This window comes from Tateyamaria sp. (genome assembly GCF_039945315.1).
Taxonomy (GTDB): domain Bacteria; phylum Pseudomonadota; class Alphaproteobacteria; order Rhodobacterales; family Rhodobacteraceae; genus Tateyamaria.
In genome coordinates this window covers 167,479-224,303 of sequence record NZ_JBDUXB010000052.1, presented here as the reverse complement: position 1 = coordinate 224,303, position 56,825 = coordinate 167,479, and the positions used below count along the sequence as shown (strand labels likewise).

Sequence of the window (56,825 nt, the reverse complement as noted above, 5' to 3'; positions counted from 1 at the left end):
TCACGAACATGCTGGGACTGACGCCCAGTTCAATCCAACTCATCAACGCACCACCGAACAGACCCGAGATGTTGGCGATGAAACCCAGTATCGGCAACATGATGATCAGCGCGATCACCCGGGGCAGCACCAGCACTTCGATGGGATCAAGGCCAAGGGTGCGCATGGCATCCAGTTCTTCGCGCACCTTCATCGACCCGATAGAGGCGGTAAAGGCCGAGCCCGACCGCCCTGCAACGATGATAGAGGTGAGCAGAATGCCAAGCTCGCGCAGGATCGAGATGGCGATCAGATCGACGACAAACACCTCTGCCCCGAACTGACGCAATTGCGACGCCCCCTGAAAGGACAGAACAACCCCAATCAGAAAACTCATCAAAACCACGATCGGAATGGCGTTGAACCCGACCTCCTGCATCTGGCTGACAAGGGCCGCGCTACGCCAACGCCATGGGCGCACCAGCCCATAGGCAAACCGGGACAACACCTCGCCAACAAAGCTCAGCAAAGACACAACCGCATCACCCGCACCCGCCATCGCCGCGCCAATACTGGCCAGCCACGGGACAAACCCGCGGGGCGGGTCTTCGCCACCCTCTTGGTCGGGCAATGCTGTGCGCACAGTGTCCACCAAAGCCTTACGGTTGGTCGATGCGTCGATGATCTCAACCGTGACGCCCTCGGCCTCAAGACGCATCATCAAGGTGGCAATCAACCACGCGCCACTGGTGTCCAGCGCTTCGACCGTGTCCAGATCGATTTGCAGATGCTTCGCGCTGGTCGTCAGGTCGTGAAACTTTGGTGCTATCGGCTCAAGATGTGCGATCACCAAACGCCCCGCCACGCGCAGGACGGGTGCGGCCTGTGACTGATCGAACTCGAGCGTCGGGGTGGTCATAAAGATGAAATCCAGCAGCAGGATCAGGGGCCGCCATGGGCAGACCCACCCTTGATAGCCCAAGCATTTCCCGATGGCTACGCCCCTCAACACAGAGGCCCGATCTTGGCATATGTGTCCCGGTCAACACGCTCACGCAGGCGCACTCAAACGTGCAATCGAATCCATTGACCGATTGGCAGAACACCCCCTATATGCCTCTCAGTCGCTAAGGCTGACATGGGAGAGCGCAGGCCAGATGCCTGCCGCCGAAGGAGCAACGCCCCGACAAACTCTCAGGCACAAGGAACCGTGCCAGCCGCGTCCCAACTTTGGGGCAATCGACGATCTGGAGAGTGGTTGGGTGCAGACGCCCCCAGCCCACCGACGGAGAAAGCGCCAGAAGACCGGCGTGAAACTCTCAGGTTACGCAACAGATGGGGACGTGATCCGGCATTCCGCCGGGGGCGTCCTTTGTCAACTGCGTCGCATCTGGGGGACCCCCACCATGACCCATATCGCCGTGATCGGCGCCGGCATCACCGGTATCACCACCGCCTACGCATTGGCCCGCCGCGGCTATGCAGTGTCCGTGTTCGACAAAAACCGCTACGCGGCGATGGAAACGTCCTTTGCCAATGGTGGGCAGCTTTCAGCCTCTAACGCTGAAGTCTGGACACGCTGGGGCACTGTGATGAAGGGGATGAAATGGATGTTCAATCCCGACGCACCGCTGCTGGTGAACCCAAAACCCAGCTGGCACAAACTGTCGTGGATGGCGGAATTCATGGGCAACATCCCTGATTACGAGGCCAACACAATCGCCACAGCCCAAATGGCCATTGCCGCACGCGAACACCTGCTCGATTTCGCGAGCGAAGTCGGCATGGACTTTGACATGGAACAGCGCGGCATCCTACACGTCTACAAAAAGCAATCCGAATTCGATCACGCCCGCCGGGTCAACGTCCTGCTGGAAAAGGCGGGGCTGGAAAGGCGCGAGGTGTCGGCAGAAGAGGTTCAAAAACTCGAACCCACGCTTCAGACCGAAACGCTGGGCGGGTTCTACACCGAAAGCGATTTCACAGGCGACATCCACAGCTTTTCCCGCAAACTCAGCGCGGCCTGTGAAAACATGGGCGTGACCTTCCACTACAAATCCGTCGTCAGCGAAATCCACCACACCGGCACCGACGTCCGGCTGGACTGGAAAGAAGGCAATGCCAAAAACAGCGAAGTCTTTGATGGCATCGTTGTGTGCGCAGGGGTCGCTAGCAAGACCATCGCTGAACAGCTTGGCGACCGGGTCAACATCTACCCGGTCAAAGGGTATTCCATCACCGTCAACCTTGATGATGCCGCCAGCCAGGAAGCAGCACCTTGGGTCAGCCTGCTGGATGATGAGGCCAAAGTGGTCACCTCGCGCCTTGGCAAGAACCGGTTGCGCATTGCGGGCACGGCGGAATTCAACGGCTACAACCTCGACATCCGCGATGACCGCATCAAACCTCTGCGCGACTGGTGCGAGATGTTCTTCCCAGCCGTCTCGACGGAGCACTGCGTGCCGTGGGCAGGTCTGCGGCCTATGTTGCCCTCTATGATGCCCAAAGTTGGACCGGGTAAAAAGCCGGGCGTGTTCTACAATACAGGGCACGGGCATCTGGGTTGGACACTGTCAGCCGCAACCGCGCAAGGGGTGGCAGACAGCATCGACGCAACGCGGATGAAAAACGCAGCCTAAAGCAGCCACAGGCGGATCAGTCTCCGCCTTGTTCAGGTTCCATACAGCAGCCCCCACCGGTCAATCAGCTTTTGCTGCATGACCTTGGCGCGCCCATTCCAACTGCGCGCGCCTTGGGGGGACTCGCGGTTGGCCTTGGAAATGCGCGAGCGGGTGGCCTCGTCTGCCGCAAAGATGGCAAAGGCCATAACCCGCCCATCCTTGGCAGTCATGTAGCCGGCAAGGCCGGATACATAGTTCAGCGTACCCGTTTTGGCATCCACCGTGATGGGGTGGTTCTTGAGGATACGACGCTTGTTGTCCCGCATCGGAATCGGTTTCAGGATCGGGCGCAACACAGCGTTGCCATGCGCCTTGACCAGCGCCTGCACCATGTCATCCGCCGTCATATTGCTTTTGCCACCAAGGCCCGAATGATCGACAAGCTTCATGGCAGAGGTGCCAAGGACGCTATTGGCCCAGCGGTTCATTTCCGAGGCGGACGCTCTAAGGCTGCCCGGAACCCGTCCCGTACGTTTGACCGTCGCAGACATGCCAACCATTTCCGCCGTGATGTTGGTGGAATAGCGCAGCATATCCTTCAGAATTTTGCGCAAATCATCGCTTTGGCGCGACACAAGCACAGTGCCACGCGGGGCCTTCTTCACAACCTTCGGGTTCTTCAGCACGATGCCTTGCGAACGGGCCAGTGTTTGAAACACATCGCCTGCATAAAGCGCAGGCTTGCGCACAGGCAGCCACCGCGCCCCACCGTTGCCCAGCGCGGCTTTGGCGACCGTCCAGTTGTCGCTGCGCCCTCCGTCTTTGTAGGTGTAGACAGGTACGCGACGGTCCACGATCTGCATCTTGGTCACATACACCGCCGGGCGCAGCCGGTCCGAACGCGCATCCATGGTTACTCCATACGCCCCGCCCGACCGCTTCCATTCGAAATGCACGCGGTTGTAGTTCAAGGCCACGCCGCTCACCGCCGGACTGTAGCCTAGGTGATCGGGTTGTTCTGTGTCGATGGTCTTGACGTAGGGCAATGCCCCTTCAGCGACTTTGAATGCACCGCGCACCTCGCGGATACCTTTGTCTTTCAGTGCCGCGACCAGAGCGGCCAACCCGTTGGTGTCGAGCGTCGGATCACCTCCACCCACAAGGATCAGATCGCCGGAAACCACGCCACCCGACACAGACCCGGTCGCGACGACTTGCGTTGTAAACCGATGCGACGGCCCAAGGACGTTCAGCGCATAAAGGGCCGTTACCGCTTTGGCGACGCTGGCAGGGGGCGTGCCCGTTTTGGCGTTGCCGACCTCCAACCGCGCACCGGTACTTGCATCCGCCACCGCGTAACTGACCCGTCCGCCCAGTTTAGCCGCATTGATGATGGCCTCTGGTCCGGGGGCTGATTTCTTGGAATGGCCAGCTGCGCGCGCCACTGGGCGTAAAGATGCTGCGGGCGGGGCCGCAAAGGCCGTCGTGGCTGCACTGCTGGCAAGAAAACTAAGAAAAACGCGTCTGGAAACCGATCTGAGCATGGGCGCATCTAACCTCAGCTTTCTCGGTCAAACAAGCACTCAAACCATCACGTTTTCTCAAGCTTACCCCAGCCGCCGGCCGCCCGGATTGCGCTGGAGGATTGCACTGACATAGGGACGTTCACAAAACACCACGCAGGGGCGTCAGCACGCCCAAGGATCTGGCTTGCACGCCCCGAAATACGGTACTGCGCATAAAGGCGCGCGGCCCGGCTCATCCGCGCAGAAATGCGGTCGCCGGGACGGGCCAGCACACCCACTGGCACGCTTTCCATGATCCATTCCCAGTCTTGCCAGTGGTGCAACTGCGCCAGATTGTCAGCCCCCATCAGCCAAACAAAACGCACGCCCGGATAACAGGCCATCAACGCCGACAGTGTCTGCGCGGTATAGCGCGTGCCAAGACGCGCCTCGATGTCTGTAACGGTGACGCGCGGGTCTTGCATAACGGCGCGGGCGCGGACCAGACGTTGGTTCAGCGGCGCAGGGCCACGCGTTTTCAAAGGGTTGCCGGGGCTCACCAGCCACCACACATGGGATAGGCCAAACCGCTTCATCGCCTCGCGGGTGATGTGCACATGGCCTTCATGGGCCGGATCAAACGACCCACCCAGCAGGCCGATGGTCTGTCCCGGTCGGGCAAGGGGAAAGGCGTGGCGCATCAGGGCGTGGTCCTCGGCTCACAAAGGCTGCGACGCAGGACCGGACAGCAGATGGGCACGTTTGTCAATCAAGAGGGCGCACAAGATCACCGCGCGTGATCATGCCCTCCTGCACGATCTCGGCACACCACCCCCCGTGTCCGCGCACCGCCGCATATCCGCCATGACCAAAGGTCTCTTCCATGCGCGAACAGGGCGCACAAATGGTGGTCAGCCGGACAACCGTCGAACCCAGCACCACCTCACGCCCCTTCAAGGCGGCCAGATTCAAACCCGCAACCACCACATTGCGGCGCATCTGTGCAGGCAACACCGGGTCACGGACCAGAAAGGCACCAATCGCGACCAAATGCTCTGCCTGCATCAAGGTCAACGCGCGCTTGCCGGGACGGCCATGATCCCCCTCAGGCCCTGCACCGGTCACACGCACGGCCTCCACCTCAACCATATCGGCGCGACGCATAGGGCGCAGGCCAATCCACGCAACCCGACCGGGCACCGCATAGCGCGCCATCATCGCATGTAACTCACTCACCGCACCGCTCCCAAACCACCATTGCACCCCGCCCAACGCACCTGTATCTGAACGCCCAAACGCGTCCCCTCTCTCCAAAGGAGCCTGCCATGGCCGCCTATCAATACGTCTACCACATGTCCGGCGTTTCCAAGACCTATCCGGGTGGCAAGAAATGCTTTGAGAACATCCACCTCAACTTCCTACCCGGCGTGAAAATCGGCGTGGTCGGCGTGAACGGCGCGGGTAAATCCACGCTGATGAAAATCATGGCCGGAATGGACAAGGATTTCACCGGCGAAGCATGGGTCGCCGAAGGGGCCAAGGTCGGCTACCTGCCACAGGAACCCAAACTCGACCCCGAACTGTCGGTGCGCGAAAACGTCATGCTTGGGGTCGCGCCGAAAAAGGCGATCCTCGACCGCTACAACGAACTGGCGATGAACTACTCCGACGAAACCGCTGACGAGATGGCCGAACTGCAAGACAAGATCGACGCCGAAAACCTCTGGGATCTGGACAGCCAGATCGACGTCAGCATGGAGGCACTGCGCTGCCCCCCTGATGATGCGGACGTCACGACGCTGTCAGGTGGTGAGGCACGCCGCGTCGCGCTCTGCCGCCTCCTGCTCGAAGCGCCCGAAATGCTGCTGCTGGACGAACCGACCAACCACCTTGATGCGGAAACCATCGCGTGGCTGCAACAGCACCTCATTGATTACAAAGGCACGATCCTGATCGTGACCCACGACCGCTACTTCCTTGACAGCATCACGGGCTGGATCCTTGAACTAGATCGCGGCAAGGGCGTGCCATGGGAAGGCAACTATTCCTCTTGGGTGGAACAAAAGGCCAAACGCCTCGAACAAGAAGCGCGCGAAGACAAATCTCGCCAGAAAACGCTGGAACGCGAACTCAAATGGATGCGTCAGGGGGCCAAGGCCCGTCAGGCGAAATCCAAGGCGCGGATCAACAACTACAACGATATGCTGGAAACGTCCGAGCGCGAGCGTTTGTCCTACGCCCAGATCGTCATCCCCAACGGCCAGCGATTGGGCGGCAAGGTGATCGACGTGGCGGGTCTGTCCAAACACATGGGCGATAAGCTGTTGATGGAAAACCTCGAATTCTCCATCCCCCCCGGTGCGATTGTCGGCGTGATCGGTCCAAACGGCGCGGGTAAATCCACGCTGTTCAAGATGATCACGGGTCAGGAAACGCCTGACGCGGGCAGCGTCGAAATCGGTGACACGGTGCAGATGTCCTATGTGGACCAGTCCCGCGATGATCTGAACGCAGATGACAACGTGTGGGAAGCAATCTCTGGCGGTGCCGAACTGATCGCCCTTGGCGATGCCGAGGTGAACTCGCGCGCGTACTGCTCTTCGTTCAACTTCAAAGGCGGCGATCAACAGAAAAAAGTCGGCCTGCTGTCAGGCGGTGAGCGCAACCGCGTGCACATGGCGCGGCTGTTGAAATCCGGTGGCAACGTCCTGCTGCTCGATGAACCGACGAACGACCTCGACGTCGAAACGCTGCGGGCTTTGGAAGACGCCCTTGTCGACTTCGGCGGCTGCGCGGTGGTGATTTCGCACGACCGCTTCTTCCTCGACCGGATCTGCACGCACATCCTGGCCTTTGAAGGCGATGCACATGTGGAGTGGTTCGAGGGGAACTTTGAGGACTACGAGGAAGACAAGAAGCGCCGGCTGGGGCCAGATGCGCTTGAGCCTAAGCGGTTGAAGCATAAGAAGTTTGCGAGGTGAATTGAGTGGCAGATTTTGAGCCCTTTAATTTTGAATGCCCATATTGTTTTCACAAGCAAGTCGTAACTGAACATCAATTTTACGAGTCTCAAAATCGAATTTACGTAAAAAACGTCGATATGGGATACGTTGGATCGCATGTGGTGGCCGTGGGGTGCTCTAATCCAGACTGTCAAAAGCTCACGCTTGCGTTTCATTTAAAGCAGTACGAGATCACCAACGTAGGCAACATTCGTCCAACGATAGACGACCCTTTGTATAGCAAAAGACTAATGCCAGAAAGCGCGGCCAAACATCAGCCTGATTACATTCCCCCGCCACTGAGAGAAGATTACGAAGAAGCGTGCAAAATTCGAGATCTTAGTCCCAAAGCCTCGGCAACACTCGCACGTAGGTGTCTACAAGGAATGATCCGAGACTTTTGCGGAATATCCAAGGGCCGATTGATTGATGAAATACGGGAACTCAAAAAGCGGGTTGAAGAAGAAAAAGCGCCAAAAGGTGTCTCGGAAGATAGTGTCGAAGCGATTGATGCCGTTCGGAATATCGGCAATATCGGTGCCCACATGGAAAAGGATATCAACCTCATTATTGAGGTGGATTCAAACGAGGCGCAAACTCTCATTGAACTGATCGAGACCCTTTTTGAGGAGTGGTACGTTGCTCGTAAAAAAAGGCATGACAGGTTTGGCAAGATAATGGCCATCGCAGAGGATAAAAAAGAACAAAAACAAGTCGCCCATGACAAGCCGAAGCAAATCGAAGACCCTGATGAAGGTTAAATCACCTCGCTCATGAGGGCGGTCTGGATCCGGGAAATTGCGTGGCATTTCCGCTCCACACCGACAAACCCCACCGGATTGTGACACCTACAATTCAACAGACTCTTGACGCAGCGCGCCATACGGGCATCCTCGTGACACATTACATTCGGAGAGATTATGGACCGCCGCAATTTCCTCAGCCTCAGCGCCGCAGCCGCGCTTGCCCCGACCCTCATTCAAGCGCAGTCAAACATTGCCTTTGACCCCACCCCCCAAGAGGTGCGGATCAAGAAAGACTTTTTGCCAGGCCAGATCCTTGTCCTGCCCCGCAGCTACTACCTCTATTGGGTGACCGAAGAACGCAAAGCGATCCGCTACGGCGTTGGCGTCGGTCGTGCCGGGCTGGAATTCACAGGCAGCGCCACCATCGACGTCAAGAAAGAGTGGCCAACCTGGCGCCCCACCCAGGAAATGATCGAGCGCGATCCGCATCTGTATACCAAGTTCATCGACAACAACTACATTATGCCCGGCGGTGAAGGGAATCCTCTGGGTGCGCGCGCGCTCTACCTGTTCCAGAACGGTGTCGACACATATTTTCGCATCCATGGCACGACCCAGCCCAACACAATCGGAACGTCCGTATCCAACGGCTGCATCCGCATGCTAAACGAACATGTTGCCGATCTTTACAACCGCGTGCCCATCGGCACGGTAGTGACTGTACTCTGAGTAAAGTTTTCTACCGCACCGATTTCGGCGTTTTTGTTAACGGCTTAAAGCCGAACGACGCGTCTGTTTTTGTGTGATTTGGAACGAAATACCCGACTGTCCGCATCACCTTTCGTCGTGCTATACTGCTCAGTATTGAACGATGCTGCGTTTTGGAGAATCCATATGGCCAACGAAAAAATCAAGAAAGCCGTCGAAAAGCTTAAAGGCAAGAAAGCCAAAGTCAAACCGATCAAGACCGAACCCGAAGGCACCAAAGGCGTCAAGCCGCCCGCAGATGTGATTGAAACGATGGAGCAAGTGTTCGGCGCAGACTTCAAAAAGGTGCGTGTACATTCGGGCGGCAACGCGGCTGACATCTGCAAGGACCTTGGCACCAAAGCATTTGCAAAAGGCTCGGATATTTACTTTGCCAAACCGTCAGACGCGAAAAACAAAGATTTTATCGCCCATGAACTGACGCATGTCATCCAGCAGGCGGGCGGCAAAAAGCTCCCCAAAGAGCAAAAGGGTAAGGCACTGGTGTCCAAGTAACGCTGCATAATGTCGTTTGGCCGTTGTGCGGGGGCGTTCCTAAAGCAGGACCCACCACACCAGAAACGGTGGCACAGCGCAGCCAAACGCAATCATGAACAGCTTGGCAGCGTGGCTCGTCTTGGCAAACATACCGTCGCCCAGAGCACCCTCGCCGTATCCCATGACACTGGCCATTACGGCATATCCATTACGCTCGGTCCTGCGGGCGGATGCGTTGATCGACGACATCGCCGCCTGATAGACCGCATCCTGGCGGGCTTGTTCCTCAAGGTCTGGCTGCAGATTTTCCATACGTGTCATGTGGCGCACTCCTTTATCCGGTCAATACATGGAGCGGCCATTTCGAAAATCCAGCGCTTTGTTACGAAAAAGGCCAACCCGAGGGCTGGCCTTTTCTGTTCTTAGGATCGCGGTTACCTTAGTTCAGCGCCGCATCCGTGATCGCGTGTGTCCAAGCCCCTTCGGGCGCCTTGGAAATCACTGGATCAGACCCGCCCGACAGCAGCGATGCCACCGTACGTTCGTAATCCGCCGGATCCAACGCACCGTTGCTGCCTGCTGTCAGCTTGGCAATCTCGCCCATCATCCGTTTTTGGTGCTCTTCGGTCTGTGCACCCGAGGCATCGTTGTCCAGAACGATTTCAGCAGCCTCATCCGGGTTCTCTTCGGCGTATTTCCAGCCCTTCATCGAGGCGCGCACAAAGCGGACCATCTTGTCCTGAAAGGCAGGGTCGGCAAGGTTCTCTTCAAGCGCATAAAGGCCGTCTTCGAGCGTCGCGACACCCTGATCCTCATACTTGAACACCTGCAATTCCTCAGGCGTCAGACCCGCGTCAATGATCTGCCAGTATTCGTTGTAGGTCATGGTGGACACACAGGCCGCCTGCCCTTGCAGGATCGGATCCACGTTGAATCCCTGTTTCAGCACGGTGACTCCGCCGTCTGATCCGTCAGTCGCGATACCCAGCTGGCTCATCCACGACAAGAACGGGAATTCGTTGCCAAAGAACCAGACACCCAGCGTCTTGCCCGGGAAATCGTCCGTGCTGCTGACACCTGCGTCCTTGCGGCACGTCAGCATCATGCCTGACGATTTGAAAGGTTGCGCGATATTGACCATCGCCAGTCCCTTTTCGCGCGCAGCCAGAGCCGCAGGCATCCATTCCACGGTGACGTCTGCGCCACCACCAGCAAGCACTTGGGTCGGCGCAATGTCAGGGCCACCCGGTTTGATGGTCACGTTCAGATCTTCTTCTCCGTAGAAGCCTTTATCGAGGGCGACGTAGTAACCCGCGAATTGGGCCTGCGTGACCCACTTCAGCTGCAAGGTAACGTCATCTGCGGCTTGGGCCGCAAAGGCGCTCAGGCTGATTGCCGCGCTGGCGGCAAAGGTTGTGATCGTTCTCATGTGGTACTCCTTCGTTGGTTTTGGTTTGTGGTTCGGACCTTCATGACCGGGCCCGTTGAGATGGATGCCAGAATGTCACAGCACGCTCGATGAGCGCAACGCCCCCATAGGCGGCCGATCCTACAATGGCGGCGACGACAATTTCGGCCCAGACAAGGTCAAGCGCAAGCTGCCCGACAGATGTCGAGATACGAAAGCCCATGCCTCGGATGGGTGAGCCGAAAAATTCAGCAACAATGGCACCGATCAACGCCAGCGTGGTGGCGATTTTCAGACCGTTGAAAATGAAGGGCATGGCCAGCGGCAGGCGCAGTTTGATCAAGGTGGTCAGAGGGGGCGCAGCATATGTCTTCATCAAATCCCGCTGCATCTGGTTGCTGGCTTGCAACCCCTCGACCGTGTTTACGAGCATCGGAAAGAACACCATGACGACGACCACGGCGGCTTTCGACTGCCAGTCAAACCCAAACCACATCACCAGGATCGGGGCCATGCCGACAATTGGCAAGGCCGCCACGAAATTGCCCACTGGCAACAAACCCCGACGCAAAAACGAAAACCGATCAATAAAGATCGCGGTCAGCACCGCGGCACCACACCCGATGATGTACCCGCTCAGTGCGCCTTTGATCACCGTTTGCACAAAGTCTTCCCACAGGATGTCTGTCGAAGCGGCAAAGCGCACAGCAATCGCAGATGGCGCGGGCAACAAAACGGCCGAGATGTCAAAGCCGCGTACGACCCCTTCCCAAATCGCAATCAGGGTCAGGCCAAAGACAACGGGCATCGCAAGCCGGATAACCGGCGTGGCAGGCTGGCGCGACATCCAGACGTTCGCCATCCATCCCAGAACCCACGCAAGAAATGCGAAAACGATCCACCCCATCAGGCCATCCCCATCCGGTTCAGTGTCACGCGCTGGATCACCCCGATAATTGCCACAAGCACAGCAGCGAGGGCCGCCGCCATGATAAGGGCCGACCAAATCTGGATCGTTTGCCCGTAATAACTGCCTGCCAGCAGGCGCGCGCCCAGCCCCGCAACGGCCCCCGTCGGCAACTCACCCACGATCGCGCCCACAAGGCTCGCCGCGACACCAACTTTCAACGAGGCAAAGAGATAGGGCATCGAGGCTGGCAGACGCAACCGCCAGAACGTCTGGGACGCGCTCGCATTCCAAGTACGCATCTGGTCCAGCTGCATGACCTCCGGGCTACGCAATCCCTTTACCATCCCCACGACCACCGGGAAAAAGGACAAATACATCGAAATCATCGCCTTGGGCAGCAGGCCCGATATGCCCACCGCGTTCAGCACAACGATGATCATCGGTGCGAGGGCCAGAATGGGGATCGTCTGGCTTGTGATGACCCAGGGCATCACAGATCGATCCATGACAGTGTTGTAAACGATGCCCACAGCCAACAGGATGCCGAGCCCAGTCCCAAGGGCAAAGCCGAGCAAGGTCGCGCTCAGCGTCACCCATGAATGCCAGATCAAGGACCGTTTCGAGGTGATCTTTTTCTCAACCGTGGTTTCCCAGATTTCGACCGCCACCTGATGCGGGGCCGGCAGCTTGGGCTTGTCCTGCGCCCATGTGTCCGCAACCAGCTCGGACGCGCTTAATTCCACACCCGCACGCTCTGCCTTGTCATAGGCCCATGGCGCATTGAGCCAGATGGCCGCCAGATACCAAAAAGCAAAGATCGCCGCGACGATAGTCAATACAGGCAGAACACTGCGCATCAGGGGCACACCCCCCGCTTCTTTGATTTAAGAAAATCCCACCCCATTGCCCGACAGGTGTCTTTGCCGCCTAAAGGGGAGAGCCGATCAAACATCGCCGTGCCCCGCTCTCAACCCTTCCCGGACCCGGTGCGCCACCTCCAGGAACTCAGGACTTTCCCGAATATCCAGCGGACGTTCACGCGGCAAAGGACTGTCAATCACATCCGTAATGCGCCCCGGGCGCGGCGACATGACAACAATCTTCGTCGACAGATACACCGCCTCCGGGATCGAGTGCGTTACAAAGGCGATCGTCTTTCCGGTCCGGTCCCACAGCTGCAAAAGCTGTTCATTGAGGTGGTCACGCACAATCTCGTCCAGTGCTCCAAAGGGTTCATCCATCAACAGGATATCCGCATCAAAGGCGAGTGCCCGCGCGATCGAAGCGCGCTGCTGCATTCCGCCAGAGAGTTGCCAGGGAAACTTCTTCTCAAACCCGGCAAGCTCGACCAGTTCCAAAACGCGGGTCACACGCTCGGCCTGATCCGCTTTGGAATAGCCCATGATCTCAAGCGGCAACGATATGTTCTTGCCAATGGTGCGCCACGGATAAAGCCCGGCGGCCTGAAACACATAGCCATAGGCACGCGCCTCACGTGCTGCCTCGGGGCTGACCCCGTTGACTGTGATCGTCCCGCCCGTAGGTTGCTCCAGATCGGCCATGACACGCAAAAAAGTCGTCTTTCCACAGCCAGACGGCCCGATGAAACTCACGAAATCGCCCTTCTCAATGTCCAGAGACACGTCCTTGAGGGCGTGGACAGGGCCATCATTAGTTTCGAATGTTAGGTCGAGGTTTTGTGCAGAGATGACAGTTGAGCTCACGAAGCGTCTCCATCTCGACAAAAGAATAGTGCGATGACACCCGAAACCATGGCGGCCCACGCTCCAAGAGTCGTCGAAAACTGCAAATTGATGGGTTCATTGACCAATGCGACGTACGGCTGCTGCCAGCTAAAATCGAGGTGGCAAGCAAGAACGACTCCCACAAATGCCGCGACGCTGGACCCGATAACAAATGCAATAGCGGCAGGCAGTCGCGTTTCGCAAACCCGATAGACTACGGCCATCTTTACGGCCGAGACGATCACGGCTGGCAGCAAGATGCTAAACAGCAATGGCAGGCCAAATACGAACACCAGACCCAACGCACCCGAGGCTTCCAGCCCGCCAATCAACACAGGAAACGTTACGAACGTGACTACGAGAGACAGAATGAAGACGACTCCAAAACGGTCGCTCAGGTTTTGTCGCCGCAACTGTTCAGCGGTTGGACGTCGAAACATCAAATCCCCGCTGGGATGTTCAACGGATCGCGCTCGATCATCTTGGGCGCGGTCAGAGCCTTCCACGTGCTCAACGCCTTGGATGCCGAAGAGAACGCCGGGCGTGGCACGAACTTGCCGCGTCCGGGTGCGGGTTGCGAATTCTGGCCCCACGCCCAGATCACTTCACCCCGTGACAGGGTGTAGCGGGACTGCGCGGTCACCTCAAAACCCTCGAAGACATTGTAATCCAGCACCGAATGGTGGTTCGTAGGCGAGATCGTCTTGGTGATCTTCGGATCCCACACCACGATGTCCGCATCCGCACCCTCAACAATAGCACCCTTTTTTGGATAGATGTTCAGGATCTTGGCCACGTTGCTGGACGTCGCCGCGACGAACTCATTCGGGGTCAACCGCCCGGTCTCCACCCCTTCGGTCCACAAAACGGCAAGACGTTCTTCCAGACCGTTCGATCCGTTCGGAATGATGCGGAAATCGTCACGACCTGCACGCTTTTGATCGGTGTTGAAGGCCGCGTGATCCGTGGCCACCACCTGTAACGATCCCGCCTGCAGACCCGCCCAAAGCGAATCCTGATGGTCTTTGGAACGGAACGGCGGCGACATCACACGGCGCGCGGCATGATCCCAGTCCTTGTTGAAATACTCTGACTCATCCAGCGTCAAGAACTGGATCAAAGGTTCGCCATACACCCGCATCCCCTTCTGGCGTGCCCGGCGGATCGCCTCATGGGCCTGCTCACAAGACACGTGCACAATATAAAGCGGCACACCAGCTGCATCTGCGATGGTGATGGCACGGTTCGCCGCCTCGCCTTCGACCTCGGGGGGCCGGGAATAGGCATGGCCCTCAGGCCCAGTGATCCCTTCGTTGAAGTATTTTTCCTGCAAAGCAGCAACCAGATCGCCGTTCTCCGCATGCACCATCGGCAAGGCACCCAACTCGGCGCACCGCTGGAACGAGGCGAACATCTCGTCATCCTCGACCATCAGCGCACCCTTGTAGGCCATGAAATGCTTGAAGGAATTGACGCCCATATCGACGGCGTCCTTCATCTCGTTGAACACGTTCTCGTTCCAGCCAGTGATAGCCATGTGGTAACCCACGTCAGAACAAATCTGCGGTGCGGACTTGCGGTGCCACTCGTTGATCGCGTTCTTGATCGATCCGTCCGCGCCCGGCAGACAGAAATCCACAACCATGGTGGTGCCACCAACAGCCGCCGCCCAGGTACCGGACTCAAAGGTTTCGGCCGCGGTGGTACCCATAAAAGGCATCTCAAGATGGGTATGCGGATCGATCCCGCCGGGGATGACGTAGGCCCCTTCGGCGTCGATATACTCGTCGCCCACGAGGTCCTCACCAATCTGCTTGATCACTTCACCTTCGATCAGCACATCAGCCTTCCATGTGCGGTCCGCCGTACAGACCATACCACCTTTGATTACCTTGCTCATGTCATCTCTCCTCTGTCAGCCAGTTTCTACTGACGAAAAATACCAAGGGGTCTGGGGCAAAGCCCCAACTATACAGATGCAAAACACCCCAACGCCGATCCATGCACGCCAATATCGAGCGGGCCAAAATCACTTTCCACACAGAGCGAAAAATAACCTGCAAGCGGCAGATACACCACGCGATAGGACCCGTCTGTGCGCGTCACGCTCCAACAGCGTTGTGTCATGCCACCTGAAAACTGCACCGTCGTCTCGAACGGTTCAACCAGTGCCGACTGAAAGGCAACCAGCGTATTGCACTCGGTTTGCGTGCCAATCGGCGCCTCGACAATCTCCTCGGCGATCATCGCCTCAATGCGTTCCGCCACACTCAGGTCCGGGTTCAGCATACCCTCACCCGACAATCTCTGCCGTCTCGACAACCGCATGCATCAGAACATCGGTCCCAGCCATGGCCCATTCTTTCGAAATCTCCTCAGCCTCGTTGTGGCTCAGCCCATCCACACACGGGCACATGACCATCGCCGTCGGTGCGACGCGATTTATCCAGCACGCATCATGGCCCGCGCCCGAAATCAGGTTCATGTGAGTATAGCCAAGGCGCTCTGCCGCCGTGCGAACCGCCCCGACACAAGCCTCGTCAAAGGCAACCGGGTCAAACCCGCCGACTTTCTCAAACATGATCTCAAGACCCATCTCATCGGCTATCTTCTGGCCTTCAACCTTCAGACGCGCTTCCATATCCTCGATCACACTCAATTCGGGCGAGCGGAAATCAACGGTAAAGACTACTTTGCCCGGGATCACGTTGCGCGAGTTCGGATAGACATCAATGTGGCCAGCTGCGCCAACGGCATGCGGCGCATGAGACCACGCAATCTCGTCCACCTTCTCGAGAACCCGCGCCATGCCCAGCCCTGCATTCTTGCGCATCGGCATCGGGGTCGACCCGGTATGGCTGTCCTTGCCCGTGATCGTCACCTGAGTCCATGACAGCCCCTGCCCATGGGTGACAACGCCAATGTCCTTAGCTTCCGCCTCCAGAATGGGACCCTGTTCAATGTGCAGTTCAAAAAACGCGTGCATCTTCCGCGCGCCGACTTCTTCGTCGCCGCGCCAGCCGATCCGGTTCAATTCGTCGCCAAAGCTTTTTCCGTCCGCATCCACCCGGTCATAGGCCCAATCCTGTGTGTGAATACCCGCAAACACGCCCGAAGACAGCATCGCAGGCGCATAGCGCGTGCCCTCTTCATTGGTAAAGTTGGTCACAACGATGGGATGCTTGGTCTTCACATCCAGATCGTTGAGGGTCCGAATGATTTCCAAACCACCCAACACACCCAGAACCCCGTCATATTTGCCCCCGGTCGGCTGCGTGTCGAGGTGGGAGCCCACATAGACAGGCAACGCCTCGGGGTCCGAACCAGCGCGATGGGCGAACATGTTGCCCATCTGATCGAGACCCATGGTGCAACCCGCCGCCTCACACCACGACTGAAACAGGGCGCGCCCCTCGGCATCTTCATCTGTCAGGGTCTGGCGATTGTTACCACCCGCCACACCCGGGCCAATCTCGGCCATTTCCATCAGACTGTCCCACAGCCGATCTCCGTTGATGCGCAGATTCTCACCCGGTGCTGCCATGCTGTCCCCCGATCACTTCGGTCACTTTTTGACCAATTGGTAAAGACACGATTGCCAAGGCGCGCATTTGTGTCAAGAACTGCTTTGGACTGATTTGCTTAAACGCGGCGCATCTGCCTAGACTTGCGGCACCAGACATCAAAGGAACGCCCATGCCCGATGGCGCCGCCAAAAAGCCAAGCCGCATTCAACAGCGCAATCGGCACCTGATCCTTGATGCCGCTCTCGACGTCTTCTCGGCCCACGGCTATCGCGGAGCAACGCTGGATCAGATCGCCGAGGCGGCGGGCCTGTCAAAACCCAACATCCTTTACTACTTTTCGGGCAAGGAAGAGATCCACGTTACCCTCCTCAACCAGCTGATGGAAACATGGCTCGACCCGCTTGTCGAAATGGACGCGAATGGCGAGCCGCTGGAAGAACTGCTCGACTACGTGCACCGCAAACTCGACATGGCGCGCGACCTGCCGCGCGAAAGCCGCCTTTTTGCAGGTGAAATTCTACAAGGGGCGCCGCGCATGCACCCGCATCTTGAGGCCGATCTGAAACCGCTCTTTGACGAAAAATGCGCTGTGATCGAGGGCTGGATCGATGCAGGTAAACTGGCAAAGGTCGACCCCCGCCATCTGATCTTCTCGATCTGGTCCACCACCCAGCACTACGCCGACTTCGACGTACAGGTGCAGGTGCTGTCAGACCGGGACCCGATCGAAGGCGCACGAACTTATCTGGATGCGTTGTTTCGCAGGGTGTTGAGTGTGTGAGGGAGCCCTGTGTTTGGATGCCCGCTTTGCGCCGAACCGTTTGGCCAAGCTAGCTTTGATCCCTTTTAGAAGGCGTCAGGCTTCACTGATCAAGGCCGCAATCCTTCATGCACCGCGAATTGCGGATCTCAGATTGCTCGGAAAATGAGGCCGATGGCCATCGCAACGAGCATGAGGATTAGGGCAAGACGAAATGCGTCTTGCGAGAGCTTCCGGCGCACCCTTTCGCCCATTGAGAGGCCAACAAAAGCGCACACAGTACCCAAAACGGATACAAATACTGCGTCTACCGTAAACAAGCCCAATTTACCCAAACCCAAGGCCATAATCATACTCGAGAGAGTGAAAGAGCAATTGATCGCCTGTAGAAACAGATTTCGGTCAAGATGAAGGGCCATGAGATAGGGCATTGATGGCATGACTTGCGACCCGGTCACGCCGTTTGTGACACCCGTCAGGAAACCGCTCACCGGCCCCAAACGGCGCTCCCATGTCACAGAGAGCCTGAAATCTGGTTTGGCGTAAGCAAATGCGCACCAAAGCAGCAAAACAGACCCCAGTATTCCACCAGCAATGCGGCCGTCTATTATCGTCAGGAACCACAATCCCATCACCAAGCCGGGGAGTGTTGTCAAAAGCATTGGCCAAAAGCGAGTGAGCGTTTCTCCAAGCCGCCCGGCTTGGCGCATAACGACCAAATTGGACGAGATCGACGGGATAATCACAAGTGGAAGGGCTTCCTTCAAACCGACCGTCAGGGCAAGAAATGGCAGACACACTGTTGAGAATCCAAGACCGGTGACGCCCTTGGCGGTGGCCGCAAACAAATAGGTCGCCAAAATGGCCGCAAGTTGCCATCCGGTGTAGTCTAGATTGAAATCCAGTTTCGACTCCTCACTTCAGCGATCCAGACGAAGGTGCATTCGCTAGGGTGATTGATATCGGCCCGGCTCGCACAATCAACCTACACCAATCGGTTCTCATGTTTCTTTATGCGAATTGTCCGGGCGCCGTAACAGCGGCTCGAAAAAGTGCGGCGCACGTTGTCGCTTTGCCAGAGGGCCCTCATCTGCACAGGTTGATAGCTTAGCCCACTTTTATTGCGCCCAGATGCAGTCATCTGGCTGCTCCAAATGGAAGTCGGATTTGTTCGCAGAGCCGCCATTAACCCACCCTTAACAAACAGTACCGTACGCCCTGTTAACCGGGCCCTTCAGCCCAAAAGTGCACACTGCGGTGCACGTTCAGTGCACAGGGTGTGCACGGGTTGTGCCCCGCCCACTCACCTTCTTTTCATGGCGTTAACGCCCCGATTAGCGAAAACCACCGGTGGGCGTTGCGCGTACGCTCACTCCGCAGCTGTCGCACTCGGGTTGTTCGGATGTGTCGTCCAGTTGGCGTATTCCGGTTCAACCACCTTTTCGGTCCGCGGATCGACCGTGCCAGGGGCCATCGCCTCCATGGTGATGCAGTCCTCAACCGGGCAGACGTTCACACACAGATTGCAGGCAACGCATTCTTCATCGATGACTTCAAACACCCGCTCGGGGCTCATCGAAATGGCCTGATGTGATGTGTCTTCGCAGGCTGCAAAACAACGCCCACAAGAGATACAAAGATCCTGATTGATCTGCGCCTTGGCCACATAATTCAGATTCAGATATTGCCAGTCCGTCACATTGGGCACCGCCGCGCCACGGAAGTCTTCAATGCTGGTGTGGCCTTTTTCGTCCATCCACTCCGACAGGCCGCTGATCATTTCCTGAACAATCTTGAACCCATAGGTCATCGCCGCAGTACAGACCTGTACGTTGCCGCAGCCCAGCGTGATGTATTCCGCCGCATCACGCCACGTGGTGATCCCGCCAATGCCTGAAATCGGGAGACCAGCCGTGTCAGCACCGCGTGCAATCTCTGACACCATCGACATCGCAATCGGCTTGACCGCGGGGCCGCAATAGCCCCCATGCGATCCCTTGCCGTCAATGGACGGCTCGGGCGACATGGTGTCGAGGTTCACGGAAGTAATCGAGTTGATGGTGTTGATCAGGCTCACCGCATCTGCTCCGCCAGCACGGGCAGCCGCAGCCGGTTTGCGGATATCGGTGATGTTTGGAGTCAGCTTCACGATGACAGGCTTGGAGTAGTACTGCTTGCACCAACGCGTGACCATCTCAATGTATTCAGGGACTTGGCCAACAGCCGCCCCCATTCCGCGTTCGCTCATCCCATGGGGGCAGCCAAAGTTCAGCTCGATCCCATCCGCGCCCGTATCCTCGACCAGAGGCAGAATCGCCTTCCACGCCTCTTCCTCGCAGGGGACCATGATCGACACGATCATCGCACGGTCAGGGTAGTCCGCTTTGACGCGCTTGATTTCTTCAAGGTTAGTGTAAAGGTCGCGGTCCGTGATCAACTCGATGTTGTTCAGACCCAACAAGCGACGATCTGCGCCATAGATCGCCCCGTATCGCGGTCCGTTCACATTGACGACTGGCGGACCTTCGGACCCAAGGGTTTTCCAGACGACACCGCCCCACCCAGCCTCAAAAGCCCGGCGGACGTTGTATTCCTTGTCCGTCGGCGGAGCCGAGGCCAGCCAGAAGGGGTTGGGGGATTTGATCCCTACGAAGTCACTTGTCAGATCAGCCATATGCAAGCCTCCCTATAGGCGGGGTTTATCCCGCTGCGCCCATTAAAACGTCATGTATATCCATCGCCGCGTCGCGCCCTTCGGCCACAGCCGTTACGGTCAGGTCGTCGCCTCCACTGGCGCAATCGCCCCCGGCCCAGACCCCTGAAACGCTGGTGCGACCAGCACCACTTACGGCAATTTTCCCGCTCTCCAGATCAGGCAGTCCATCGCTCTCAAGCGTCTGCCCGATAGCGCGCAGGACCTGATCCGCGGCGATGCAGACGGTCTGGCCCGTTCCAGTCATATCCTGGTTCACGTATTCAAATTCGATCTCACGCACCGCACCATTTCCGTGAATGGCCTTTGGCACCACATGTGTCATGATCCGGACCCCTTTCGAAGCCGCAAGGTCCTGTTCAAACACACTGGCGTTCATGCGATCACGCCCCCGCCGATACGCCAGCGTGACGTTGAGCGCACCCAGCAACTTGGCCTGCACGGCGGCATCGACAGCAGTCATGCCACCACCAATTACAACCACGTCACGGCCCACGGGCAGGTCGGCCAAATCGCCCGCTTGCCGCAGATCAGAGATGAAATCGACGGCGTCCAAAACACCTGCCTTGTCGCCACCTTCAACAGACAACCCGTTCACGCCACCAAGGCCCATGCCCAAGAACACCGCATCATAATCAGCTCGCAAACTGTCCAGCGTAACGTCAGTGCCCAGCGCCTTGCCATGCTCCAGTGTGATGCCACCGATGCCCAGCAACCAGTCCACTTCCGCCTGCGCAAATCCCTCGGGCGTCTTGTACGCGGCAATCCCGTACTCATTCAAACCACCGGGCTTGGCACGCGCATCCATGACAACGACATCGTGCCCCAACATGGCCAACCGATGCGCACAGGCCAAACCAGCAGGGCCGGCCCCGACGGCGGCAATCGACTTGCCGGTGGACGGCGCGCGCGCAAACGGATGCTCACCTTTTTCCTGCAAATGGTCGGTGGCATACCGCTGCAATTGACCAATCAGAACTGGCTTACCTTCAGCGATCTCGCGCACGCACGCCTCTTCGCACAGCGTTTCGGTCGGGCAAACGCGTGCACACATGCCCCCCATGATGTTCTGCGTCAAAATCGTCTTGGCCGCAGCATCCGGGGTTCCCGTCGCGATCTGGCGTATGAAAAGTGGGATATCAATGTCTGTCGGACAGGCCGTGATACAGGGCGCATCATGGCAAAAATAGCACCGATCGGCCGCCACAAGCGCCTCATGCGCATCCAGCGCAGGATGCAGATCGGAAAAATTCGCGTCATACTCCGGCGCGGCCAACCGACCCGAAGCCACACCCGGTGTGAAAGGAGATTGCGTCATTTCTGCTCCAAAGCGACAACTGTTTCGTACTAAAACGCTTTCACAGACAAATATTTTTATCAACTGGTAAAATTTATCAAACGCAGCCAAACGGCCAAACCGCCTAAAGAAGCGGCAAGATGCCAGAAACAGGCATTGTTACGAGAAAAGCTTGATTTGGAGCAAAAACCAGCCATTTTAAAGATGCTAAATCATCTATCGACCCACTGCTCCTACTGGCTCAGTCACTCGATCTAAATGACAATGCCAAGCTGCCGCATGTTGCGGGCAGGACAAATTAGGAGTTACGACGATGGCCACCGGCACCGTCAAATGGTTCAACACAACCAAAGGTTATGGCTTTATTGCGCCTGAAAGCGGCGGAAAAGATATTTTTGTCCACATTTCCGCAGTGGAACGATCAGGCCTCACAGGTCTGGCCGACAACCAGAAAGTGACCTACGACCTCGAAGCAGGACGTGATGGTCGCGAAAGCGCTGTGAACATCGCGCTGGTCTAACGACCAAAGAGTTCTAAAAGAATCAAACGGGCGGAGCATTTTTCATGCGCCGCCCTTTTTTTGCCCAGGCCACCTGAATTGAAGCAAGACAGATCCACCGCGCCCATCTCTGATACAAAAAATCTCGCGGAGTCGCGCATATGATGGGGCAGAGCCACCAAAGACTATCAATAAAATGGTGTCGCGAAGCGTCCTTTGGATCACGGACCGTCCCAGTCGACATCGTCCGCTTCTGAAATCTCGAGGCGACCAACGGGCCAGGGCACCATCAAAGCCTTGGCCGCTTCCAGATCATCCCTCATCCAGACAGGCAAATCATCACGCGCCAAAAGTACGCCCATGCGGTGATGGATCGGCGCAACATCGGCGTTGGGCGCGCAAGTCACCGCCGCCACCTGCGGAACGCGCAAGCCACCCGGCGCGGTCCATACGTCTGTGATAGCCGCAAAGTACAGGAAGTCACCGCCCTTAGCCTTAATCCGCCATGCAGTCTTTTTTCTTTTCTCGCCCGTCCACTCATACCAACCGTTCACGGGAATTATGGCTCGACCCACACCATCAAAGGCGGATTTGTCAAAGACAGTCTCGCTACGTGCGTTGATAATCTGCTCCATCACCGGGCGGCCTCGCGCATTAACCCGGCCGACAGGCACAATGCCCCAACGCATGCGCGACAATACCCCATTGAACGCGACGATTTCCTGCCCGGGTGCGATGTTGCGCCGCGCAGGTTCGTTGCCAACCACGCCCGCCGAAACGCCCAGTACCTCGGCCAAGGCAGTCATAGGGTCCGTCAGAAAGAAACGGCCAGGCATGTCACTCAGCCTTTCGGGCGAGGTCCAGAACGAAGGGTCCCAACCCTTCAACAATCCGCGCCACACCGTTGGCATTTGGGTGAATGCCGTCGGCTTGCATAAAGTCGCCAAGCGTGGCCGGGTCCGTGCCCGCTCCTCCCAGCCCTTCAAAAAAGCTCTCGGCAAAAAGAGTGCCATAGGCCTCGGCAAGGTCGGGATACATGGAATCAAACGCAGCCTTGTATTCAGGTCCGTAGTTGGCCGGCGCTTGCATGCCCACCAACAGCACTTCGACACCTGCACCGGACGCAACACTCAATATTCCGTCCAGATTGGCCCGGCTCACCTCAGGATCGATCCCGCGCAGCAGATCGTTCCCCCCTAACGTCACGATCAGCGCATCCACATCCGGCGTCAGGGTCCAATCCACGCGGGACAACCCACCAGCAGTCGTATCCCCAGAAACACCTGCGTTTATCACAGTCACGTCCCGCCCCTGATCCTTCAGCCATTGTTCCAGTTGCGGAACAAAGCCCTGTTCTGCCGGCAAGCCATACCCTTGGGTCAGACTGTCGCCGAGGGCGGCAATCGTAACGTCCTCTGACCACGCCACAGATGCGCAAAAAACCAGAACAATCGCGCCCACTGACTTGCTCATATCAATCCAACCTCCATATGACCTCGTAACAGACAGTAAAGGCGCGCGCATATGTCCGATCCAGTCCTGTCCCTCAAAAATGCAGCGCTCAGCCTTGATGGCAATGCCGGGCGGGTCGACATCCTGCACGGGATCACGCTCGATATCACACGGGGTGAGACTGTGGGACTTGTGGGTCCCTCTGGATCCGGAAAATCCTCGTTGCTGATGATCATGGGTGGGCTGGAACAGGCAACGGGTGGGACGATCCATGCTTTGGGTCAGGACCTGACAGCCATGAATGAAGACGCGCTCGCCCGCTTTCGACGTGGGCATATGGGTGTGGTCTTTCAGTCTTTTCACCTGATCCCGACAATGACTGCCCTCGAAAACGTCGCCACACCGCTGGAATTGGCGGGCGTCCAAGACGCGTTTGAACGGGCACAGGCCGAACTGGACGCCGTGGGCCTGAGCAGCCGCACCAACCATTACCCAAGCCAGATGTCGGGCGGCGAACAACAGCGCGTGGCCCTTGCGCGCGCCTCTGTCACGCGGCCCGAGATCTTGCTGGCAGACGAACCCACGGGAAATCTGGATGGGGCCAATGGCAGTGCGATCATGGATTTGCTCTTTGATCTGCGCGACCGGCACGGGGCGACCCTCGTGCTAGTAACCCATGCGCCTGAACTGGCGGCACGGTGTGACCGCGTGATCCGGCTGTCCGATGGCGCTCTGGAACCCGACAGCCGGGCCGCCGCCGAATGAGCCTCGCCACTTCCGCTCGATTTGCGGCCCGCGAGTTGCGCGGAGGCCTGCGCGGGTTTCGCATTTTTCTGGCCTGCCTTGCTCTTGGCGTTGCCGCCATTGCCGCTGTCGGCTCGGTCCGCTCAGCCATCGAAGCGGGTTTGGAGCGCGAGGGCGCTGCCTTGCTGGGCGGTGACGCAGAACTCGATTTCACCTACCGGTTCGCGTCTAAGGACGAATTGGAATGGATGAACGGCGTCGCCACAGAAGTGTCAGAAATCGCGGACTTCCGGTCCATGGCCGTGGTCGATGGCCCCGACGGGACAGAACGGGGCCTAACCCAGATCAAGGCCGTCGATGACCTTTACCCCTTGATCGGAGCCGTCGAACTCACGCCAGACATGCCGCTCGATCAGGCACTCGCTATCAACAACGGCATGCCCGGCGCTGTGATGGAACGCGCGCTGATCGACCGCCTTGGCCTCAGCGTCGGCGACACATTCCGTCTTGGCACCCAAACCTTCCGTTTAAGCGCAGAACTCAGCCGCGAACCTGACGGCGCCGCTGGTGGTTTTGCCTTGGGTCCGCGCACCATCGTGTTGCGCACAAGCCTTGAAAACGCGCAGCTTTTGGCGGCAGGCACGCTGTTCAATTCCAAGTACCGCCTTGCCCTGCCTCCCGGCACAGACCTCGATATGCTCGAGGCAGAGGCACGCACGCGCTTTGAAAACAGCGGGTTGCGCTGGACAGATGCGCGCAACGGGGCGCCCGGGGTGTCTGAGTTCGTAGATAGGTTGGGCGCGTTTCTGGTGCTTGTCGGCCTATCAGGCCTTGCTGTCGGCGGCGTTGGTGTGTCGGCAGCGGTACGCGCCTACCTTTCGGAAAAAACCAGCGTGATCGCCACTCTGCGCACGCTCGGTGCAGAACGCAGCACCATCTTTCAAACCTATTTTTTCCAGATCGGGACGCTGTCTCTGCTGGGCATTGCCATCGGGTTGGTCCTCGGTGCGCTTATCCCCCTCGCCCTGGCACCAGTGATCGAAGCGCGGCTTCCAATCCCTGCCAGCTTTGCCATCTACCCCGGTCCGTTGTTTGAATCCGCGATCTACGGTCTTTTGACCGCCTTTGTCTTCACGCTCTGGCCACTGGCACGGGCTGAAGACGTGCGCGCAGCAACTCTGTTTCGCGACGCACTTGGCACTGCACGTCTCTTGCCTGCCGCGCGCTACCTGCTGTGGATCGCGCTTGGGCTTGTAACACTGATTGGGCTCGCGGGCCTGTTCTCCGGCACATGGTGGCTGACGCTCTGGACCTCAGGCGGCATCGCATTTGCGCTGGCTTTGTTGGCCATCGCTGCCACCGGCATCCGCTGGTTGTCGCGCCGCTTGGCACCAAGGGCCAAAGGCAGACCGGCGCTCCGTTGGGCGCTTGGTGCGATCTCGGGGACGCGCGAAGGGGCTGCCTCTGTTGTTTTGTCTCTTGGCCTCGGCCTGTCCGTGCTTGCCGCGGTGGGACAGATCGATGGAAACCTGCGCAACGCCATTTCGGGCAACCTGCCGGACATCGCCCCCAGCTACTTCTTCGTAGATATCCAGCGCGATCAGATTGCCGGCTATACGGAACGATTGGAAAGTGACGAGAGCGTCAGCCGCATCGAAAGCGCGCCGATGCTACGCGGCATCATCACCCAGATAAACGGAACACCAGCCAGCGAAGTCGCGGGCGATCACTGGGTGATTCAGGGCGACCGGGGGCTGACATACTCCGAAACCCCAAGCGAAAATACGCGCATCACCGCTGGCGAATGGTGGCCCGAAGGCTACGCAGGCGCGCCCCAAATCAGCTTTGCCGCAGAAGAGGCCAAAGAAATGGGGATCGGACTGGGCGACACCCTCACCATCAACATCCTTGGGCGCGACATCACCGGGACGATCACATCCATGCGTGAGGTAGACTTTTCCACCGCAGGCATCGGGTTCATCCTTTCGATGAACCCCAGCGCACTGCAAGGCGCGCCGCACAGTTTCATATCCACCGTCTACGCGACCGAAGAATCCGAAGCTCAAATCCTGCGCGACATTTCAAACGCCTATCCAAACGTCACCGCCATCCGCGTGCGCGATGCGATCGACCGGGTCGCCGATGTGCTCGCCGGGCTGGCCGCTGCGACTTCCTACGGCGCGGGGGCAACGTTGCTGACCGGTTTTCTCGTGCTGATTGGTGCCGCAGCAGCGGGCACGCAGGCGCGCACTTATGAGGCAGCAGTGCTCAAGACCCTCGGGGCCACGCGACGGCGCATCCTGATCAGCTTTGCCACCCGCGCCGCCCTTTTGGGGTTGGCCGCAGGTGCGGTGGCTCTGGCGGCTGGGATCACAGGGGGCTGGGCAGTGAGCACGTTTGTCATGGACACTGATTTCAGCGTCATTTGGCCCTCTGCTCTGGCCATCATTATCGGCGGCGTAACCGCCACTTTGGTCGCCGGTCTCGCCTTTGCCTGGGGTCCGCTGGCCGCACGCCCCGCCCAAGTGCTCAGGGGGCGCGAATAAGCGCAGTTGCGACAGCGCGCTGCCCGTGCAAAACCATCCCCAGCCATTGAACCATAAAAGGCGCAGGCTCATGACCGACCAATTGCCCATGCCCGTCACCGCCCCTCTTTCTTCCGCTCAAAAGACGCAACTGATCAACCTGATACGCCGCGCTGCCCGCGCCGAGATCATGCCGCGCTTTCGTAGCCTTGACGCGGGCGAGATCGACACAAAGAAAGACGAAAACGATCTGGTCACCGCCGCCGACATCGCTGCCGAAGCGATGATCACGCGGGGCTTGCAGATGGCGTTCCCCCACGCACTTGTGGTGGGAGAAGAAGCGATATCCAAAAACCCGGATCTGCTCAAAGGTATCGCTGACGCCGAATTATGCTTCATCATCGACCCGGTCGATGGCACATGGAACTTTGCCAAAGGCATGCCCCTGTTCGGTACGATCATCGCAGTGGCCCGCTTTGGGCAGCCGGTTCTGGGGTTGATTTATGACCCTGTCGGAGACGACCTGATCGTGACGGACAATATGTCCCCAAGTGTCTGGCAAACCCGGACAGGTCGCAAACGCGCCATCGCAACAGCAGCCCCAAAACCGCTCGACCAGATGGCCGGATACATGCACATCCGCCTTATGCCGCCAGCGGATCGCGCACTGATGTGGTCCAAGGTCGGTGTTCTTGCCTATGTCGGTACCTTGCGCTGTTCAGCCCATGAATACCGGTTGCTGGCAACCGGGGCGACGGACTTCATCCTGTCCGGGCACCTCAATTGCTGGGATCATGCGGCTGGCGTATTGCTATGTCAGCAAGCGGGCGGCAAAGCGGCCATGCTGGACAGCACGCCCTACAACGCGAGCATGACCTCTGGCTATCTGCTCAGCGCTTCATCTGATGAGGTCTGGGACGCGGTGGCCACCCACTTTGCCGATCTTGTGGCTGACACATGACCCCCTGGTTCTTTGGCTACGGCAGCCTCGTCAACCGCGCCACGCACAGCTACCCGCAAGCACAAGCCGCGACGCTGAAGGGATGGCGCCGGGTCTGGGTGCGGACCGAGTTGCGGGATGTGGTGTTTCTGTCGATCCACGCTGCCCCCGGACACAGCATAGATGGCCTTATCGCAAGTGTACCCAACGCGGATTGGGCCGCGCTGGACCAGCGCGAAAGTGGCTATGCCCGCATCGACGCGACACACCACGTCAATCATGCAGCACCGGCCAACAACATCACCGCATATCAGGTCCCGCCTGAACAGCAGCGCAGCAGCGGAGATCACCGCATCTTGCTCAGCTATCTCGACGTGGTCGTGCAAGGGTTTACCCGCGAGTTCGGCCAAGCGGGGGCCGAGGCCTTCTTTGCGACAACAGACGGTTGGGACACACCTGTTCTGGATGACCGCGCCTCTCCTCTGTACCCTCGCGCTCAGGAATTGAGTTCAAAAGAACGTGCCTTGACCGACCAGTTACTTGCGCAGGTTCAATAGGGACAAGAGGCGTCCTTCGCGCGCAAATTGATCGCGTGGCGCTTGGACTGCGCCGCCGGACGCGATAACCCGCAACGCCAGCACCCATGCGATCCCGCCAAACAACACACCCGCCAGTGCTTGCCCGATCAACACGCCGGGTGCGCCGAACAGGGCCGCACCCAACCACACCAAGGGGATCATGGCGATCGTGTTGCGGCCCCAGTTCATGCCCGTTGAATAGAACGGATGTCCAAGGTTGTTGAACGCCGCATTGGCGATGAACAAAACCCCATTGAAAAAGAACAAGAGCGCCAGCGGCCCGCAAAACAGGTACACCAGATCGCGCGTTATACCGGTGGCTGCAAACAAGTCCGCAATCGGACCGCGTAAGGCAAATAGAACCACAGAGATGACAAGGACCACACCGGCAGCAAAGATCAGCGCAGCATTGAACCCCCGTCGAACGCGATCATAGTTCTGAGCGCCAAAATTCTGGCCCAAGATCGGCCCAACCGCCCCCGAAAGGGCAAAGATCACAGCGAAAGACACAGGCATCAAACGACCTACAATGGCCATGCCCGCGACAGCCTCTAACCCGTATTGCGCCATCGAACGGGTTACGATGGCCTGACCTACCGGCGTTGCCAACTGCGTCAGGATGGCTGGAAACCCGATGCTGACCAGCGGCCCGAAGTCACGCAGCATGTTCATCAATCTGGGACGTGGAAACCCACCGTGGTGGCGTAGGATCGGCAAAACCGCCGTCAACCCGATCACCACCCGCGCCGCAACCGAGGCCAGTGCCGCACCAGTCAGATCAAGACCCAAACCAAAAATCAGGATCGGATCCAATACCGCGTTCACAACCCCGCCATAAATCGTGGCCATCATCGCGCGGCGGGCATCTCCGTGGGCGCGCAGGATGCCACCCCCCATCATACCGACCACCAGAAACGGCAACGACGGCACAATGATGCGCAAATACCCTTGGGCCAGCGTGGCCGTCTCGCCTTCGGCGCCAATCCAGGACACGAATAGCGGCACGTTGATCCAGACGAATGCGGCAAAGATGATGCCAAATCCAATGCCGTAGATCAGCCCATGAGTGCTGCGCATCCGCGCTTCTTCAAGGTCTCCTGCACCCAATGACCGGGCCACAAGGGCACCCACCGCAATCGCCATCCCAATGGAAAAGGACGTTGTGAAAAAAAGGATCGATCCGGCATAACCCACGGCTGCGGCCAGTTCGGCCTTGCCCAGCATCGCGATGAAAATCATGTCGATGAAATCGACCAGAAACACCGCCGTGATACCAAGGGCCGAGGTGAGCGACATCACTGTCACATGGCGCAAAAGCGAGCCCGAGACGAATTTGGCCTGTGCATCAGCCAATTTCCCGTCCCTTCTCTGATTTCAAAAAATCCCCCCCGGAGGGCCGATCAACATCAGCGCCGACGGGTCCAGACATCAGCGCGCCTTGACCACCTGCAACAGCGGCATCAGCGCAGCCATATCAGGCCCATGCGCCTGCCCCGTCAGAGCCTTGCGCAAAGGCATGAACAGCCCACGCCCCTTGCGACCTGTGGCCTCTTTGACAGCACCAGTCCAAGCCCCCCATGTGTTGGGCGTAAATGGCCCGTCTGGCAACATCGCGATGGCCTCTGCCACAAACTCGCGGTCTTCATCTTCGATCACCGGGTCAGCGCCGTCACGGCACAGGGTCCACCACCCCTCAAGATCGCCCAAGGTCTCAATATTATCGCGCATGACAGTCCAGAATGCAGGCGCAAGTTCGCTGGACACGCCAATGGCCTCGATCCGTTCGGCCACAGCTTCAAGCGGCAGGGACTGCAAATACCGACCTGTCAGCGGGAACAAATCAGCCTCGTCGAATTTGGTCGGGGCCGAGCCAAAGCGGGACACATCAAAACCGTCAATCAACTCTGCCATCTCGGTGCGCAATTCAACTGGGTCAGACGCCCCAAGGCGGGCCATCAACGACAGCAGCGCCATTGGCTCCACTCCGCGTTCGCGCAAATCGCGCAACGCCAATGTGCCTAGTCGTTTTGACAAAGCCTCGCCTTGCGGGCCGGTCAGCAGCGAATGGTGGGCAAAGCGGGGGGCGGTGCCGCCTAAGGCTTCAATAATCTGGATTTGCGTCGCCGTATTTGTGACGTGGTCCGATCCACGTACAACATCCGTCACGCCCATCTCCATGTCATCGACAACCGAAGCAATCGTATAAAGCACCTGCCCGTCCTGCCGGATCAGCACGGGATCAGAGACCGAAGCCGCATCAATGCTGATGTCACCCAAAATGCCGTCGGTCCATTCAATGCGGGTTTGATCCAGCTTGAACCGCCACACACCTTGCCCGCGTTCGGCGCGCAATGCGTCCTTTTCAGCTTCGCTCAGATCAAGCGCCGCACGGTCATAAACCGGCGGTTTGCCCATATTGAGCTGCTTCTTGCGCTTCAGGTCTAGTTCAGTTGGCGTCTCAAACGCCTCGTAAAAACGCCCGTTGGCTCGCAGCGTGTCTGCAGCAGCAGCGTAGCGATCTAACCGCTCCGACTGACGTTCAACCCGGTCCCAATGCAGGCCCAACCATTCCAGATCGGCCTTGATCGCATCCACGTACTCTTCCTTGGACCGCTCCGGGTCCGTGTCATCAATACGCAGAATGAAGGTCCCCCCCGCTTTGCGCGCGATAAGGTAGTTCATCAGCGCAGTGCGCAGGTTGCCAACGTGGATGTATCCAGTGGGGGATGGTGCGAAACGGGTGGTGGTCATGAGGTGCTCTCCGGGAACTTGGCCTTGCCTTGTCATAGGGGCACGGCCTTGTCCAGTTTTGCACCAGCTTTCAGAGCTAAAGGGGACCTGACGGCAAGATAATCGAGAATACTGCCGGGCGTGAACCACACGCACCGCGGGCAGTTTTTAATGCCTGTTGTCCGGCACCTTGCACAATACCGCATCAAAAAAATCGATAATTTTTACGTGATCCGCCGTGACATCGACAATTTAGCGCTATGTTAGCACTATCTGACAAGAAGGATGACATTCATGGCAAACACACCCAAACTCTCCCGCCGATCTGCCCTGATGGGGGCCGCAGCGCTGCCATTGGCCGCAGCAACAGCCACCTCAACCCGGGCCGCCGCGCCCATGCTCGGCGTCACACAATCCAACTTTCGCCGTGTCAAAGTCGGAAGTTTTGAGATCACCACGCTGCTCGCTGGCACGCGGCCCGTGGAAAACCCACACAAGATATTTGGTCTGAACGTGGACGAAGAGACGTTCAATTCCGTCTCTGCCGACGCTGGCCTGTCCACCGCTGCCGCGCAGTTCTTCTTTACTCCGACACTCGTGAACAACGGTTCCGAACTGGTTCTGTTTGACACTGGCCTTTCTGGTGCAGCGACCGTCCAAGCGATCGAAGCGGCAGGGTACACCGCCGATCAGGTCGACAAAGTCGTGATCACACACATGCACGGCGACCACATCGGCGGGATTTCCACAGATGGCACACCGACATTCGCCAACGCAGCCTATATCACTGGCGCAGCAGAATTCGACGGCTGGTCCGGATCGGGCAACGAAAACTTCGACGGCAAGATCGTACCGTTGGCAGATCAGTTCACGATGCTTGATGATGGCGGTTCACCCGCTTCTGGCATCACCGCCATGGCCGCCTTTGGGCACACACCTGGCCACATGACCTACATGGTCGAAGATGGTGGCACACAGCTGGTAATCGGCGCAGATTTTGCAAACCACTATGTTTGGTCTCTGGCCCATCCTGATTGGGAAGTACGCTTTGACATGGACAAAGCCGCTGCCGCAGTCACCCGTAAAAAGCTGCTTGATATGATGGCGACGGATCGCACTGCATTCATCGGTTATCACATGCCATGGCCCGGAATTGGCTATGTCGAACGCAACGGTGAAGGCGGATACCGTTATGCCGCGCACAGCTATCAGTTGATGCTGTAACCAACCCAGCGTGAACCAGTAAGGCGGACGTTTTGTTCGCCTTACACCTTACCTGCAGCGCGCAAGCGCTCCCACGCATAGCTCAGATAGCTGCGCGAAAAACTGTGCCCGCCGTCAAAGGTACAGAACTCCAACAGATCATCAGCCGCGTTGCCCTGCCGGGTGCAGGACATTGCGTCGATCTGCACAACTGTCTGAGGGCCAAATCTGCCTACCGCGCGATACATTTCCAGAACGTCCAGAACATCACCCTGCTTTGTCGGGCCAATGGGTCGCCCCGCCAGCGGCACTGTGCGGTCCTTTGTCCCATGAATATGAATGACCGAAGCCGGGGCGGCACAGGCCGCAGGCGGTCCTCCCCAGAACGTACCCGATACTGGCGCAAAACCTGCAAACAGGTTCGGACGCTGGCACGCCAATTCCCATGTCACCATGCCCCCAGCAGAAAAGCCCGACATCATGACCCGATCAGGATCGATCCCGAACCGCGCAACAGCATCGGAAACCATCGCCTCAAAATAGGCGATCTCAGCCGCGCCTGAGGATGCCATATCGCCAGGCGCACCCGGAATATCCCAGTCGTCCCGCGCCGATTTAGGAGCAATCAGCGCCAGACCCATATCGGATACCATGCGGCGCAGCCCCATATTTCGCATCACGCCCCGTGCCGAACCGCGATAGCCATGCGCAAAAACGATTGCTCCGACCGAACCAGTCTGAGCCTCGGGCATCGCAATGCGGTAGTGCCGGTCGCCAATCATGCAGTCACTGTCCGGACCGCAGGCCACAGCGATCGAAGGCAGCAGCATCAAAGCTAAAGACAGGGCAAAGCGCATGGAAGCAACCTCATGATATGCATCAAAATCGCGTGCATATATGGAAGCCGCCGGCGGTCCCGGCACAAGTCACATCACCGTGTAAACGCCGCTCAGGTTGGCTCGCGCCATGCGTTCACGATGGGGTAACGGCGATCCAACCAGAACGCACCTTTGGTCAGGCGGGCTCCGGGCGCGGACTGGAATCGCTTGTATTCGCTCAGGTAAATCAGACGCTCGATCTTGCGCGCCACATCGCCTTCAAAACCCGCCGCCACACAGTCGGCAATCGAGCCATTGCGGTCCACAAGGATTTCCAGCATCGCATCAAGGTCCGGATAGTCTGGCAAGCTGTCGCTGTCCTTCTGATCCTCACGCAACTCGGCACTGGGCGGTTTTGTGATGATCCGCTGCGGAATGGCCTCGCCTTCATTCCCCATCATCCAGTCACGATGATTGGCATTGCGCCAGCGGCACGTCTCAAACACGCGGGTTTTGTACAGATCCTTGATCGGATTGTAGCCACCGGCCATGTCGCCATAGATCGTCGCATAGCCCACCGCCACTTCGGATTTGTTGCCAGTTGTCAGCAGCATCTCTCCAAATTTATTAGACAGCGCCATCAACAACAAACCCCGTATCCGGCTTTGAATGTTTTCTTCTGTCAGGTCTGCATCCAACCCCTCAAACAGCGGGGCAAGGGTGCTCGTCACAGCCGCGCGCGTCTCCGAAATCGGAACGTAGTCATAGCGACAGCCCAGCGCTTTGGCGCAAGCTTCGGCATCTTCCAGCGAATGCGGCGAGGTGTATTCCGAAGGCAGCATCACGCATCGGACATTGTCCGGACCAAGGGCATCGGCGGCGATGGTGGCCACGAGAGCAGAATCCACACCACCCGACATCCCCAAAAGCACCTGCTTGAACCCGGTCTTCGCACAGTAGTCGCGCAAAGACGTGACCATGACACGGTAGTCCTGCTCCCACGGATCAGGATGTTGCGCCTTTTCGCCATCAACCACACGCCAGCCCTCAGGACCGCGTTCAAGGTCCACATGGGCCACTACCTCATCAAAGATCGGCAACTGCACCGCCAACTGCCCGCCGGGATTCAGCGCAAAACTGCCCCCGTCAAACACCTGATCGTCCTGCCCCCCAACCATGTTGAGGTAAATCAATGGCAAACCGGTCTCTACCACCCGGGCGACCATGTGATTGATGCGGGTGTCGAACTTGCCCCGGTAGTAAGGCGATCCGTTGGGAACCAGCAGGAACTCTGCCCCCGTCTCTTCCAGAGTCTCGGCCACATCCGGATGCCACGCATCTTCGCAGATCGGGCTGCCAACGCGAGTATTGCCGACAGAGTATGGACCACCCAAAGGACCGGCATCAAAAATGCGAACCTCGTCAAACACAGTCTCGTTTGGCAGATGATGTTTAAGAACACGGCTCGCAATCTTGCCGCCCTTACAAATCAGGTAGGCATTGAACAGCTCCGCCCCCTCAGCCCAGGGGCAGCCGATGGCCAGCGCCGGGCCGTCCTCACACTCAATCGCCAATGCCTCAACCGCTTCCATCGCCGTCGCGTGAAAGGCCGCCTTCATCACCAGATCCTGAGCATTGTAGCCAGCGATAAACATCTCGGGCAAGGCCACCAGATCAGCGCCCGCATCGCGGCCCACCTCCCAAGCGGCCCGCGCTTTGGCGGCGTTCCCGGCAATGTCGCCAACCGTTGGGTTCAACTGACCCAGAGTGATGCGGAATGTGTCGGCCATTGGCGCGCTCCTTCAAACTCCCACGCGATGTAGCAGAAAGCACGGGCGAGGAAACCCACAGGCGACATCTGTACCCACTCCTCGCGCTGCTTCTTTGTTTCCAAAAAAACCCCGGGGCGTTCCAAACCACGGAAAACTGCCCTTCTTTACCCACGCATCCGGCACAATGCTCAACTTTCCGCCAAGGCCATTGCCCACGCTTGCCCCCTGTCCTACCTTCCGCCTGCCCGCATCATTTCAGCGGGTCCGCGAATCTAAGAGGTTGTCTTATGTCCTTGCGCAATTTGATGTTCTGCCTTGCCCTTTTGCCGGGTTCCGCACTTGCGCAATCGGGCGCCGTGCTGACCAAGCAATATGACGACGGCGGCATTTACGAGGGGACGTTCCGGGGCGGCCTTCAACATGGCGAAGGTACGTATCGCCTCCCCAACGGATATGAATATACCGGCGAATGGGTCGACGGCGAAATCAAAGGGCAAGGTACAGCCCGCTTTCCCAACGGTTCGGTTTACGAAGGCAGCTTTTCCAAAGGCAAACCCGACGGGTTCGGCAAAATCACTTTCGCTGATGGCGGCACCTATGAGGGGGATTGGGCCACCGGTGCCATCGTTGGTACTGGAGTGGCTCTTTACGCGAACGGCGTCCGTTACGAAGGGTCGTTCCGCAACGCCAAACATCACGGCAAAGGGGTCATGCAATCCCCCGGCGGATACGAATACAAAGGCGACTGGGTCGACGGCGAAAAACAGGGGACGGGTGTAATAACCTACCCTGATGGCGCCGTGTATGATGGCCAGATCGAAAGCGGCGTACGTCAGGGAACAGGCACGCTGACGATGCCAGACGGGCTTATCTATATTGGCTTGTGGAAAAACGGCCAAATCGATGGCGCAGGCACACTCACTCAACCCAATGGGGACGTCTACGAAGGCGACCTCGTCTCAGGCCGTCGCGAAGGCAAGGGCCGGGTAACCTATTCAAACGGTGACGTCTACGAAGGACAGTTCGCCGATGACCGCCGCCACGGGCAAGGCACGTTCATCGGCAATGACGGCTACACCTATATCGGCCAATGGGTCGAAGGGCAGATCGAAGGTCAGGGCCGGGTCACCTACCCCGACGGGGCCGCGTATGAAGGGGACTTCAAGGACGACCTAGCCGATGGCACTGGCAAAATCACTTACACCGATGGCTCCACCTACGAAGGCGAATGGATCGCAGGCGTGATCGAGGGGACGGGCAAAGCGACCTATCCCAACGGGGTGGTCTATGAAGGCGGGTTCCAGAACGCGCGCAACCACGGGCAAGGTGTGATGACTTACGCCGATGGCTATCGCTATGAAGGCACTTGGGAAAACGGGCAGCGGCATGGGACAGGGACCGCAACCTATCCCGATGGCACCGTCTACACCGGTGACTTCCTTGATGGTCAGCGCCATGGGGCCGGCAAAATCGTGATGGCGTCAGGCTTTGTCTACGATGGCCAGTGGACACGCGGTGAAATCGATGGTGAGGGCGTCGCGACCTATTCCAACGGCGACATATACGAAGGGACCTTCAAGAACGGCAAGCGCCAGGGAGCGGGCACCATGCGCTACTCCAGCGGCGAAGAAGCGACGGGTGATTGGGACAGTGGCGCACTGAACGAAGCCGAGACGCCGGAAGAAACCGAAGCCACCAGCGACGGCGGCTGATGCCACGCTTTTTGCCGCAACGCCTGATACCGACGCTTGCGCTGCTTGTTCTTGCTCAACCGTTGGCGGCTGAATGGCAATATATCGAGAAGTACAGCGATCCGATCCAGGGATTTGATACGCGTGCAGCCAGCACGACGAACGCGGATGGCTACGGCCTGCACTTATATCGCAACCCGATCGGACGGGTCTATGCGTTGATCACCCTGCCCGACAGCAGCCCGGATCTGGTTCGCACTGGCCCTGTGGCCACGGTTACGCCTATGGGTTTTGACTCCAAAGAGATCCAAGCCCAAAGCGAACGCGGGCGGGTCGTCGAATACGCCATCAGCACCGGGCGGGCCCTGCGCGACCGGCTCTGGCACGGTGAGGGGCAAGCGCCTGCATTCGGCACCTTCCACGATGTACTCGAGGCCCCCAGCCTTGTCGTTTCTTTGATGTTTGAAAACGGGGGCACCGATCAAACGGAATGGTCGATGGAGGGTGCTGAAACCGCCATCGCCAAGGCTCTCGGCATCTCGATGAACGGCGTCCCGGCAGGATCCGAATGGGAAGACGAAGCCGCCCAGGCGTTGTTGGCCGCGATGACGGCCTGCCAATTCCCCAAGCTGGACGTAGAATGCGTGCAAAAGGTGTCGACGTGCAGCGCAAAAATCAGTGAAGACAGAGATATTGATGGTTTCGACATCTGTGTCGCTGCCGAATGACAATAGACGGCGAAACGCGGTCCGCAAAGATAGACAAAAAGGGCAGACCTCGATAACGAACGACAAAACAGAACCGAAAAAATGGGGCCCGAAAAATGGCTACTGAAGGCGCAGAAGGACATAGCGATCCCGGATGGTTTGTACCCCCGGATGCGTTCGACCAGATGTCTTGGGTTATTCTGATCCTTTTGGCGCTGGCGATTTATGGGCTGGTGTCGCTTTACGCTGCCTTTGACCGCTGGGCCGAACATCAATCCCACGGTACCCCGCTGGCCAAGACGATCCCGACAATGCTCACGATTGCGCTGCTCTACGAGATCTTCCCCCTCGCCCATTTCAATATTCTGCTGCCGGTTGCCGCAATCCTGATTGCGCTGATGGCCGATTGGTCACGGTTCCATCTGCACTTCCCCAAAGACGGCGCCGCACATGAGGCCAAGCCGCACGAGGAGCCAAAAGCAGATGTTTGAGCTCATGTTTACGTCCTTCCCGGTCATCATCCGCTATTACCAGCTCAAACGGCGCGGCGAAGAGATGACTGTCTGGAACATGCGCGCCGCCGTCCTGATGTGGTTGGGCATGGCCTTCGCACTCTTTCTGACGATCTTCTATTTCCATCCGAAAAGCTATTCAGGCATCGTTCCCTTCCGCACTGTGTCCGTCGTCGCACAAACCAGCGGACCGGTCACCGAACTCCCAGTTTTGAACGAGGACCGCGTCGCCAAAGGTGATCTGCTGTTCCGGATCGAAGATAGCAGCCAGCGGTCGGCCGTCGCCCAGGCCGAGGCCCAACTGGCCGAGATCGATGCCGAAGAAAACAAAGCGCGTGATCAGCTGATCGTGGCACAATCGACTGTGGACCAAGCCGTTGCCGAAAGGGACAAATATGCGGTTGATCTGGAAAACGCGCAGACTCTGTTCGAGCGAAATGTCGGACGCGAGGACGACGTGCGCAGGTTTCAGGCGGCGTTCGATTCTGCAGAGGCCGCTGTAACGGCAACCACCGCGCAAGTCGATCTGGCACGTGTCGAAATCGAAGAAACCATCCCCGCCAAACGCCGCACGGCCGAAACGGCACTCGAAGCTGCTAGGACTGAACTGGCAAAGACCGAGGTCCGGTCATTCACAGATGGCGTCGTGACCCAACTGTCCCTAGCTGTCGGAAGCCCGGCTTCGCGCCTGATCCTAAGCCCGGCCATGGTGATTGTTCCCGACCGGGACGAAAAACATCCCATCGGTGTGATCGCCGGGTTCGACCAGGTCGCCCGGGCGACTCTGCACGCAGGGATGCCGGCAGAAATTGCGTGTGACAGCAACATCAACATCTCGTTCAGGAACACAGTCATGCCCGCGCATGTGACGTCGATCCAACCGGCGATTGCCACCGGTCAGGTACAACCAAGTGGTGTAATGCTTGAGCCCAGCAATGCCACATCCCGAGGATCATTGCTGGTTTACTTCGATCTGGTGCACCCCGAGCACAAAGAAATCATGCTGAACGGAACCGGTTGTCTGGTGCAGACCTACACCAACAATCTGCCCGGTGCCTTTGGCCATGTGATCGCTGCCACAGGCATAATCAAGGCCGCCGGGTTGCGACTGAAAGTGTGGGGCTCGCTGGTTTCTGGCGTTGGTCTGGCCGGGGGCGGCGCGCACTAATGCGTGCCATTCGCGACTAAACCGTTTCGCCCGAAGACATCTTGTCCAGAAACGCTTCAGCGTCGCGCAACACAGTAGCGCGGCGCTCTTCGTCCATCCGATCCCATGTCCGGTACATGTTCCCCATGCGGGCATTGTTCGAAAACCGATCCCGGTGACGGTCTAGGAAATGCCAGTAAAGCAGGTTGAACGGACAGGCTCCCTCGCCCGTTTTGACGTTGACCTTGTAGTGGCAGCTTTTGCAGTAATCCGACATCCGATTGATGTAAGCGCCAGATGACACATAAGGTTTGGACGCAATGACGCCCCCATCAGCGAACTGCGACATGCCCACGACGTTGGGGGCCTCCACCCACTCAAACGCATCTGCATAAACGGCCAGATACCATTCGGACACTTCCGCAGGGCTCAACCCAGCGAGCAGGGCAAAGTTTCCCGTGACCATCAAGCGTTGGATGTGGTGGGCGTAGGCCTCAGTTTTAGTCTGCACCACAGCCTTTGACACACAGCGCATCCGCGTCTCACCACCCCAATAGAACGCCGGCAGCTTGCGATGATGGTCTAACCCATTGCGATGCGGATAGTCGGGACCCTCATGAAAATAGATCCCGCGCACATATTCGCGCCAGCCAATCACCTGCCGTATGAACCCTTCGGCTGCGTTGATGGGCACATCGCCCGCCTTCCACGCATCTTCGACCGCCCGGCAGACCTCAAGCGGGTCGAGCAATCCGATGTTGAGGTAGGGCGACACCAGCGCATGGTAGAGGAACTGATTGTCTGCCAGCATCGCGTCCTGATAGTCGCCAAACCGGGCCAGACCATAGCGGACAAAATGCGCCAGTGCCTGTCTGGCCTGCGCCTGATCCGTGGCAAACCAGAACGGGCGCAAATCCCCGAAATGATTGCCAAAACGCGCCTCGACCAATTCCAGAACTTCGGTCACGACGTCATCTGGTTCAAACTGCATGGGTCCGGAAAATGTGACCTCTCCCGGGGAAGGTTTGCGATTGTCGTGATCGAAATTCCACTTGCCGCCTGCCGGTTGATCCCCATCCATCAACAGGCCGGTCTTGCGGCGCATATCACGATAGAAATATTCCATACGCAGCGCCTTGCGGCCCTCAGCCCAAGCCTCAAACTCGGCATGGGAGGCGATGAACCTGTCATCTTCCAGCATCTCCACATCCAGCGGACAATCCTCGAGGGCTTCAATCAGGCGGTACTCGCCCGGGCGGGTAACAAGAACCTTGCTTACCCCATACTGATCTGCCCTGCGCAGCAACTCGCCTGCAATGGATTGGGAGTTATCGGTGTCATCAAGCTCGGAATAGGCCACCTGCCAACCATCATCGCGTAACTGGGTCGCAAATTTGCGCATCGCTGCCAGAACCAGCGCGATCTTCTTGGGGTGATGGGGAACGTACGATCCTTCATCACCAACTTCGGCCATCACAACAACGTCGCGGTCTTTGTCCGCCGCGCACAACGCCGCCACGTTTTCGCTCAACTGATCCCCAAGGATCAGGATCAACCGCGCTACCATGGAACAGAAGCCCCGGAGTAATCAAAGAACTGCCCAGTCTGCTCGGGTTTCAACCCATCCATAACACTCATCAGATTGGTCGCCGCGTCTTGCGGAGGCACCGCAGGATGGCGGCCCACATACTTTTCGGTAAAGGCCGTGGCTACGGTGCCGGGATGCAGCGCCACAACTGTCGCCTGTCCATGCGTGCGCGCCAATTCAATCGCTGCCGTATGAACGATCTGGTTTACAGCAGCCTTGGCCGCACGATAACTGATCCAGCCACCAATCCGATTATCGCCAATCGACCCGACGCGCGCAGACAGTACGGCCATCACGGCGGGCCGATCACGGGGCAACAGATGATGCGCGTGCGACAGGATCAAGGCTGGGCCAATCGCGTTCAATGCAAACTGATCCGCCATCGCAGCAGGATCCAACCCCTTGATGGTTTTTTCAGGGGCAGCGCCCGCAATCTCAAGCGCCCCAGTCGCGACAACAACCCGGTCGTAGGGGCCACGTCCACTCAGATGCTCAGCGACCGACCCGGCATCCGTCACGTCAAACCCATCACCCGAGCGCGACAGTCGGTCCACCTCTGCCCCACTCGCTGCATATGCATCCACCAAAGCAGACCCGATGCCCCCAGAGGCCCCAATAATCAAAATATTATCCATGATCCCCGACCTAGCAGGCAAGGCGCGCGCATCAACTTCTTCTGACGAAAAATACCCCTTTGAAGGTTACGGACTGCGGAACGGGGTTACGGTCCGCAATTCCAGTCTTTCCATTTGCAAAAGGCACGGTATAAATACGGCCATGACATTCGCCACACATACTCCTAGCACACGCCTTTCGGGCGCGCTTGGCCGTGGCCTCCTGCTCCTAATTCGCCTCTGAGCGCAGCCGGTTGGCGCGCCCGCTCAGAGGATCGCCCGCGCGCCAAAGGCTTCAGGAACAGAACTCAAAGAGATACCAAAATGACCGATACTGACAAAACCCAGGACCGCGTTGTCATCTTCGACACCACGCTGCGCGACGGCGAACAATCTCCGGGCGCCACCATGACCCACGCGGAAAAGCTCGAAATCGCAGGGCTGCTGGACGACATGGGCGTCGACATCATCGAGGCTGGATTTCCCATCGCTTCCGAAGGCGACTTCAACGCCGTTACCGAAATTGCCAAAAACGCGCAAAACTCGGTGATTTGCGGCCTTGCCCGCGCGCAGTTTGGCGACATCGACCGCTGTTGGGAGGCCGTAAAGCACGCAAACCAACCGCGCATCCACACCTTCATCGGCACCTCGCCCCTGCACCGCGCCATTCCAAACCTCACCAAGGACGAGATGGCCGAGCGGATTGAAGAGACCGTCACCCACGCCCGCAATCTGTGTGACAACGTGCAGTGGTCACCGATGGACGCGACGCGTACGGAAATCGACTACCTCTACCGCGTCGTAGAAATCGCGATCAAAGCCGGTGCGACAACGATCAACATCCCCGACACCGTCGGCTACACTGCCCCTCGTGAAAGCGCAGACCTGATCTCCAAACTGATCGAAAATGTGCCCGGTGCCGACGAGGTGATCTTTGCCACCCACTGCCACAATGACCTTGGCATGGCGACGGCGAACAGTCTTGCCGCTGTCGAAGCAGGTGCACGTCAGATCGAATGCACGATCAACGGTCTGGGCGAGCGCGCCGGCAATACTGCTCTGGAAGAAGTGGTGATGGCCCTTAAAGTGCGCAACGACATCATGCCGTTCCGCACCGGCATCGATTCAACCAAGATCATGAACATCTCGCGTCGCGTTGCCACGGTCAGCGGCTTCCCGGTGCAGTTCAACAAGGCCATCGTGGGCAAGAACGCCTTTGCACATGAATCCGGCATCCATCAGGACGGCATGCTGAAAAACGCCGAGACGTTCGAAATCATGCGGCCCGAAGACGTGGGGCTGTCGGCGACCAACCTCGTGATGGGTAAACACTCGGGCCGCGCTGCTCTGCGCTCCAAGCTCGAAGAACTCGGCTTTGAACTGGGCGACAACCAACTCAAGGACGTCTTCGTACGATTCAAAGCGCTGGCCGACCGCAAAAAGGAAATCTACGAAGATGACCTGATCGCGCTGATGCGCACCGCTACAGATCCGGAAGAAGACCGGATCAAGCTGGTCTCTATGCGCGTTGTGTGTGGCACCGATGGCCCTCAGCAGGCAGACATGGTGCTCGACATCGATGGGACCGAACACAAAACGACGCAAACCGGAGACGGTCCGGTGGACGCGTCTTTCAACTGCATCAAGGCGCTGGTGGAGCACTCCGCTCGCCTGCAGCTGTATCAGGTGCACGCAGTTACCGAAGGTACAGACGCGCAGGCGACAGTGTCCGTGCGGATGGAAGAAGACGGGCGCATCGTGACCGGCCAATCCGCGGACACAGACACTGTCGTGGCCAGCACGCGGGCCTACATACACGCGCTCAACCGCTTGCTGGTGCGACGTGAGAAAACAGGCTCTGATAAGCGCGAAGTCAGCTACAAAGACGTCAGCTGATTGCGCATCCGGCGCAAACAACCCGCTTAAAGAAGAGCCTGAGATGCCGCATGAATGTGCGGCATCTCTTTTGTTGTTCGCCAGTTTCACCCATAAGCAACCCACCAAACCAAAAACAGGATAGTGTCATGCGTCTTTTATCTGCTGCAATCGCGGCAACTCTGCTTCTGACGACAGTCGCGTCTGCCCAGACAATCGACAAAATCAAAAACACAGGCGAGCTCGTCATTGGGTTTCGCACAGACGCATCCCCGTTGTCGGTCCTCGGTGACAATGGCCCGCAAGGGTATTCCGTCGAACTTTGCGCGCGTTTGGCCCAGAAAATTGCGGACTCACTCGCCCTTGAGACCATGGACGTGGTCTTCGAACCCGTTACAACTGAAAACCGGTTCGAAAAAGTCGCAAACGGCGAGATTGACTTGCTCTGTGGTGCGGCAACGATCACCCTGTCCCGACGGGCACTCGTCGATTTTTCGACACCCACTTACGTCGATGGCACGACTGTTGCCCTAAAGAAGGGCGGACCGGGCGCATTTGAAGAATTGGCCGGTAAAAAGATTGGTGTCCGAAGCGCCACAACAACGCTTGTAGCCCTCAACACTACATTGGGATCGATGAATATGGATGCAGAAGTCGTCGAATTCGATGATCATGCGGCCGGGATGGCTGCGCTCGATTCCGATGCTATTTCCGCATACTTTGCAGACCAATCCATTCTGATGCAAATGGTGCAGTCCAGCGGCAATGCGGAAGCTTACAATGTCTTCGAGAATCTTCTGACGATTGAAAAACACGGGCTGGCCATGCGCCGCGGGGATTCTGATTTCAGACTGGTTGTTGATACAGGTCTGTCAGCCTTGTTCGCAGAAGGGGGTGTTTCTGACGCTTTTGGCAACAGCATAGGCGCAACTCCAGGTTTTGCGCTTGAAGCGATGTACCTTTTGTCTCCGACGTTACCCTAAACAGGCACAGTTTTGAGATCACTGGCCCGGGCATTTGTGCCCGGGCCCGCTGCGCTGGTACCGACGAACCTTAGTCCGTAAACGGTGGGCGGTATCGACTCCTAAGCGCTCCAAAATCACGGCATTGAACGAGCGCCCGTTTTGGTGGCGTCTGCCCACGTGGTCGCGTACTTGAGCACCGCTGAAACCATGACGGCACAACCTAAAATTACCCCTTACATGGTCGCAACGCATTGAAACTTTAGTCAAATTTCATTGACTCAGGTGGAAACGTAACTCAAGGTTGAAATATTAGCGTCCAATTTATTGAGATTCCGTCATGCCGATCATACGCATCCGCGCCGCAACCGCAGCCCTTTTTCTTGCTTGTATAATCGCAGGCACCGCTACGATATCCACCGCTCAAAACATACCGTCTGGCGCATGCGTGGTGCCGGGTGGGTGGTGTTGGCCCCTTGTCCCCGCGCCATCTGGTTCGCCCTGTGAATGCCGAACACAACGTGGGACGTTCTCAGGTGTCATTCAGTAATAGTCTTTGAAGAGGTCACATTATGGATCAGAAACAACGACTTACCACACTGGTTTACGAAGCTTCTAATCTACGCGACTACTTGATGCATGTGCAGGGCGAAGACAGTGGTGACCTCGCACAAGCCCTCAGCTTATTTGATCGCTCTGATGACTTTTCCGCCATCGCAGACGCTGATGTCCTAGCATTGCGCGATGCGTTTCAAACGGCATATGATCGACTGTGCCTGCGCATAGATACCTACACGATTGGCGAAGTGCTGCATGGAAAGTCGCCCGTGGGACGCGGAACTCCGATCCTGACCAGCCTGCTGCTTTGCCTCGCAGGGTTTCTGTTGGTCGCCGCGGTGTTCAACTTCACCTATTGGGCAAACCGGGCCTCCGTGGCTGTAGCCGAAGCGCAGGAGTTTTTGGAGTTTGATCATTCCAGCGAAATCGCGCGACTGGTCGAAATGAAGATCCTCTTTGACAAAGTGGCGTCGGATGTCGGCACCGACAATTTGGAACCGCAACTGATGTATCTCGAAGGGATTTCGACCCTGCAACAGCACTATTCGCGCGAAACAGAGTTGATGTCGCGTATGCATGGCCTGTGGGACGAAGCCCGCGTGTACCGCGCACCGGGTGAGTTCCTGACAAACTGGGTCTGCTCTAAGGCAGGAGATTCGGGTGTGCTCAATGTCGCAATCGACTCCGTTTTCGGGTGCCCGGAGAAAGCCGTCATACAACAACCATCAAATGAAGAAGCACAGGTCTCAAATGCTGAGGGCACGCAGCTTTCTAGGAGTGAAAACTCCCAGGCGCCCACTACAGACGTCGATCAACTGACTGGCGATGAACTTACTCAACTTGCCCGAAGCGAAGGCACACAAGGCTGGGACCTCGGAGGCGTAGTCGGGATGGTCGACACTCAGGAAACCTTCGACGCAATCCTGACACCCAGCGTGTTCGATAAACGCTTTACCGCTGTCAAAAATGCGCAGTTTGAAACAATGGAACGCGCCAATCGTCGCGCGGTCAGCTTTTATCAAGACACGCTCGATGCCGTGAGCGTCCGCATTAAGGATCTGCGGGAGTGGCTTAACACGATCCACCTTTGGGCCTTGCCGATCCTCTATGGCATGCTGGGGTCTGTTGTTTACTGTATGTGGCGCGTGCTGAACCCCAGTGTTGCCCCGCTTGGCTTTTTCTATTCATTTATGCGCACAATTTTTGCCGGTCTTGCGGCGATGACGTTGTCGATGTTGCTTGTCCCATCCAATATCCTGACTGCCGGCGTGGAACTGAACAGGCCATTGATCTATCTACTTAGTTTCGTTTTCGGCTACTCGGTCGAGGTGTTCATCAATACGCTAAACCTGTTCAATACCTACTTCCTTGCCAACCTGACGGTACGTCCACGCAAGGACGCAAAATAACTGTTCAGATGTTCTTGGCGAATAACCCGATGATATGGCGAACGTTCTTGCACTTTGATCGGCGCGATAGCGCTTGTTATGTGCTGAAAACGGCCTTTAACCCGGTTAAACCCCTCCCTATAAGACCACGAATTGCACGCACCCCCGAGTCGGGGTGCCCATAAGCATTCGAGGTGCGCAGCAGATGTCGATATTCGGAAATCTTGGTGGCTTGTTCTCGTCAGACATGGCGATTGATCTCGGCACTGCGAACACTCTGGTCTACGTCAAAGGCAAGGGTGTCGTGCTGTCAGAACCATCTGTTGTGGCCTATCACATCAAGGACGGTGTGAAAAAAGTCCTCGCCGTGGGCGAAGATGCCAAGCTGATGCTCGGCCGCACACCCGGCAGTATCGAAGCGATCAGGCCCATGCGTGAAGGCGTTATCGCCGACTTCGACACTGCCGAAGAAATGATCAAACATTTCATCCGCAAGGTTCATAAGCGCAGCACGTTTTCCAAGCCCAAGATCATCGTCTGTGTGCCGCACGGCGCCACACCCGTTGAAAAACGCGCCATTCGGCAATCCGTTCTGTCCGCAGGGGCGCGTCGTGCGGGTCTGATTGCAGAACCTATCGCTGCGGCGATTGGGGCCGGAATGCCTATCACCGACCCCACCGGCAACATGGTTGTGGATATTGGCGGCGGGACAACCGAGGTGGCCGTTCTGTCCCTTGGCGACATCGTTTATGCCCGGTCTGTGCGAGTCGGTGGCGACCGAATGGACGAGGCAATCATTTCCTACCTGCGCCGCCAGCAAAATTTGCTGGTCGGTGAGACAACGGCCGAGCGGATTAAGACTTCTATCGGCACGGCCCGCATGCCCGACGATGGGCGTGGCACCTCGATGCAGATCCGAGGCCGTGACCTGCTGAATGGTGTGCCCAAAGAGATCGAAGTTACACAGGCCCAGATCGCCGAAGCGCTCGCCGAGCCGGTTCAACAGATTTGCGAAGCAGTCATGACCGCTCTTGAAACCACGCCGCCTGATCTGGCCGCTGATATCGTGGACCGGGGTGTTATGCTCACGGGAGGTGGCGCGCTATTGGGCGATCTTGATCTGGCCTTGCGCGAACAGACCGGGCTGGCCGTATCCATCGCTGACGAAAGTTTGAACTGCGTGGCCTTGGGCACCGGCAAGGCGTTGGAGTATGAAACCCAATTGCGTCACGCCATCGACTACGACAGCTAAACTGACAGGCTGACGCCAACAAACAGTTTTCTTGCCCCAAAGGGGCAAATAGCAGACCATCAGACCAATCTCCCAACCGAGGTGAGGTATCTTGGCCAAGGACAGCACAAATGTGGACTATGCCGGCCCGCTGCGGCGGCTGGTTTTGGCTGTTCTGGTTCTGATCTTGACCGGTATTTTCCTGCTTTGGCGGATCGACAGCCCGAGGGTCGAACGGTTCCGCGCCCAAGTCACCGACCAGATCGTGCCCAACCTTGACTGGGCGATGGCCCCCGTGACCGGCACAATCAACCTTGCTCGCGATTTCCAAAGTTACCGCCGCATTGTGGAACAAAATTCGGAACTGCGCCGTGAGTTGCGCCAAATGCAGTCCTGGAAAGAAGCTGCGCTCCAACTGGAACAGGAAAACGCGCGGCTGCTTGACCTGAACAACGTGCGCCTCGACCCGCGCCTGACATACATCACCGGCGTGGTGCTGGCGGATTCAGGGTCTCCCTTCCGCCAATCTGTCCTGCTGAACGTGGGCGCCCGTGATGGCATCGTTGAAGGCTGGGCGACCATGGACGGCATCGGACTGGTTGGACGTATCTCCGGCGTGGCGCAGAATACCAGTCGCGTGATCATGGTCACCGACGCTTCCAGCCGCATTCCGGCCGTTATCCAACCGTCCGGCCAGCGCGCGATTGTGGCAGGCGACAACTCGGCCGCACCGCCCATCGACTTTCTGGAAAACCCCGACCTCGTACGCCCCGGCGACCGAGTGGTGACCAGCGGAGATGGCGGTGTTTTTCCTGCTGGACTGCTCATGGGTCAGGTCGCAGCTGATCCGGGCGGGCGACTGCGCGTGCGGTTGGCTGCAGATTACGAACGGCTCGAATTCCTGCGCGTGTTGCGCCACTACGGCAATGAACCCGTATCCGATACGACGGACGTTCTGGAGGGCAGCGCAACTCCACAAGAAACGCCCGAGGAACTGACGGAGGTGACCGAATGAACGAACAGATTTCCTCTCGCCTTTGGACCATGCGCCTAAGCTTCGGACTGCTGGTACTGGCCATCCTGTTCCTGCACCTGTTGCCTTTGCAAACTGCCGCTGGAGGCCTGATCTGGCCAAATTTTGTGCTGTGTTTCGGGTTGGCATGGTCCGTGCGCCGCCCTGAATATGTGCCCGCCGTCCTTCTGGCAGTGGTGTTTTTGATGGCCGACCTGCTGCTCCAACGCCCACCGGGGCTGTGGGCTGTGCTAGCTTTGATCGCGTGCGAAAAAATGAAGTCGCAGTCGCGCAGCCTGCGGGATGCGTCACTTGCCAGCGAATTTGCGTCCGTCGCTGTCTGGATCATTGGGATCGGGATCGCCTATCAACTCATTCTGGCATTGATGCTGGTTGAACGTGCGCCGCTTGTCCCTGCTCTGATCCAGATCGTCGTCACGGTTCTGGCCTATCCGCTGGTCGTTGCGATCACCCATGGTCTCTTGGGCGTACGTAAGGCAGCCCCGAACGAGATGGGCAGCAAGGGGGTGCGCTCGTGAAACGACCCCGCGTTGATATCGAAGCAAACCACCGTCTGATCACGCGGCGGGCGGCGATCCTTGGTGGAGTACAACTGGCCTTTGTCGGCGCGCTGGCCGCGCGCATGCAGTTTCTGCAGGTCGATCAGGCCGACCAGTTCCGCCTGTTGGCCGAAGAAAACCGGATCAACATGCGCATCATACCACCGTCACGCGGTGAAGTGTTTGACCGCAATGGCGTGCCGCTGGCGCGCAACGCGCCCAGCTACCGCATTGTGGTAGTGCGGGAGGATGCAGGAGACGTGGCCGAGGTGCTAGAACGGCTGGGAAAAGTGGTTGAGTTGGACCCCGAAGAGGTCGACCGCGCCATGGCCGAGATGAAGCGTTCCGCGCCATTTCTGCCGATCACGGTCGCGGACGAGGTCACATGGGAAGACCTCAGCCGCGTCAGCGTCAACGCCCCCGCCCTGCCCGGTATCACACCCGAGGTTGGCCTCAGCCGCGTCTATCCCTTTGGCTCTGACTATGCCCATGTGCTGGGCTACGTAGGCCCGGTCAGCGACTATGATTTGGAACGGCTGGATGATCCTGACCAACTGCTGCGCATCCCACGGTTCCAGATCGGCAAAGTTGGGGTCGAAGCCAAAGCAGAAGACCTGCTGCGCGGCAAAGGCGGTGCCAAACGGGTCGAGGTGAACGCGACGGGCCGTGTAATGCGTGAGTTGGATCGCCGCGAAGGCACGGCAGGATCTGATCTGCAACTGACCATCGACTCCAAACTGCAAAGCTATGTGCAAGCACGCCTGAACGGGGAAAGCGCAAGCACCGTCGTGATGGACTGCACCAATGGCGATCTGCTCGCCATCTCATCTGCGCCCACATACGATCCCAACCTTTTCGTGCGCGGGATTTCGACCCGTGACTATACCTCACTGACCGAAAACAAATACAGACCGCTGGCCTCTAAAACTGTGCAGGGCATCTACCCGCCCGGCTCGACCTTCAAGATGATCACGGCCATGGCCGCACTCGAAGAGGGAATGATCGGGCCGGACGACACCGTCTATTGCCCCGGCCACCTTGAAGTATCAGGGCGCCGTTTTCACTGCTGGAAACGCGCGGGGCACGGCTCGGTAAATTTGCAAAACTCGCTGAAACAGTCATGTGACGTCTATTACTACGATCTCGCCGTAAAGGTCGGGATCGAAAAGATTTCGGCCATGGCCAACCGCTTTGGCCTTGGCATCCGCCACGATGTGCCAATGTCCGCAGTGGCAGCAGGTCTGACACCGACCAAGGACTGGAAATTGCGCACCCACGGGGATGACTGGCGCGTCGGCGATACGGTCAACGCCTCTATCGGGCAGGGATACATGTTGGCCTCTCCTCTGCAACTGGCGGTGATGGCTGCGCGGCTGGCCAGCGGGAACGAGGTCAAACCAAGGCTGATCAAATCGGTAGACGGAATCGAACAGCCCGAACTTGGCGGCGAAAGCCTTGGCTTGAACGAAAACAACCTGCGCAAGATGCGGCGGGCGATGTTTGATACGGTTAACGACCGGCGCGGCACAGCCTATGGCAGCCGGATCATTGACGATGCCATGCGCATGGCGGGTAAGACGGGCACATCACAAGTGCGCAACATCACCGCGGCGGAACGCGCGCGCGGTGTCACCCGCAACGCAGATCTACCTTGGGAACGGCGCGACCACGCACTGTTCGTCAACTACGCACCCTATGACAATCCGAAATACGCCGTGGCCGTGGTCGTCGAACATGGCGGCGGCGGGTCACGGGCCGCAGCCCCGATCGCGCGCGATGTGACCTTGCAGGCGCTGGCAGGCGGCGATCCTCCGCTTGAGGCCTACCCAACCAAGGACCGCGAGCGCATCCGTGAACAACAAGAGACGTTACGTGCCATTCAACCGCTGGCGAACATCACCGGCAAGGATCAGGCATGAGTTATCTTGAGTATAATGCCAAATACGTCCCCACCGGGCCGCGCAAGATCCTGTACCTGAACTGGCCGCTTGCGTTGCTGCTGGCTGCGGTGGCCGGTGTCGGTTTCCTGATGCTGTATTCGGTGGCTGGTGGCTCATACACGCCATGGGCAGAGCCGCAGATGAAACGCTTTGCAGTCGGTTTTGTGTTGATGATCATGGTGGCGATGGTGCCTGCATGGTTCTGGCGCAACATGGCGTCCGTGGCCTACCTCGGTTCACTCATGCTCCTCTTGGCTGTCGAATTCTTTGGCTCGGTCGGTATGGGCGCACAGCGCTGGATTGATCTGGGGTTTATCCGGCTGCAACCATCTGAATTGATGAAGGTCACGTTGGTCCTGATGCTGGCCGCCTACTATGACTGGCTGCCGTCAACCAAAAAATCGCGACCCATCTGGGTACTTCTACCCGTCATCCTAATCCTGGTCCCGACAGCGATGGTGCTGCGCCAACCCGATCTTGGCACATCAATCCTGTTGATGGCCGCAGGCGGCGGGTTGATGTTCCTGGCCGGTGTCCATTGGGCCTATTTCGCAGCCGTGATTGCAGCAGGTGTGGGCCTGATCACCACCGTGCTGCAATCGCGCGGCACGCCGTGGCAGTTGCTTCAGGATTACCAGTTCCGGCGAATCGACACCTTCCTTGACCCAAGCTCTGACCCGCTCGGCGCGGGCTATCACATCACACAATCCAAGATCGCATTGGGATCCGGCGGATGGACGGGGCGTGGGTTCATGCAAGGCACCCAGTCCCGGCTGAATTTCCTGCCCGAGAAACACACCGACTTCATCTTTACGACGCTTGCCGAAGAGTTCGGCTTTGTAGGTGCGTTCTCCCTGCTCGCCCTCTACGCACTCATCATCCTGTTCTGCGTGGTCTCGGCGCTAGCGAATAAGGATAGGTTTTCGTCACTGCTGACGCTCGGCATCGCGCTCAACTTCTTCCTCTTTTTTGCGGTCAACATGTCGATGGTCATGGGCCTTGCGCCCGTGGTTGGCGTCCCCTTGCCACTGGTCAGCTATGGTGGATCAGCCATGCTGGTCCTGATGCTTGCCTTTGGTCTGGCCCAAAGCGCACATGTCCACCGCCCCCGCTAAAGGAACTGCCATGGCCCTCTTTCACCTTGCTTTCAACGTCGCTGACCTAGACGATACACGCGCGTTTTATGGCGATCTGCTGGGCTGTGCCGAGGGGCGCAGCACGGACACTTGGGTCGACTTTGACTTTTTTGGGCATCAACTGTCCTGCCATTTGGGCACACCCTTTGCTTCGGCCCCCACAGGCAAAGTGGGCGAGCACGACGTGCCTATGCCCCACTTTGGCGCTGTCCTGCCGATGTCGGACTGGCGCGCGCTTGCCGACAGGCTGACTGCAAAAGGTGTCGACTTTATCCTCGCACCGCAAATCCGCTTCGAAGGGGAACCGGGTGAACAAAGCACCATGTTCTTCACCGATCCTGCAGGCAACCCGATCGAGATCAAGGGTATGGCGAGCCTCGACGCCGCCTTTGCCACATGAGCGTCAACGTCCTGTTTGCTGCGCAGATTGAGCAATGGCCTGTCTATGAAGCACCACTGCGCAACGAGATCGCTGCAGTTGGGATAAACGCGCACCTCGCCACCGATATCCCAGCCGACGAGGTCGACTACATCGTCTACGCACCGAATTCCGACCTTCCGGACTTTGCGCCTTATACCCGCGCCAAAGCCGTGCTGAATCTCTGGGCCGGGGTCGAGGCCATCGTCGGAAACCCCACACTTCACTTGCCTCTGGCGCGCATGGTCGACCCGGCCCTGACCCAAGGCATGATCGAGTGGGTCACAGGGCATATCCTGCGCCTGCATCTGGGGATGGACGCTCATATCACAGTGGCCCCCGGCACATGGGAGCCTGTGCCCCCGCCTTTGGCATTTGATACCCGTGTGACCATTCTGGGCTTGGGCGAGCTGGGGGCGGCCTGCGCCACTGCCCTCGCCAACTTCGGTTTTAACGTTGCAGGGTGGAGTCGGACACCCAAAGAAATCGACGGCATCACCTGTTTTTCCGGCCCGGACGGGCTTGACGCTGCCTTGGAACGATCAGATTTCTGCGTTCTACTGCTGCCCAGCACGGCCCAGACCGAAAATACACTGAATGCCCGCACCCTTGCGCTGATGCCCAAAGGCGCGTGTATCCTGAACCCCGGGCGCGGGCCATTGATCGACGATGACGCCCTGCTCGCAGCACTCGCTACAGACCAGATTGGGCACGCCACTCTGGATGTGTTCCGGATCGAACCGCTGCCAAAGGACCACCCCTTCTGGGCCCATCCAAAGGTGACCGTCACACCCCATGTCGCGGCAGAAACCCGCGCCGCCTACTCCGCCAAAACCATCGCCGAAAATATCCGGCGCGGAGAGGCGGGCGAACCCTTCCTGCACCTCGTGGACAGACGCGCTGGGTACTGACGCCCCCCAACTTCTCTGATTCAAAAAAATCCTGGGGAGTCCGAAGGACGGGGCAAAGCCCCTAAAAAATGTCGTGGTGCAGCCTCATCAAGATCACGCAGCAAGCCCACGCCCTTTGAGCAGCGCTTCAACGTCAGGCAGCCGCCCGCGAAACGCCTTGTACAACTCCCCCGCATCCACAGACCCGCCCGTGCTGAGGATATGCGCCTCAAGCGCCTGCGCCTGCTCGGCATCAAACGGCCCACCCGCCTCTTCAAAGGCGGCAAAGGCGTCGGCATCCATCACTTCGGACCACATGTAGCTGTAATACCCCGAAGAATAGCCATCGCCCGCGAACACATGAGCAAAATGCGGGGTCGCATGGCGCATCGAAATTGCGGCAGGCATACCCAGATCAGCTAGAACTTCAGCTTGCTTGGCCATCGGATCAGCAGGCGCGGCACCGTCGTGAAACGCCAGATCAACCATCGCCGATGCAACATATTCCACAGTTTGGAAACCCATGTCATAGGTCGCAGCGGCCAGGACATTTTCCAAGAGCGCCGCAGGCATCGCCTCGCCTGTCTCGGCGTGTACCGCGTATTCCTTCAGCACCTCTGGAACTTCCAGCCAGTGTTCATAAAGTTGGCTGGGCAGCTCCACAAAGTCCCGGGCCACAGAGGTGCCAGAGATCGACTCGTAAGTCACATCCGACAACATCTGATGAAGGGCGTGGCCAAACTCGTGAAACAACGTGCGCGCATCATCATAGGACAACAGCGCGGGGTCACCTTTGGCAAAATTGCAGACGTTGATCACCACCGGGGCCTGTACCTCCGGGTACTTGGCCTGCGCACGCATGGCCGAGCACCACGCACCTGAACGCTTTGATCCACGCGCAAAGTAGTCCCCAATAAATACGGCCACATGGGCGCCACGACGGGTGACTTCCCATGCGCGACAGTCAGAATGATAAAGCGGGATATCCAGCGGGCGAAACTCCAGCCCAAACAATCGGTTCGCACAGGCGAAAGACGCCTCGATAATACGTTCCAGCTGGAAATACGGTTTGACCTCTGCCTCATCCAGATCATGCATTTCCTTGCGGCGACGCTCCGAATAGAACCGCCAGTCCCAAGGGGCCAAGGGGCCGTTTACACCGTCCTCAATCATCATCTGTTCCAGCGCTTGCGCGTCTGCATTGGCTTGCGCACGTGCAGGCTTCCACACATCCATCAACAGATCACGGACAGCCTCGGGTGTCTTGGCCATCTCGGTTTCCAACTTGTAAGCCGCAAAGCTTTCGTAACCGAGCAGCTTGGCCCGCTCTTCACGCAAAGCCAGTATCTCAGCAGCAATGGCGCGGTTGTCGGTCTCGCCGCCATTGGCCCCGCGCGCTGTCCACGCTTTGTACGCAACCTCGCGCAGATCACGGCGGGTCGAAAACTGCAAAAACGGCACGATAAGCGAGCGCGACAGCGTCACAACCGGGCCATCTGTCCCCTTTTCCTCACCAGCGGCGCGGGCCGTGTTCACCACAAATTCGGGCAGGCCCGCCAGATCGTCTTCACCCAGTTCCATGAACCAGTCGCGCTCATCTGCCAGAAGGTTCTGCGTAAAGGACGTGCCAAGTTCAGCCAGCCGCCCTTTGATGACCTTCATGCGTGCTTCTTCGGCACCTTCAAGTGCGGCACCCGACCGGACAAAGCCGCGATGGGTCAGCATCAAAACACGCGCCTGCTCGTCCGTCAGCTCCAGATGATCACGCGCAGCGTAGACATCGGCCACGCGGGCAAACAACGCCTTGTTCCCCGAAATCTCCGCAAAATGCGCCGCCAGTTTAGGGGAGAAATCACGCTGCAACGCCTCTCGGGCCGGATTGCTGTCGGCCCCGGCCACAGTGTAAAATGTGCCCAGAACCTTATCCAGATCACGTCCAACCGCCTCCAACGCCTCGATCGTATTGGCAAAGGTCGCAGGCGTTTCGGCCCCCGCAATCGCATCGATCTCAGCGCGGTGACGCGCAAGCGCGATGTCCAAAGCTGGCGCAAAATCTTCGTCCGAAATGGCGTCAAAGGGAGCGATCTGGAACGGTGTGTTCCAGTCCTGCAATAGCACGTTGGTCATGTGGGCAATCTCCTTTGTGCTCTATGTAGGGCGCGGCTCACCCCGCCGCTACCGCCGATCCACAGGTTGTGCAGTCCGGGCGTCGTTTGAGCGAAATCTTTCGGCTTTCGCCATAAAGCGCATCATAAATGACCATCTCGCCGCGCAGGGCCGTGCCGGCACCGGTGATGATCTTGACCGCTTCCACGGCCATCATGGACCCGACAACGCCCGGCAGCGGGCCAATCACGCCTGCTTCTGCACAGGACGGCGCCAATTCCGCCGCTGGAGCCTGAGGAAAGACACAAGCGTAACAGGGCGCGTCATTGGCTGGATCAAAGACACTCACCTGCCCCTCCCACTGCGTCAACGCACCCGAGATCAGCGGAATCCCTGCACGTACAGCAGCGGCATTCACCAGATAGCGCGTGTCGAAATTATCTGTCCCGTCGATCACTAGATCGTAGTCGCCAAGCAATTCATCCACGATTTCTGTGTTCAGGCGGCGATGATAGGGCCGCACAGTCACAAATGGGTTCTGCGCTTCCATTGCGGCTTGTGCCGAAAACACCTTGGGCTTCCCGATTTGGGCATCACGGTGGATGACCTGCCGCTGCAGGTTGGTGTTCTCGACCACATCATCATCAATCACACCGATGGTGCCCACACCGGTACCCGCCAGATATTGCAGCACGGGCGACCCGAGGCCCCCTGCACCAACGACAAGAATGCGGGCATCTTTCAGTGCCTTCTGACCAGCCCCACCAACTTCACGCAACACGATATGGCGAGCATAGCGGTTCAGTTCCGTGTCGGAAAACGGGCCCGATTGCGCAGGCACGGCCTTGGCCGCTTCTTGCTGCGCGCGCCCCCTCAGGTGACGCAATACTGTGCGATATCCAAGCACAAGGGCCGCAAATCCACCAAGGATCAGCCAGAAGGCGGGGCTTTCCCCGGTGGCGAGCCGGACTGGGTGATCATCTGGCAGGGCGACCTGTAGGGCCAGCACAAACACATAGAGCAGGCCAATCATGGTCCACCGGGCGCGATGAGGCACTTTCATAAGGGCGCCAAAACCCCAAAGTATGGCCGCAAGCGCAAAGACCAAAACCATCAGCCGCGCCCCGTCGATCCAAAGCCGCCAACACCACGGGTGGTCTCATCTAGTGTGTCGGTCTCCTCAAAGGCGGCCTGCACCACGGGGGCCAGCACCATCTGAGCAATGCGCATCCCATTTTTTATCTCAAACGCAGTATCCGAGGTGTTAAGCACGATCACGCCAACCTGACCACGGTAATCACTGTCGATGGTGCCCGGGCTGTTCACCAAAGCGATCCCCTGTTTCAAAGCAAGACCAGAGCGCGGGCGAATTTGCACCTCGAAACCGAACGGCACAGCCATGGCAAGGCCCGTGGGGATCAACGCGCGGGCACCCGGTAACAGCGTAACAGCCTTACCATCCGCCAAATTCGCACGAATATCGGCCCCGGCAGCGCCGGGAGTTTCATAGGCAGGCAATGGGATCGACCGATCCGATCCCTCAACCCTCATCAATTTCAAGGACACGCTGTTCATCTTCATCTCGTCAATTAAACCCAAATCCCACGCTGACCAGAGACGATCAGGTCAGGGCATCTGATATACGCGCCGCCAATTGTGTGGCCACATCCGTTTTGGACATGCTTGGCCAGGGATCCGCCCCATGATCCGTAATCAGAATGACGGCGTTTTCGGTGCCACCCATGATACCAGTTTCGGGGGAGACGTCGTT

54 protein-coding genes and 2 riboswitches (2 of these 56 only partly in view) are annotated in these 56,825 nt (G+C 58.1%); of the genes, 26 read left to right on the top strand and 28 right to left on the bottom strand.

What is annotated here, in order from left to right; genetic code table 11:
- Positions 1 to 898: the 5' portion of an ABC transporter permease gene (locus ABJD00_RS17175; RefSeq protein WP_413832996.1), read on the bottom strand. The gene continues 227 nt to the left of window position 1, outside the view; 898 of the gene's 1,125 nt are visible here — the first part of the coding sequence; it begins with the start codon at positions 896 to 898; the stop codon falls past the left edge of the window.
- Positions 899 to 1,108: 210 nt separating this feature from the next.
- Positions 1,109 to 1,200, top strand: a riboswitch (glycine riboswitch).
- A 16-nt stretch (positions 1,201 to 1,216) separates the two neighbouring features.
- A riboswitch (glycine riboswitch) is annotated at positions 1,217 to 1,324 on the top strand.
- A gap of 61 nt (positions 1,325 to 1,385) precedes the next feature.
- On the opposite strand from ABJD00_RS17175, the gene ABJD00_RS17170 reads away from it, so the two are divergent.
- Complete coding sequence (locus tag ABJD00_RS17170; protein ID WP_413832892.1) at positions 1,386 to 2,618, top strand: D-amino acid dehydrogenase; 1,233 nt, start codon at positions 1,386 to 1,388, stop codon at positions 2,616 to 2,618.
- 32 nt (positions 2,619 to 2,650) lie between these two features.
- Here the strand turns inward: ABJD00_RS17170 and dacB are convergent, their stop codons facing one another.
- The 3 genes from dacB to ABJD00_RS17155 form a co-directional block, all read right to left on the bottom strand.
- Positions 2,651 to 4,144 carry a D-alanyl-D-alanine carboxypeptidase/D-alanyl-D-alanine-endopeptidase gene (dacB, locus tag ABJD00_RS17165; RefSeq protein ID WP_413832890.1) on the bottom strand — a complete coding sequence of 498 codons (1,494 nt, stop codon included), beginning with the start codon at positions 4,142 to 4,144 and terminating at the stop codon, positions 2,651 to 2,653.
- Between the two features lie 47 nt (positions 4,145 to 4,191).
- Positions 4,192 to 4,806 carry a nicotinate-nucleotide adenylyltransferase gene (locus ABJD00_RS17160; RefSeq protein WP_413832888.1) on the bottom strand — a complete coding sequence of 205 codons (615 nt, stop codon included), beginning with the start codon at positions 4,804 to 4,806 and terminating at the stop codon, positions 4,192 to 4,194.
- Between the two features lie 64 nt (positions 4,807 to 4,870).
- Positions 4,871 to 5,341, bottom strand: coding sequence for an MOSC domain-containing protein (locus tag ABJD00_RS17155; protein ID WP_413832886.1), 471 nt, complete (start codon positions 5,339 to 5,341; stop codon positions 4,871 to 4,873).
- Between the two features lie 89 nt (positions 5,342 to 5,430).
- Between ABJD00_RS17155 and ettA the strand changes: the two genes are divergently transcribed.
- The 4 genes from ettA to ABJD00_RS17135 all read left to right on the top strand — a co-directional run bounded on the left by ettA (position 5,431) and on the right by ABJD00_RS17135 (position 9,116).
- Positions 5,431 to 7,086 (top strand): energy-dependent translational throttle protein EttA, encoded by a 1,656-nt coding sequence (gene ettA / locus ABJD00_RS17150; RefSeq protein WP_108838119.1) that lies wholly within the window; start codon positions 5,431 to 5,433, stop codon positions 7,084 to 7,086.
- 5 nt (positions 7,087 to 7,091) lie between these two features.
- Entirely contained in the window at positions 7,092 to 7,868 is a 777-nt protein-coding gene (locus tag ABJD00_RS17145; RefSeq protein WP_413832884.1) for a DUF4145 domain-containing protein, read from the top strand.
- Positions 7,869 to 8,024: 156 nt separating this feature from the next.
- Positions 8,025 to 8,582, top strand: coding sequence for a L,D-transpeptidase (locus ABJD00_RS17140; protein ID WP_108838206.1), 558 nt, complete (start codon positions 8,025 to 8,027; stop codon positions 8,580 to 8,582).
- Between the two features lie 165 nt (positions 8,583 to 8,747).
- A complete protein-coding gene (locus tag ABJD00_RS17135; protein ID WP_413832882.1) occupies positions 8,748 to 9,116 on the top strand; it encodes a DUF4157 domain-containing protein in 369 nt (122 codons plus the stop codon).
- A gap of 39 nt (positions 9,117 to 9,155) precedes the next feature.
- Here ABJD00_RS17135 and ABJD00_RS17130 read toward each other — a convergent pair whose 3' ends face one another.
- The 9 genes from ABJD00_RS17130 to ABJD00_RS17090 all read right to left on the bottom strand — a co-directional run bounded on the left by ABJD00_RS17130 (position 9,156) and on the right by ABJD00_RS17090 (position 16,705).
- A complete protein-coding gene (locus ABJD00_RS17130) occupies positions 9,156 to 9,419 on the bottom strand; it encodes a hypothetical protein (RefSeq protein WP_413832880.1) in 264 nt (87 codons plus the stop codon).
- Positions 9,420 to 9,537: 118 nt separating this feature from the next.
- Positions 9,538 to 10,527 (bottom strand): ABC transporter substrate-binding protein, encoded by a 990-nt coding sequence (locus tag ABJD00_RS17125; RefSeq protein ID WP_413832878.1) that lies wholly within the window; start codon positions 10,525 to 10,527, stop codon positions 9,538 to 9,540.
- A 40-nt stretch (positions 10,528 to 10,567) separates the two neighbouring features.
- Complete coding sequence (locus tag ABJD00_RS17120; RefSeq protein ID WP_413832993.1) at positions 10,568 to 11,368, bottom strand: ABC transporter permease; 801 nt, start codon at positions 11,366 to 11,368, stop codon at positions 10,568 to 10,570.
- A gap of 44 nt (positions 11,369 to 11,412) precedes the next feature.
- Positions 11,413 to 12,273 carry an ABC transporter permease gene (locus tag ABJD00_RS17115; RefSeq protein WP_413832876.1) on the bottom strand — a complete coding sequence of 287 codons (861 nt, stop codon included), beginning with the start codon at positions 12,271 to 12,273 and terminating at the stop codon, positions 11,413 to 11,415.
- Positions 12,274 to 12,360: 87 nt separating this feature from the next.
- Entirely contained in the window at positions 12,361 to 13,140 is a 780-nt protein-coding gene (locus ABJD00_RS17110) for an ABC transporter ATP-binding protein (protein WP_413832874.1), read from the bottom strand.
- A complete protein-coding gene (locus tag ABJD00_RS17105; protein ID WP_413832872.1) occupies positions 13,137 to 13,601 on the bottom strand; it encodes a hypothetical protein in 465 nt (154 codons plus the stop codon). Before ABJD00_RS17105 ends, ABJD00_RS17110 begins: the two co-directional genes overlap by 4 nt.
- On the bottom strand, positions 13,601 to 15,061 hold the full coding sequence (gene hydA, locus ABJD00_RS17100) for a dihydropyrimidinase (RefSeq protein ID WP_413832870.1): 1,461 nt from the start codon (positions 15,059 to 15,061) through the stop codon (positions 13,601 to 13,603). The genes ABJD00_RS17105 and hydA overlap by 1 nt, the downstream gene beginning before the upstream one ends.
- Before the next feature lie 68 nt (positions 15,062 to 15,129).
- On the bottom strand, positions 15,130 to 15,450 hold the full coding sequence (locus tag ABJD00_RS17095; protein ID WP_413832868.1) for a hypothetical protein: 321 nt from the start codon (positions 15,448 to 15,450) through the stop codon (positions 15,130 to 15,132).
- A gap of 4 nt (positions 15,451 to 15,454) precedes the next feature.
- Entirely contained in the window at positions 15,455 to 16,705 is a 1,251-nt protein-coding gene (locus tag ABJD00_RS17090; protein ID WP_413832866.1) for a Zn-dependent hydrolase, read from the bottom strand.
- 152 nt (positions 16,706 to 16,857) lie between these two features.
- Between ABJD00_RS17090 and ABJD00_RS17085 the strand changes: the two genes are divergently transcribed.
- Entirely contained in the window at positions 16,858 to 17,469 is a 612-nt protein-coding gene (locus ABJD00_RS17085) for a TetR family transcriptional regulator C-terminal domain-containing protein (RefSeq protein ID WP_413832864.1), read from the top strand.
- Between the two features lie 128 nt (positions 17,470 to 17,597).
- On the opposite strand, the gene ABJD00_RS17080 is transcribed toward ABJD00_RS17085, so the two are convergent.
- From ABJD00_RS17080 to ABJD00_RS17070, 3 genes are all read right to left on the bottom strand, one after another.
- Entirely contained in the window at positions 17,598 to 18,296 is a 699-nt protein-coding gene (locus ABJD00_RS17080) for a sulfite exporter TauE/SafE family protein (RefSeq protein WP_413832862.1), read from the bottom strand.
- Positions 18,297 to 18,817: 521 nt separating this feature from the next.
- Complete coding sequence (gene preA, locus ABJD00_RS17075) at positions 18,818 to 20,122, bottom strand: NAD-dependent dihydropyrimidine dehydrogenase subunit PreA (RefSeq protein ID WP_413832860.1); 1,305 nt, start codon at positions 20,120 to 20,122, stop codon at positions 18,818 to 18,820.
- A 25-nt stretch (positions 20,123 to 20,147) separates the two neighbouring features.
- The gene (locus ABJD00_RS17070) at positions 20,148 to 21,479 is read right to left on the bottom strand and encodes an NAD(P)-dependent oxidoreductase (protein WP_413832858.1); all 1,332 of its coding nucleotides are present in this window, start codon (positions 21,477 to 21,479) and stop codon (positions 20,148 to 20,150) included.
- 292 nt (positions 21,480 to 21,771) lie between these two features.
- Here ABJD00_RS17070 and ABJD00_RS17065 point away from each other — a divergent pair, with 292 nt between their 5' ends.
- Positions 21,772 to 21,978: a cold-shock protein gene (locus ABJD00_RS17065; RefSeq protein ID WP_108838131.1), complete on the top strand. Its 207-nt coding sequence runs from the start codon at positions 21,772 to 21,774 to the stop codon at positions 21,976 to 21,978.
- Between the two features lie 200 nt (positions 21,979 to 22,178).
- Here the strand turns inward: ABJD00_RS17065 and ABJD00_RS17060 are convergent, their stop codons facing one another.
- Together ABJD00_RS17060 and ABJD00_RS17055 are read right to left on the bottom strand one after the other, a co-directional pair.
- Positions 22,179 to 22,793, bottom strand: a complete 615-nt coding sequence (locus tag ABJD00_RS17060) for an SOS response-associated peptidase (protein WP_413832855.1) — start codon at positions 22,791 to 22,793, stop codon at positions 22,179 to 22,181.
- A gap of 1 nt (position 22,794) precedes the next feature.
- The gene (locus ABJD00_RS17055) at positions 22,795 to 23,430 is read right to left on the bottom strand and encodes an arylesterase (RefSeq protein WP_413832853.1); all 636 of its coding nucleotides are present in this window, start codon (positions 23,428 to 23,430) and stop codon (positions 22,795 to 22,797) included.
- A 51-nt stretch (positions 23,431 to 23,481) separates the two neighbouring features.
- Here ABJD00_RS17055 and ABJD00_RS17050 point away from each other — a divergent pair, with 51 nt between their 5' ends.
- The 4 genes from ABJD00_RS17050 (at position 23,482) to ABJD00_RS17035 (ending at position 28,175) form a co-directional block, all read left to right on the top strand.
- A complete protein-coding gene (locus tag ABJD00_RS17050; RefSeq protein ID WP_413832851.1) occupies positions 23,482 to 24,174 on the top strand; it encodes an ABC transporter ATP-binding protein in 693 nt (230 codons plus the stop codon).
- Complete coding sequence (locus ABJD00_RS17045; protein WP_413832849.1) at positions 24,171 to 26,699, top strand: ABC transporter permease; 2,529 nt, start codon at positions 24,171 to 24,173, stop codon at positions 26,697 to 26,699. Before ABJD00_RS17050 ends, ABJD00_RS17045 begins: the two co-directional genes overlap by 4 nt.
- Positions 26,700 to 26,769: 70 nt before the next feature.
- Positions 26,770 to 27,639 carry an inositol monophosphatase family protein gene (locus ABJD00_RS17040; RefSeq protein WP_413832847.1) on the top strand — a complete coding sequence of 290 codons (870 nt, stop codon included), beginning with the start codon at positions 26,770 to 26,772 and terminating at the stop codon, positions 27,637 to 27,639.
- Complete coding sequence (locus tag ABJD00_RS17035) at positions 27,636 to 28,175, top strand: gamma-glutamylcyclotransferase family protein (RefSeq protein WP_413832845.1); 540 nt, start codon at positions 27,636 to 27,638, stop codon at positions 28,173 to 28,175. Before ABJD00_RS17040 ends, ABJD00_RS17035 begins: the two co-directional genes overlap by 4 nt.
- On the opposite strand, the gene ABJD00_RS17030 is transcribed toward ABJD00_RS17035, so the two are convergent.
- Together ABJD00_RS17030 and gltX are read right to left on the bottom strand one after the other, a co-directional pair.
- A complete protein-coding gene (locus ABJD00_RS17030) occupies positions 28,155 to 29,549 on the bottom strand; it encodes an MATE family efflux transporter (RefSeq protein WP_413832843.1) in 1,395 nt (464 codons plus the stop codon). The two genes, ABJD00_RS17035 and ABJD00_RS17030, sit on opposite strands and share 21 nt — an antisense overlap.
- 75 nt (positions 29,550 to 29,624) lie before the next feature.
- On the bottom strand, positions 29,625 to 30,947 hold the full coding sequence (gene gltX, locus ABJD00_RS17025; RefSeq protein WP_413832841.1) for a glutamate--tRNA ligase: 1,323 nt from the start codon (positions 30,945 to 30,947) through the stop codon (positions 29,625 to 29,627).
- 273 nt (positions 30,948 to 31,220) lie between these two features.
- On the opposite strand from gltX, the gene ABJD00_RS17020 reads away from it, so the two are divergent.
- Positions 31,221 to 32,150, top strand: coding sequence for an MBL fold metallo-hydrolase (locus tag ABJD00_RS17020; protein WP_413832839.1), 930 nt, complete (start codon positions 31,221 to 31,223; stop codon positions 32,148 to 32,150).
- A 41-nt stretch (positions 32,151 to 32,191) separates the two neighbouring features.
- On the opposite strand, the gene ABJD00_RS17015 is transcribed toward ABJD00_RS17020, so the two are convergent.
- Both ABJD00_RS17015 and ABJD00_RS17010 read right to left on the bottom strand, forming a co-directional pair.
- Positions 32,192 to 32,986 (bottom strand): alpha/beta hydrolase family esterase, encoded by a 795-nt coding sequence (locus ABJD00_RS17015; protein WP_413832837.1) that lies wholly within the window; start codon positions 32,984 to 32,986, stop codon positions 32,192 to 32,194.
- A gap of 92 nt (positions 32,987 to 33,078) precedes the next feature.
- Positions 33,079 to 34,737: an NAD+ synthase gene (locus ABJD00_RS17010; RefSeq protein ID WP_413832835.1), complete on the bottom strand. Its 1,659-nt coding sequence runs from the start codon at positions 34,735 to 34,737 to the stop codon at positions 33,079 to 33,081.
- A 269-nt stretch (positions 34,738 to 35,006) separates the two neighbouring features.
- On the opposite strand from ABJD00_RS17010, the gene ABJD00_RS17005 reads away from it, so the two are divergent.
- The 4 genes from ABJD00_RS17005 to ABJD00_RS16990 all read left to right on the top strand — a co-directional run bounded on the left by ABJD00_RS17005 (position 35,007) and on the right by ABJD00_RS16990 (position 38,797).
- Entirely contained in the window at positions 35,007 to 36,431 is a 1,425-nt protein-coding gene (locus tag ABJD00_RS17005; protein ID WP_413832833.1) for an MORN repeat-containing protein, read from the top strand.
- A complete protein-coding gene (locus ABJD00_RS17000; RefSeq protein ID WP_413832831.1) occupies positions 36,431 to 37,138 on the top strand; it encodes a hypothetical protein in 708 nt (235 codons plus the stop codon). Before ABJD00_RS17005 ends, ABJD00_RS17000 begins: the two co-directional genes overlap by 1 nt.
- Before the next feature lie 95 nt (positions 37,139 to 37,233).
- On the top strand, positions 37,234 to 37,608 hold the full coding sequence (locus ABJD00_RS16995) for a hypothetical protein (RefSeq protein WP_413832829.1): 375 nt from the start codon (positions 37,234 to 37,236) through the stop codon (positions 37,606 to 37,608).
- Positions 37,601 to 38,797, top strand: a complete 1,197-nt coding sequence (locus ABJD00_RS16990; RefSeq protein WP_413832827.1) for an HlyD family secretion protein — start codon at positions 37,601 to 37,603, stop codon at positions 38,795 to 38,797. The genes ABJD00_RS16995 and ABJD00_RS16990 overlap by 8 nt, the downstream gene beginning before the upstream one ends.
- 16 nt (positions 38,798 to 38,813) lie before the next feature.
- Here the strand turns inward: ABJD00_RS16990 and ABJD00_RS16985 are convergent, their stop codons facing one another.
- Together ABJD00_RS16985 and ABJD00_RS16980 are read right to left on the bottom strand one after the other, a co-directional pair.
- Positions 38,814 to 40,343, bottom strand: coding sequence for a cryptochrome/photolyase family protein (locus tag ABJD00_RS16985; protein ID WP_413832825.1), 1,530 nt, complete (start codon positions 40,341 to 40,343; stop codon positions 38,814 to 38,816).
- Complete coding sequence (locus ABJD00_RS16980; protein WP_413832823.1) at positions 40,337 to 40,999, bottom strand: SDR family NAD(P)-dependent oxidoreductase; 663 nt, start codon at positions 40,997 to 40,999, stop codon at positions 40,337 to 40,339. Before ABJD00_RS16980 ends, ABJD00_RS16985 begins: the two co-directional genes overlap by 7 nt.
- Positions 41,000 to 41,302: 303 nt before the next feature.
- Between ABJD00_RS16980 and ABJD00_RS16975 the strand changes: the two genes are divergently transcribed.
- The 10 genes from ABJD00_RS16975 (at position 41,303) to ABJD00_RS16930 (ending at position 52,969) form a co-directional block, all read left to right on the top strand.
- On the top strand, positions 41,303 to 42,874 hold the full coding sequence (locus ABJD00_RS16975) for a 2-isopropylmalate synthase (protein ID WP_413832821.1): 1,572 nt from the start codon (positions 41,303 to 41,305) through the stop codon (positions 42,872 to 42,874).
- Positions 42,875 to 43,002: 128 nt separating this feature from the next.
- The gene (locus ABJD00_RS16970) at positions 43,003 to 43,836 is read left to right on the top strand and encodes an amino acid ABC transporter substrate-binding protein (RefSeq protein WP_413832819.1); all 834 of its coding nucleotides are present in this window, start codon (positions 43,003 to 43,005) and stop codon (positions 43,834 to 43,836) included.
- Positions 43,837 to 44,387: 551 nt separating this feature from the next.
- A complete protein-coding gene (locus tag ABJD00_RS16965; RefSeq protein WP_413832817.1) occupies positions 44,388 to 45,782 on the top strand; it encodes a hypothetical protein in 1,395 nt (464 codons plus the stop codon).
- Between the two features lie 184 nt (positions 45,783 to 45,966).
- Positions 45,967 to 47,013 carry a rod shape-determining protein gene (locus tag ABJD00_RS16960; RefSeq protein ID WP_299727363.1) on the top strand — a complete coding sequence of 349 codons (1,047 nt, stop codon included), beginning with the start codon at positions 45,967 to 45,969 and terminating at the stop codon, positions 47,011 to 47,013.
- 91 nt (positions 47,014 to 47,104) lie between these two features.
- Positions 47,105 to 48,007, top strand: coding sequence for a rod shape-determining protein MreC (mreC, locus tag ABJD00_RS16955; protein WP_413832814.1), 903 nt, complete (start codon positions 47,105 to 47,107; stop codon positions 48,005 to 48,007).
- The gene (locus tag ABJD00_RS16950; RefSeq protein ID WP_413832812.1) at positions 48,004 to 48,543 is read left to right on the top strand and encodes a rod shape-determining protein MreD; all 540 of its coding nucleotides are present in this window, start codon (positions 48,004 to 48,006) and stop codon (positions 48,541 to 48,543) included. The genes mreC and ABJD00_RS16950 overlap by 4 nt, the downstream gene beginning before the upstream one ends.
- Positions 48,540 to 50,483 carry a penicillin-binding protein 2 gene (gene mrdA / locus ABJD00_RS16945; RefSeq protein ID WP_413832810.1) on the top strand — a complete coding sequence of 648 codons (1,944 nt, stop codon included), beginning with the start codon at positions 48,540 to 48,542 and terminating at the stop codon, positions 50,481 to 50,483. The genes ABJD00_RS16950 and mrdA overlap by 4 nt, the downstream gene beginning before the upstream one ends.
- Positions 50,480 to 51,619: a rod shape-determining protein RodA gene (gene rodA / locus ABJD00_RS16940; RefSeq protein ID WP_413832808.1), complete on the top strand. Its 1,140-nt coding sequence runs from the start codon at positions 50,480 to 50,482 to the stop codon at positions 51,617 to 51,619. Before mrdA ends, rodA begins: the two co-directional genes overlap by 4 nt.
- 10 nt (positions 51,620 to 51,629) lie before the next feature.
- On the top strand, positions 51,630 to 52,040 hold the full coding sequence (locus ABJD00_RS16935) for a VOC family protein (RefSeq protein ID WP_413832806.1): 411 nt from the start codon (positions 51,630 to 51,632) through the stop codon (positions 52,038 to 52,040).
- A complete protein-coding gene (locus ABJD00_RS16930) occupies positions 52,037 to 52,969 on the top strand; it encodes a 2-hydroxyacid dehydrogenase (protein WP_413832804.1) in 933 nt (310 codons plus the stop codon). The genes ABJD00_RS16935 and ABJD00_RS16930 overlap by 4 nt, the downstream gene beginning before the upstream one ends.
- A gap of 93 nt (positions 52,970 to 53,062) precedes the next feature.
- On the opposite strand, the gene ABJD00_RS16925 is transcribed toward ABJD00_RS16930, so the two are convergent.
- The 4 genes in view from ABJD00_RS16925 to coaBC are tightly spaced (at most 46 nt apart) and all read right to left on the bottom strand, a layout consistent with a single transcriptional unit that may run on beyond the window.
- Entirely contained in the window at positions 53,063 to 55,075 is a 2,013-nt protein-coding gene (locus ABJD00_RS16925) for a M3 family metallopeptidase (RefSeq protein ID WP_413832802.1), read from the bottom strand.
- 37 nt (positions 55,076 to 55,112) lie between these two features.
- Positions 55,113 to 56,168 carry a HesA/MoeB/ThiF family protein gene (locus ABJD00_RS16920; RefSeq protein WP_413832800.1) on the bottom strand — a complete coding sequence of 352 codons (1,056 nt, stop codon included), beginning with the start codon at positions 56,166 to 56,168 and terminating at the stop codon, positions 55,113 to 55,115.
- Entirely contained in the window at positions 56,168 to 56,629 is a 462-nt protein-coding gene (gene dut, locus ABJD00_RS16915) for a dUTP diphosphatase (protein WP_413832798.1), read from the bottom strand. The genes ABJD00_RS16920 and dut overlap by 1 nt, the downstream gene beginning before the upstream one ends.
- A 46-nt stretch (positions 56,630 to 56,675) precedes the next feature.
- On the bottom strand, positions 56,676 to 56,825 hold the end of the coding sequence (coaBC, locus tag ABJD00_RS16910) for a bifunctional phosphopantothenoylcysteine decarboxylase/phosphopantothenate--cysteine ligase CoaBC (RefSeq protein WP_413832796.1). Its footprint extends 1,044 nt past the window's final position; only the last 150 of its 1,194 coding nucleotides appear in the window; its start codon lies beyond the right edge, outside the window — the gene reads right to left on this strand; it ends in the stop codon at positions 56,676 to 56,678.

Bases quoted from the DNA above. Each gene is read 5' to 3' on its own strand.
- ABJD00_RS17170 (WP_413832892.1), top strand. From the start codon at position 1,386: ATGACCCATATCGCCGTGATCGGCGCCGGCATCACCGGTATCACCACC.
- dacB (WP_413832890.1), bottom strand. From the start codon at position 4,144: ATGCTCAGATCGGTTTCCAGACGCGTTTTTCTTAGTTTTCTTGCCAGC.
- ABJD00_RS17160 (WP_413832888.1), bottom strand. From the start codon at position 4,806: ATGCGCCACGCCTTTCCCCTTGCCCGACCGGGACAGACCATCGGCCTG.
- ettA (WP_108838119.1), top strand. From the start codon at position 5,431: ATGGCCGCCTATCAATACGTCTACCACATGTCCGGCGTTTCCAAGACC.
- ABJD00_RS17135 (WP_413832882.1), top strand. From the start codon at position 8,748: ATGGCCAACGAAAAAATCAAGAAAGCCGTCGAAAAGCTTAAAGGCAAG.
- ABJD00_RS17130 (WP_413832880.1), bottom strand. From the start codon at position 9,419: ATGACACGTATGGAAAATCTGCAGCCAGACCTTGAGGAACAAGCCCGC.
- ABJD00_RS17125 (WP_413832878.1), bottom strand. From the start codon at position 10,527: ATGAGAACGATCACAACCTTTGCCGCCAGCGCGGCAATCAGCCTGAGC.
- ABJD00_RS17120 (WP_413832993.1), bottom strand. From the start codon at position 11,368: ATGGCGAACGTCTGGATGTCGCGCCAGCCTGCCACGCCGGTTATCCGG.
- ABJD00_RS17115 (WP_413832876.1), bottom strand. From the start codon at position 12,273: ATGCGCAGTGTTCTGCCTGTATTGACTATCGTCGCGGCGATCTTTGCT.
- ABJD00_RS17105 (WP_413832872.1), bottom strand. From the start codon at position 13,601: ATGTTTCGACGTCCAACCGCTGAACAGTTGCGGCGACAAAACCTGAGC.
- hydA (WP_413832870.1), bottom strand. From the start codon at position 15,061: ATGAGCAAGGTAATCAAAGGTGGTATGGTCTGTACGGCGGACCGCACA.
- ABJD00_RS17095 (WP_413832868.1), bottom strand. From the start codon at position 15,450: ATGCTGAACCCGGACCTGAGTGTGGCGGAACGCATTGAGGCGATGATC.
- ABJD00_RS17090 (WP_413832866.1), bottom strand. From the start codon at position 16,705: ATGGCAGCACCGGGTGAGAATCTGCGCATCAACGGAGATCGGCTGTGG.
- ABJD00_RS17085 (WP_413832864.1), top strand. From the start codon at position 16,858: ATGCCCGATGGCGCCGCCAAAAAGCCAAGCCGCATTCAACAGCGCAAT.
- preA (WP_413832860.1), bottom strand. From the start codon at position 20,122: ATGGCTGATCTGACAAGTGACTTCGTAGGGATCAAATCCCCCAACCCC.
- ABJD00_RS17070 (WP_413832858.1), bottom strand. From the start codon at position 21,479: ATGACGCAATCTCCTTTCACACCGGGTGTGGCTTCGGGTCGGTTGGCC.
- ABJD00_RS17065 (WP_108838131.1), top strand. From the start codon at position 21,772: ATGGCCACCGGCACCGTCAAATGGTTCAACACAACCAAAGGTTATGGC.
- ABJD00_RS17060 (WP_413832855.1), bottom strand. From the start codon at position 22,793: ATGCCTGGCCGTTTCTTTCTGACGGACCCTATGACTGCCTTGGCCGAG.
- ABJD00_RS17055 (WP_413832853.1), bottom strand. From the start codon at position 23,430: ATGAGCAAGTCAGTGGGCGCGATTGTTCTGGTTTTTTGCGCATCTGTG.
- ABJD00_RS17050 (WP_413832851.1), top strand. From the start codon at position 23,482: ATGTCCGATCCAGTCCTGTCCCTCAAAAATGCAGCGCTCAGCCTTGAT.
- ABJD00_RS17045 (WP_413832849.1), top strand. From the start codon at position 24,171: ATGAGCCTCGCCACTTCCGCTCGATTTGCGGCCCGCGAGTTGCGCGGA.
- ABJD00_RS17040 (WP_413832847.1), top strand. From the start codon at position 26,770: ATGACCGACCAATTGCCCATGCCCGTCACCGCCCCTCTTTCTTCCGCT.
- ABJD00_RS17035 (WP_413832845.1), top strand. From the start codon at position 27,636: ATGACCCCCTGGTTCTTTGGCTACGGCAGCCTCGTCAACCGCGCCACG.
- gltX (WP_413832841.1), bottom strand. From the start codon at position 30,947: ATGACCACCACCCGTTTCGCACCATCCCCCACTGGATACATCCACGTT.
- ABJD00_RS17020 (WP_413832839.1), top strand. From the start codon at position 31,221: ATGGCAAACACACCCAAACTCTCCCGCCGATCTGCCCTGATGGGGGCC.
- ABJD00_RS17015 (WP_413832837.1), bottom strand. From the start codon at position 32,986: ATGCGCTTTGCCCTGTCTTTAGCTTTGATGCTGCTGCCTTCGATCGCT.
- ABJD00_RS17010 (WP_413832835.1), bottom strand. From the start codon at position 34,737: ATGGCCGACACATTCCGCATCACTCTGGGTCAGTTGAACCCAACGGTT.
- ABJD00_RS17005 (WP_413832833.1), top strand. From the start codon at position 35,007: ATGTCCTTGCGCAATTTGATGTTCTGCCTTGCCCTTTTGCCGGGTTCC.
- ABJD00_RS17000 (WP_413832831.1), top strand. From the start codon at position 36,431: ATGCCACGCTTTTTGCCGCAACGCCTGATACCGACGCTTGCGCTGCTT.
- ABJD00_RS16995 (WP_413832829.1), top strand. From the start codon at position 37,234: ATGGCTACTGAAGGCGCAGAAGGACATAGCGATCCCGGATGGTTTGTA.
- ABJD00_RS16990 (WP_413832827.1), top strand. From the start codon at position 37,601: ATGTTTGAGCTCATGTTTACGTCCTTCCCGGTCATCATCCGCTATTAC.
- ABJD00_RS16985 (WP_413832825.1), bottom strand. From the start codon at position 40,343: ATGGTAGCGCGGTTGATCCTGATCCTTGGGGATCAGTTGAGCGAAAAC.
- ABJD00_RS16980 (WP_413832823.1), bottom strand. From the start codon at position 40,999: ATGGATAATATTTTGATTATTGGGGCCTCTGGGGGCATCGGGTCTGCT.
- ABJD00_RS16975 (WP_413832821.1), top strand. From the start codon at position 41,303: ATGACCGATACTGACAAAACCCAGGACCGCGTTGTCATCTTCGACACC.
- ABJD00_RS16970 (WP_413832819.1), top strand. From the start codon at position 43,003: ATGCGTCTTTTATCTGCTGCAATCGCGGCAACTCTGCTTCTGACGACA.
- ABJD00_RS16965 (WP_413832817.1), top strand. From the start codon at position 44,388: ATGGATCAGAAACAACGACTTACCACACTGGTTTACGAAGCTTCTAAT.
- ABJD00_RS16960 (WP_299727363.1), top strand. From the start codon at position 45,967: ATGTCGATATTCGGAAATCTTGGTGGCTTGTTCTCGTCAGACATGGCG.
- ABJD00_RS16950 (WP_413832812.1), top strand. From the start codon at position 48,004: ATGAACGAACAGATTTCCTCTCGCCTTTGGACCATGCGCCTAAGCTTC.
- rodA (WP_413832808.1), top strand. From the start codon at position 50,480: ATGAGTTATCTTGAGTATAATGCCAAATACGTCCCCACCGGGCCGCGC.
- ABJD00_RS16935 (WP_413832806.1), top strand. From the start codon at position 51,630: ATGGCCCTCTTTCACCTTGCTTTCAACGTCGCTGACCTAGACGATACA.
- ABJD00_RS16930 (WP_413832804.1), top strand. From the start codon at position 52,037: ATGAGCGTCAACGTCCTGTTTGCTGCGCAGATTGAGCAATGGCCTGTC.
- ABJD00_RS16925 (WP_413832802.1), bottom strand. From the start codon at position 55,075: ATGACCAACGTGCTATTGCAGGACTGGAACACACCGTTCCAGATCGCT.
- ABJD00_RS16920 (WP_413832800.1), bottom strand. From the start codon at position 56,168: ATGGTTTTGGTCTTTGCGCTTGCGGCCATACTTTGGGGTTTTGGCGCC.
- dut (WP_413832798.1), bottom strand. From the start codon at position 56,629: ATGAACAGCGTGTCCTTGAAATTGATGAGGGTTGAGGGATCGGATCGG.